The organism is Aeromonas sp. R2-1, assembly GCF_040908425.1.
Lineage (GTDB): Bacteria > Pseudomonadota > Gammaproteobacteria > Enterobacterales > Aeromonadaceae > Aeromonas > Aeromonas caviae.
Genome location: NZ_JBFODR010000034.1, coordinates 57,672 through 115,342, shown reverse-complemented (window position 1 = coordinate 115,342; position 57,671 = coordinate 57,672). Strand labels below are relative to the sequence as shown.

The following is a 57,671-nucleotide window of genomic DNA, read 5'->3' as shown; positions in this document are numbered from 1 at the left end:
TCGAGGCGGGCAGCAGGCTGATGTTCTCGAATCGGGTCTTGAGGGTCATCCGGTTGACCAGCTCTGCGCTGGGTTTGGCCGCCTGGAACAACTCGTACAGGGTGCCTTCCAGCCTGTCCGAGTCGAAATCGAGATAGGAGGTCAGGGAGGCGTGTGGGTCGGTGTCGATCAGCAGTACCCGCTGGCCACGCTGGGCCAGAATGCCCGCCAGGGAGACGACCGTGGTGGTTTTACCGACTCCACCTTTCTGATTGGCAACCGTCCAAACAATCACTGTATCAATCCTGCCTTGTTGTTATGCGTATGCCCCCACCGGGCAGCGCGATCACCCTGATCTTTTCACTGTCGACACTCTGCGGTGCGTCCTGCACCGGTGCCCCCGTCAGCGGTTTGACGGGGGCTGGCGGCACCCAGGCGAACCTGGATATGGCGACCACCACCTTGCGATTCTGTAATCGTCCCTGCTCGGTGCCATTGTCGACGAAGGGGGAAAACTCTCCGTACGCCTCGTAGGCGAGCCGACCGGGAGCCACCCCCTTGCCCACCAGGGCATTGAGCACTGCCTCGGCGCGGGCCGCTGACAATGTCCAGTTGGAGCGGAAAATTTCGTTGTTTATCGGTTGGTTATCCGTGTAGCCCCGCACCCTGACATAGTTATCGACCGGTTTGAGAATACCTGAAAGCGTATCGAGCACGGGTGCGGCATTGTTCCCCAGAAAAGCGCTGCCACTGTTGAACAGGAGACCTGAACTCAGCTCCACCGTCAGCCAGTTGTCATCCTGCGCAAGCTTCACCACCCCCGCATCGACCAGGGCGCCCATGGACTTCTGGATCTGCATGTCGATCTGCGCAAGAGCCGTGCCATCTTGCGAGACGGGCGTACCCGTGATGGGGGCCCGCGAAGGGGACGCAGAGGCCTGGCTCTCCAGCAGGCTGGGGGCGGCCGAGACCGGGTTGTCCAGCAAGGAATTACCCCGCCCTTCCAGCAGGCCATCGCTGCGCGGCGCCTGGTTGAAGGCCTGGGTCATGCCCTCGATGACGGCGCGGTACTCCTCCTTGTTGACGATGGCAACGGAGTAGAGCACCACGAAAAGGGCGAAGATGAGCGTCATGTAATCGGCATAGGAGACCAGCCAGCGATCGAGATGCTCTCGCCCTTGCAGGTGCAAACGATAGCGCTTGCGCATGGCTACTCCCCTTTCAGATAAGCCCGTAACCGCCTTTCAACCTGCGGGCCGTTCTCCCCGTGGGCGATGGCCAGAAGCCCCTCCAGGGTCATCTCCTGATAGAGGCCGTAATGGTAGTGGAAGGCGCGCAGCCGATTCGCAATCGGCAGATAGAGCAAGTTGGCAAAGCCCACCCCGTAGATGGTGGCGACGAAGGCCACGGCAATGCCCGCCCCCAGGGTGCCTGGCTCCTCCAGATGAAACATGGCCTGGATGAGGCCAATCACGGCCCCGATGATGCCGATGGTGGGGCTGTACCCCCCCATGGACTCGAACACCCTGGCCGAGTGCTCGTTGCGCTCCTGCTCGATGTCGATGTCCGCCTCCAGCAGGCTGCGAATATCCTCGATGGAGACGCCATCCACAATCATGGAAAGACCCTGGCGGGTGAAGGGATCGGGCTCGGCCTCGGCCTGGTTTTCCAGCGCCAGCAAGCCTTGCTGGCGGGCGAACTGGGCCCACGCCTTCAGGCGCTCGGCCTGCTCCGCAAGATCCAGCTGCGGCGGAAACAGCATCCAGGTTGCCTGCCTCAGGGCACTGAGCAGGTACCTACGGGGAGTCTGCAAGATCACCGCCCCCCAGGTTCCTCCGACGACGACGACAAAGGCCGGGCCATCCAGCAGGGTCAGCAAGCTGCCGCCATGCCACCACTGGGCGATGGCGACGGCCCCCAGCGCCAGCACCAGGCCGAGCATGCCCATGGTCAGCGACCCAACTCGACCAGAATGCGCTGGGCCACCCGATCCAGCGGCAGGGATTCGCTTGCTATGCCCGCCTTGGCAACGGCCTGGGGCATGCCATAGACCACGCAGGAGGCTTCATCCTGCGCCCAGATGGTCGCCCCCTGCTCCTTGAGCAGACGGGCACCATCGCGGCCATCCGCACCCATGCCGGTCAGGACGATGGCCAGCACCTTGTCGCCATAGGTCTTGGCAGCGGAGGCGAAGGTGATGTCCACGCAGGGTTTGTAGTTGACCTTGTCATTGCCATCGATGATGCGAAGACGGGCACCGGGCCCACGCCCTTCCAGCAGCATCTGCTTGCCACCGGGGGCAAGATAGGCCTGACCCGGCTTGAGCACGTCGCCATCCTGCGCCTCCTTGACCCCTATCTGGCACAGCCCGTTGAGGCGGGCGGCAAAGGCAGCGGTGAAGGTGGCCGGCATGTGCTGGATCAGCAGAATGGGATGAGGGAAATCCCCCGGCAGCTTGGTCAGCACGTTCTGCAGTGCCACAGGCCCGCCGGTGGAGGTACCGATGGCAACCAGCTGGTAACTCTTGCCACTGCGCTTGAACGCGGCGGGAGCCGCCGCTGCTCGCGCAGGCTCGGGCTGGCGTTCGGCCAAGGGACGATTCAGGGCCCCCGTGACGGCGGACCGTACGGCAGGCTCGGGGGCACGGGGCCGGGTCGCCATCAGGAAGCGTTTGCGAGCGATCTCCTTGACCCGCTGCTGCAGCAGGTTGACGGCTTCGTCCTTGTCCCGGGCGATGTCTTCAAACTTCTTGGGCAGAAAATCGAGGGCGCCCGCATCCAGCGCATCCAGGGTTGCCTTGGCTCCCTCGTGGGTCAGGGAGGAGAACATCAGGATGGGGGTCGGACACTTGGCCATGATCTCGCGCACGGCGCTGATGCCGTCGAGCACGGGCATTTCAATGTCCATGGTAATGACGTCTGGCCGCAACTGCTGCGCCTTGTCTACCGCCTCCCGCCCGTTCTGGGCCGTGTCAATCACCGTCATCAGGGGATCCTGATTGATGATTTCGCTGACCCGACGGCGGAAGAAACTCGAATCGTCGACCACTAATACCTTGACTGCCATTGTTATTCTTTTAACTCCTTGAGCCTGGCGCTCAGTGGCGACGGGCATAGGCCTTGAGCAGGCTGGGCACATCCAGAATGAGGGCGATGCCGCCGTCGCTGGTGATGGTGGCGCCGGCCATGCCGGGGGTACCTTGCAGCAGGTTGTCCAAGGGCTTTATCACCACCTCTTCCTGACCGATGAGGTTGTCTACCACGAAGCCGACCTGCTGGGTGCCGATCTGGACGATGACCACGTGGCCCTGGTCCTGGCGGGCCGTCTTGCTGGCACCCCGTACCAGCCACTTGTGCAGGTAGAACAGCGGAATCGCCTTGTCACGGACGATGATGGTGAGCTGGCCATCCACCACGTTGGCCTTTTTCAGATCCAGGTGGAAAATTTCATTCACGCAACCGAGGGGCAGGGCGAAGGTCTGCTGACCCACCTCCACCATCAGGGTCGGCAGAATGGCCAGGGTCAGGGGAACCTTGATCTCGAGACGGGTGCCCTTGCCCCAGGTGGAATCGATGTGCACCGAGCCATTGAGACTGACGATGCTGGTCTTCACCACGTCCATGCCCACTCCACGGCCGGAGATGTCGGAGATCTCCGACTTGGTGGAGAAGCCGGGGGCGAAGATCAGGTTGTAGGCATCGTTGTCGCTCATGCGCGCCGCGCTGTCAGCATCGAGCACGCCACGGCTGATGGCGATGGACTTGAGCTTCTCCGGGTCCATCCCTGCGCCGTCATCCTCGATGCAGAGCAGGATGTGGTCCCCTTGCTGGGAGGCGCTCAGGGTGATGGTACCCTGACGGGGTTTGCCCGCCTTCTCGCGCACGTCAGGCATCTCGACGCCATGGTCGCAGGAGTTGCGCACCAGGTGAACCAGGGGGTCGGCCAGGGCCTCCACCAGGTTCTTGTCCAGATCCGTGTCCTCACCCACCATCACCAGCTCGATCTCCTTCTTGAGGGTACGAGCCAGATCGCGCACCACGCGCGGGAAGCGGCCGAATACTTTCTTGATAGGCTGCATGCGGGTCTTCATGACCGCGCCCTGCAGATCGGCGGTCACGACGTCGAGGTTCGCGACAGCCTTGGACATCTCTTCGTCATTGCTGGCGATGCCGAGGCTCACCAGGCGGTTTCTCACCAGCACCAGTTCGCCCACCATGTTCATGATGACGTCCAGGGTCTTGGTATCCACCCGCACCGTGGTATCGCTCTGTACCGCGCTGCTCTCGGCGGGAGCGGCCTGCTTGGCAGGGGCGGCCTTGGCTGGCGCTGGGGGCTCTGCCGGCGCGGGTTTGGCGGCCACCGGCGCCTTGGGCGACGTCACCGGGGCTGCGGGTGCCGGGGCCTTGGGTTCGGGAGCGGGCGCAGGAGCAGATGCCAGACTGTGCTGGGGCCCCTGCCCACGGCCGTGCAGTTCATCCAGCAGGCGCTCGAACTCATCGTCGTCGATGAGCTCGTCCACCTCTTTCTGGACCGACTGCAAAGGTGCCAGATCGGGGGCACCACCGTGCTGGCCCTGACCATGGAGCTGGTCGAGCAGGGCTTCGAATTCGTCGTCTGTGATGTCACCTGAACCGCTCAGCACGGGGGCGGCAGAGACCGTCGGCGCTTTGCCGACACCGTGCAGTTCATCCAGCAGGCGTTCAAATTCGTCGGCGGAGATCTCGTCGATGGAGCCACCGCCATTGACGGCGACAGGCGCCACCTCGGCGATGACCTCGGGTTCTGGTACGGGTTCGGGCTCGGGCTCTGGCTGGGCCGCCACGCTGGCGGTACGCAGCTGCTCCTGCCCTTCCGGCTTGCACAGCTCGTGCAGATCGTGCAGCAGATCGGGAGAAGCGGGGCTTATCTCTTCGCGGTTCTGGACCTGGGCAAACATGACGTTGATGGCATCCAGCGCCTGCAAGATAACATCCATCAGCTCGGCACTGAGGGTCCGCTTGCCGTTGCGCAGCATGTCGAACAGGTTCTCGGCACCGTGACAGACATCCACCAGTTCGGTGAGGGAGAGGAAGCCCGCTCCCCCCTTGACGGTGTGGAAGCCGCGGAAGATGGCGTTCAACAGGTTCTTGTCATCGGGCCGCTTTTCCAAGTCGACCAGTTGTTCAGACAACTGTTCCAATATTTCTGATGCTTCGACCAAAAAGTCTTGCAGTATGTCTTCATCAACTTCGAAGGCCATGCGTCACTCCATTAGAATCCCAGGCTAGACAGCAGATCGTCCACATCATCTTGACCATTGACCACATCTGAGCGGGTCTGCGGGTTCATGATGGGGCCTTCCGCCTCGATGCCGCTCGCTGGCAGGCTACGTGCCGAATTGTCGCTAACGCCCTCACCGAACATGGTCAGCATCTCTATCAACTTCGTTTCAACTTCCTGCACCAGTTTGATCACCTTGCGGATCATCTGACCGGTCAGGTCCTGGAAATCCTGAGCCATCAGAATTTCCGTCAGCAGTTGTCGTAACTTATCGGCATCCGTCTCAGAAGCCTTAATAAAATCATTCAGTTGATGGCACAGTGCCTTGAATTGACCCAGCTCGAGATCCCGGCTCATCAGGGCATTCCAGTTGGGCATGACCAGCTGAATGTTGTCGTTGAGTCGATCGGCGATGGGAAGGCTTGCCTCGACCGCATCCATGGTGCGATTGGCCGCCTTGTCCGTCATGTCGATGACATAGCTCAGACGCTCCCGGGCATCCGGGATCTCATGGGTGGCCAGGTCGGGGATCCTGGGATCCAGGCGAAAATCCTGCAATGAATTGTGCAATTGGCGGGTCAGCTGCCCCACCTTGTCAAACAGGGCCGCCGCGTTGGGGGCGCACACATCGGCGAGGATGGTATCGGCCTGTTCAAACTCTTCCCGCTCCAGGTGGGCAACCAGCATCCTTGCCTGGTCAAGCGAGATCATGGCACTCGTTTTGGCCTTCATCCCTGCCGCTCCTTAGCCGATACGTTCAAAGATTTTGTCGAGCTTCTCTTTGAGGGTGGCAGCGGTGAACGGCTTGACGATATAGCCATTGACCCCGGCCTGGGCGGCTTCGATGATCTGCTCGCGTTTGGCTTCGGCAGTCACCATCAGAACCGGCAGGTGCTTGAGCTTGTCGTCGAGGCGAATCGCCTTGAGCAGGTCGATGCCCTGCATACCGGGCATGTTCCAGTCGGTGACCACGAACTGGAAGTCGCCATTTTTCAGCATCGGCAACGCCGTGTTGCCATCGTCTGCTTCATGGGTATTGTTGTATCCCAGGTCACGCAGCAAGTTCTTGATAATCCGGCGCATCGTTGAAAAGTCATCGACGATGAGGATTTTCATGTTCTTGTCCAAAGTTCCTCCTAAATAGCCGCCAAGACGGCTCACTTACATGATGCAGATCGCAGGTTTTATGGTGCGGATTATGCCTTAGAGTTGTGCTCCAGTGTAGCCAGTACAACCACTTATAAATTCCAATCTCGCAAACGGGCGCGCAGCCTGTGCATGGCCTGACTATGAATCTGGCTCACCCGAGACTCACTCACACTCAATACTTCACCGATCTCGCGCAGATTCAGCTCTTCATCGTAATAAAGGGAGAGCACCAGCGCCTCCCGCTCCGGCAGGCGGGCGATGTGCTCCGCCAGGGCCCCCTGGAAGCGTTCAGCCGCCAGATCGTCGAATCCTCCCTGACCGTTGCCGTCATCGGGATGACCGATGACATCTTCGCTGACGCCCAGATCCTCGATGCCGATGATCTTGCCGCAGGAGACATCCTGCAGCATGGCATGGTACTCCCCGAGGGACACCCCCATATTGGCGGCCACCTCGGTGTCTCTGGCATCCCGGCCATGGGCCTGCTCCACGTTCTCGATCGCTTCTGCGATGGCACGGCTGTTGCGGTGCACCGAGCGGGGCACCCAGTCTCCGCGGCGGATCTCGTCGAGCATGGCACCACGGATGCGGATGCCGGCATAGGTTTCAAAGCTGGCGCCCTTGCTGCCGTCAAAGTTGCGGGAAGCTTCGAGCAGCCCAATCATACCTGCCTGGATCAGGTCATCCAGCAAGACACTGCTTGGCAGGCGAGCCAATAAATGCTGGGCAATCCGCTTGACCAGCGGAGCGTGTCGCTCGACCAGCACGTAGGAATCCTGATGACGCAAGTATGCTTGGGCTTTATTCACGGGAGTCTTCCTGTGTTATGACCGGCTTTTGCAACAAGTTTTCCAGGAAAAATTCGAGGTGGCCCCCCGGCTGATTCGGGATGGGCCAGCTCGCCGCCTTGTTCGCCAGGGCACGAAATGCCAGGGCGGCAGGGGATTTTGGAAACGCCTCAACTATCAGTTTCTGCTTGCGCACCGCGGCCCGCAGGTTGGTGTCGTAAGGCACGCAGGCCACCAGCTCCAGGGAGGTATCCAGGAAGCGGTCGGTGACCCGGGTCAGCTTGGCGAACAGCTCCTGTCCCTCGCGCAGGGAGCGGACCATGTTGGCCACCACCTTGAAGCGGAACACACCGTGATCCTTGGAGAGGATCTTGATGAGCGCGTAGGCATCCGTGATGGAGGTGGGTTCATCGCACACCACCACCATGATGTCCTGGGCGGCGCGGGTGAAGCTCAGCACCATGTCGGAGATCCCCGCCGCCGTGTCCACCAGCAACACGTCCACCTGGGTCTTCATCTCGCTGAAGGCGCGGATGAGCTCGGCGTGCTGTACCGGAGAGAGCTCCACCATGGACTGGGTACCCGAGGTGGCCGGCACTATCATCATGCCGTAGGGCCCCTCGACGATGATGTCATCCAGGGTGCATTCCCCCGCCAGCACGTGGGAGAGGTTGCGATGCACCCTCAGCCCCAGCATGACGTCGACGTTGGCCAGACCAAGGTCAGCGTCCAGCACCAACACCCGCTTGCCCTGAGCGGCCATGGCTCCCGCCACGTTCAGGGTCACGTTGGTCTTGCCGACGCCCCCCTTGCCTCCGGACACGGCGATCACTTTCACTCGATTGTTTTGACGCATTTTGCGCAGACCACTCGCCTGATCCATATACATGTTACTCATAAAACTCCGAATCTTCGGATTCGCCAAAACCCGATCCCCAGAAATAGGGATCTTCTGCTTCCCGTTCCAGCGACCCCATGGCGGCACCGACCAGCAGCGCCGCGTTGGCAACTTGAATATCTTCCGGCACCCGTTGCCCGTCGGTGATGTAACTGATGGGCAGGGCGTTTTGAATGCACACGTTGATCACTTCACCCAGATTCAGGCTCTCGTCGAGCTTGGTCAGAATGCAGCCGGAGAGCGGAATGCGCCGGAAGTGATCCACCGCCTCCTGCATCACCCGTCGCTGGGAGGTGGCCGACATGACCAGATAACTGCGGATACGCACCTTGGCATTCTTCACCAGGGTGTCTAGCTGTTCGGTCAGGCGGATATCCCGCTGACCCACCCCGGCGGTGTCGATGAGCACCAGCCGGCGATGGCGGAACTGATAGAGGGCACTGGCCAGCTCTTCGGCGTCCCGCACCTGCCGCACCGGGCAACCCATGATGCGACCATAGGTCTGCAGCTGTTCGTGGGCCCCGATCCGGTAGTTGTCCGTGGTAATGAGCGCCACCTGCTCGGCGCCATACTTCATGGCAAAGCGGGCCGCTAGCTTGGCGATGGTGGTGGTCTTGCCCACCCCGGTCGGTCCGAGCAGGGCCACCGCCCCTCCCTGACGCAGGATCTCGTCCTCGCTGATCTTGAGCTGGGCCGTCAGCACCTCGGCCAGCTGGGCCATGGCCTGATGGATCGGCATGTCTTCGGGGATGAGGCCCGCCAGCTGATCGGCAAAGGCATCGTCGAACCCCATCTTCTTGAGTTCCTTGATGAGCAGGGCGCGCATGGGTTCACGGCGCTCCACCTCCTGCCACATCAGGCCGGAGATCTGGTGCTCCAGCAGCTTGCGGATGCTGGCCATCTCCTTGCGCATCCCCTCCATCTCCTGATCCCGCTGGGCGGACTGGGTCTGGCGCGGGGCGGCTGCAGGACGGGCCTTGGGCTTGGCGGGCTCGGGAGCGGCGCCCCACTGGCCCTGTTCGGCCAGGGTTCTGGGAGCACTGGCCGCGCCCGCCAGTCCGGCGGACTGGGTGCCGGCAGCGCCATTGGCGGGCCAGGAGGCCGAGGCCGGCTGACCGTTGCCTCCGTTGCCTCCGTTGCCAGACCATGATCCCGGGGCGGCATTGCCACCCGCCGGGTTGGCCGGATTGAGCTTCTGCTGGCGCGCCAGCAGGGCCGCCAGGGTATCGGCGTAGTATTCGTTCTGTTCCTTGGGTGGCGCCGACCTCGTCATCTGCTTGCCCGCAGACGAGATATTGACGCTCTCTTCATTCAACTGACGGCGAACCGGCGCGTCTTTGGGCCCCGGTACCTGGGATTGATAATCGACGGCCGCGACTATCTCCACCCCACCGGTGACCTTTTTGTTGGACATGATGACGGCATCGGGTCCGAGAGTCTCCTTGACCTCGGCCAGCGCCGTGCGCATGTCTTTGGCAAAAAACCGCTTAATCTTCACCCGTCATCTCCGCTAACTAGCCCTGTCCCACCGCACTGACGATGCGGATCTGCTTGTCGTCAGGCACTTCCTGATAGGACAGCACGCGTAATCCAGGAATGGCATTCTTGACAAATTTCGCCAGGGTATTGCGCAATATCCCCGATGTCAGAAGCACGGCCGGCTGGCCTTCCAGTTCTTGTCGTTGAGTGGCTTCCACCAGGGAGCGTTGCATCCGCTCCGCCAGTCCCGGTTCGATACCGGCGCCATCTCCCCCACCTGCTTGCAGGGATTGATGCAATATACGTTCCAGTTCTGGTGACAAGGTGATCACCGGCAGCTCGGGCTCGGGGCCGGCAATCTCCTGCACAATCAATCTGCGCAGGGCGATCCGGCAGGCTGCGGTCAGCACTTCCGGGTCCGGGCTGCGGGGCGCATATTCCACGAGGGTCTGCAGGATAGTGCGCATATCGCGAATTGGCACGCCTTCATTGAGCAAATTCTGCAATACCTTCACCAGGTTGCCCATGCTGATCACCTCGGGAACCAGTCCTTCCACCAGCTTGCTCTGATGCTTCCCTATCATGTCGAGCAGTTGTTGCACCTCGTCATGACCCAGCAGCAGCGCCGCATGGTTGGAGAGGATCTGGCTCAGGTGGGTAGCCACCACGGTGGCCGCATCGACCACGGTGTAGCCAAGGGTCTGGGCCTGGGAGACCTGCTCCTTGGCGACCCAGACCGCCTCCAGCCCGAACGCCGGGTCCTGGGTAGCGATACCGTGGATCTGGCCGAACACCTGCCCCGGGTTGATGGCCATCTCCTTGTCGTGATAGACGGTGGCTTCCCCCGTGCTCACGCCCATCAGGGTGATGCGGTACTGGTTGGGGGCAAGATCCAGATTGTCGCGAATGTGGACGGCAGGCACCAGAAAGCCCAGCTCCTGGGAGAGCTTCTTGCGCACCCCCTTGATCCGGTTGAGCAGTTCGCCCCCCTGGTTCTTGTCCACCAGAGGTATCAGCTGATAACCCACCTCCAGGCCGATGATGTCCACCGGCATGACGTCGTCCCAGCTGAGATCCTTCTGCTCCACCGGGGCATCCCCCTGGGCCGGCATGAGTTCGCCGCTCGCCGCCTTCGCCTTGTTCTGCTTCTCGCGGCGCAGCAGCCACCAGGCGCCCGCCGCCGCCACCGCCCCCAGGCTCAGGAAAGCCAGGTGCGGCATGCCGGGCACGCTGCCCATCATCAGCAGGATACCTGCGGAGATCACCAGCGCCTTGGGATTTTCGAACAGTTGGCCGAGTACCGCAGTCCCCATGTCCTGGTCGGTATTCTGACGGGTGACGATGATGGCCGCGGCAATGGAGAGCAGGAGCGAGGGGATCTGGGCGACCAGACCGTCACCGATGGCGAGCAGGGTATAGACCTGGGCCGCTTCGCCGAAGGTGAGCTGGTGCTGCATCATGCCGATTATGAAGCCGCCGATGATGTTGATGAAGAGGATCATGATGCCGGCGATGGCATCCCCCTTCACGAATTTGGAGGCACCGTCCATGGAGCCGTAGAAGTCCGCTTCCTGAGTCACGTCCTGACGGCGCTTCTTGGCCTCTTCCTGATTGATGAGACCGGCGTTCAGGTCCGCATCGATGGCCATCTGCTTGCCGGGCATGGCGTCAAGGGTGAAGCGGGCGCTCACCTCGGAGATCCGGCCCGCACCCTTGGTGACCACCACGAAGTTGATGATCACCAGGATCATGAAGACGATGATGCCCACGGCATAGTTGCCGCCGATCACCACGTTGCCGAACGCCTCGATCACATGGCCTGCCGCCGCGCTGCCGTTGTGGCCTTCCAGCAACACCACCCGGGTGGAGGCGACGTTGAGGGCGAGCCGCAGCAGGGTGGCGATCAGCAAGACGGTGGGGAAGGCGGCAAATTCCAGGGGGCGGCGGGTATAGACCGCCACCAGCAGCACCACGATGGAGAGGGCGATGTTGAATGAGAAGAGGATATCCAGCATCAGGGGCGGAATGGGGAGTACCACCATCCCCAGAGAGGCCAATACCAGCAGCGGCGTCCCTACCCCTCTGCTGAGCAGCCACTTGTACTCTTTGAAACGGCCCAGTCCCGCTTTGAATCCCATCGTGCTTCTCAATGATAAACTGCCAATGACGGATTAAAGCAAATATCAAGCCAAGGATTCAATGCATTGATCTATATGGCTTTTATTTTAACGCTGTCAGAAGTCCGTCGTTGGCGTCACGGGGAATGGTGACAGGGGGAAGCTGCCTTCACCAAGCCGGCCAAAGGCCAGCCCAGGCCATGGGGCGAGGCGCCGCGCCTCGACAGGGAGATTGCGGCCTTGTTTTCGACACAAGGGAGAGATCGGATGGTGGGGACATCCCACCGCTTTATTTGCGAAACGCGGGGGCGCAAGGGAGAGAACCCGGGATCAGGCTGCCTCCACTGCGTTATTTGCGAAACTCGGGTGGAATGGGCAGATCCGTGGCGATGGGGGTCGGACGCCGGCCGCGGCCACGGCGGAACTTCTTGAGCTGATAGACATAGGCCAGCACCTGGGCGACGGCGGCGAAGAGCCCCTCCGGGATCTCCTGGCCAATCTCGGTGGCGTGGTAAAGGGCCCGGGTGAGCGGCGGGGAGGACATGACGGGGATGTCGTATTCGCGCCCGATCTCCCGGATCTTCATCGCCACCTCGTCGACCCCCTTGGCCAGTACCTTGGGCGCCGCCCCCGGCTTGCCCGCATCGTATTTGAGCGCCACCGAGTAGTGGGTCGGGTTGGTGATGATCACATCGGCCTTGGGGACATCCCCCATCATGCGGCGCATGGCCATCTGCATCTGCAACTGGCGTATCCGCCCCTTGACCTCGGGCTTGCCTTCGCTGTCCTTGAACTCGTCCTTGATCTCCTGCTTGGTCATCTTGAGCTGGCGATTGTGGTTCCAGCTCTGGAACGGCACATCGATGGCGACAATGGGGATCAGGGCGCAGCAGAGGATGATCAACATCCAGAGCAGCAGGTCCAGGGCATCGACGATGCCGCCGGGAAAACCCTCGAGAGAGAGATTCAGCAGATGGTTGAACTGGCTCGACAGCATCCACCAGGCGAACAGACTGATAAACACCACTTTTGCGATGGATTTGACAAGTTCCACCAGAGATTGCACCCCGAACATCCTTTTGATGCCGCTCAGGGGGCTCAGCTTGCTCCACTTGGGCAGCATGGCCTCGGAGGAGAAGTTCATCCCGCCGAGCAGGGTGTTGCCGACGAAGGCAGCGATGATCACCAGCATGAACAGCAGCCCCAGCGGCTGGATAAGCTCCCCCAGCAGGGCAGGCACCATGGCCCCCATGGCATTGGGGTCGAACGCCTGATCCCGGTCCAGGGTAAAGCCCATGGTGAGCACCTTGATCATGGCCCCTGCCAGACTCTCCTTGATCATCAGGAGGCCGAACACGGTCGCCAGCAGGACGCTGGCGGTACCCAGCTCCTTGGAACGTGCAATCTGCCCTTTTTCCCGGGCTTGTTGCAGTCGTTTGCCCGTGGGTTGTTCTGTGCGTTCCTGATCGGTATCAGCCATGCTGGCCTCCTGCCGGCATCAGCCGACTGGCGGCCCGCCAGACTGGCGGCAAAAGGGCCGCAACCGGGAGGGCCTCAGTCATGCTGGCCCCCGAAGCACTGGACGTTGATGAGCTCGCAGCTGGTCTCCTGCACCCGCTCCCAGAGCGCGTCGAAGTGCCCCATGAAGCCACCTATGGTGAGCCAGAGGATGAACAGGCCCGACATCATGCTCACCGCAAAGCCGATGCTGAAGATGTTGAGCTGGGGGGCCGCACGGGTCATCACCCCGAACGCGAAGTTGATCAGCAGCAGGGCGATGATGGCCGAGAGCGCCATCACCAGAGAAGCCTGATACATGACCCCGAGAAAGCTCACCAGGCTGCGGATGGCAGGCAGGGTGAGCCCGCTGTCAGATACCGGCAGGGTTTCGAAACTCAGCACCACCATGCGCAGCATCAGCAGGTGGCCGTCCACCGCGAGAAACACCAGGGTCGCCAGCATCAGGTAGAACTGGCCCACCACGGGAGCCGACTGGCCGTTCATGGGATCCACCAGGGTGGCAAAGCCCAGGCTGGTCTGCATGGCGATGACCTGACCCGCCATCACGAAGGTCTCCAGCAGGAACTGGGTCATGAGGCCAAGCGCGATGCCGATGAGCAGTTGCTGCCCCAGCACCAGGAAGCTGCCGAGGGAGAAGAGCTCGATCTTCGGCATGGGGGGCAGCAGGGGGGCGATGATGAGGGTGATCGCCAGCGCCAGGCCGATGCGGATATGGGCAGGGGCGAGCCGGCTGCCGAAGACCGCCATCACCATCAGGAGACTGCTCACCCGGGCCAGGGGCCAGAGGATGGAGGAGAGCCACTCCATGATGAGCGCCGTGGTGTAGGTCATGACAGCGGCACTCCCGGCAGGAACAGGCCAACGGGAGGACGCAGGCCCAGTTCTGCCTCGGCCAGAGCAAAAGAGTGGCCCTTGGCTGGCATCAGCCCACCACCTCGGGGATCTGGCTCACCATCAGCTGGAAGAAGTCCATCAGACTTTGCAATCCCCAGTGAGCCCCCGCCCCCAGGGCCAGCAGGGTGACCACCAGACGGGGCAGGAAGCTCAAGGTCTGTTCGTTGATGGAGGTGGCGGCCTGGAAGATGGCGACCACCAACCCCACCATCAGGCTCGGCAGGATCACGGCGCACACCATGATGGTCACCAGCCAAAGCGCCTCGCGAAAGACGTCGACGAAGGTTTCAGGACTCATTGCTCTCTCCTTGTGATGGGTTTGCCCAGGGCCGCATCCTCCCGGCCTCCTCTTTCGAGAGAAAGAGAGGCCTCGCTTCCTCCCCGAGTGAATGGGAGAGCCGGGGGAGGGTCTGCCCTCCCCTAACCACCCGAGCCCAGCCCGAAGCTGGTGGCCAGGGAGCCCAGAATGAGGTTCCAGCCATCTACCATGACGAACAGCATCAGCTTGAACGGCAGGGAGACCAGCATGGGGGAGAGCATCATCATCCCCATGGCCATCAGGATACTGGCGACCACCAGATCGATGACCAGGAAGGGCAGAAACAGCATGAAGCCTATCTGGAAAGCGGTCTTGAGCTCGCTGGTGACAAAGGCCGGGATCAGCACCCGCAGCGGCACGTCAGCAGGCTCGGCTACCTGCACGTTCGCTATCTCCATGAAAGTATTGAGATCCTTGACCCGGGTCTGGGCCAGCATGAACTGGTGAATGGGCAGCTCCGCCTTCTCCAGGGCCTCCTTGGCCCCGATGGTCTCGGCCAGATAGGGCTGCAACGCCTCGTTGTTGATGCGATCCAGCACCGGCGACATGATGAAAAACGACATGAAGAGGGCGATGCCGATCAGCACCTGATTGGAGGGGCTCTGCTGCAGACCGATGGCCTGGCGCAGGATGCCGAGCACCACGATGATCCGGGTGAAGGAGGTCATCATGATCACCATGGCCGGCAGGAAGGAGAGCGCGGTCATCAGCGCCAGTACCTGCAGGGTCAGGCTGTACTCCTGACTGCCATCCGCCATGGTCTTGACGGTGAGTGCCGACATGCCGTCCTGGGCCATCGCCAGGGGCGAGAGCACCAGGGAGAGCAGTGCCAGCCACCGGGTCCAGTTAACGTTTTTCATGCTTGCCCATCAGTTTGCCCAGTTGCTCGGAGAACGCCTGGGGCTGGCTCTCGTCCAGCGGCTCCTCCAGGCGATAGAGGAAGTTGACCTGCTGCGGCGTCACCCCGACCAGCAGCTGCTGGCCGCCCACCTTGACCACCATCAGCTTCTCCTTGTAGCCAAGGGGCAGGGTGGCGATGACCTTCATCTGGCCCCCTCCCATCACCTGGGAGAGCTTGCTCTTCTTGAGCAGAAAGCCGAGCACCAAGATGAGGCCGATCACCATCAGGCTGGAGAGCAGCCAGGAGATGAGGCTGGGGGGATTGGCCCCTACCCCCGGGGTGGCCAGGGCAGGCAGGGAAAACAGCCACAACGGGAGCACACGGATCATTTGAGCTTCTTGATCCTTTCAATCTGGCTGATGACGTCGGTGAGGCGGATACCGAACTTGTCGTTCACCACCACCACCTCGCCGTGGGCGATCAGGGTACCGTTGACCAGCACGTCCAGGGGCTCACCCGCCACCCGATCCAGCTCCACGACGGAGCCCTGGTTCAGTTGCAGCAGGTTGCGAATGCTGATCTGGCTGCGGCCCACTTCCATGGCGATGGTCACCGGGATGTCCAGAATGGTGTCCAGCTTGCGCCGCTCTTCAGCGCTGATGGGGGCTTCGTCCTTCAACTCCTCCAGGGGGGCAGGCTTGGCTTCGGCCGTGACCTGCTCCTCCAGTGCGGCCGCCCAGGCGTCAGCCATCAAATCCTGCTCGTCATCGGTTCCGCTCATCTTCAATTCCTCAGTGTTGCAACACCTCCCCGGGGGGAGGATCAATCAGGGTGTTTGTCAGAGATGCTTCGCTCGAGCTCTTCCAGCTCGGCTTCGCCATCAATGCGCACGCCCCCGCGGGTCACCAGATGCATCTCTGTCTTGACCCCGTCAGGGCGCTTGATTTTGTCGGTGATCTTGAGCGCCACGTTCTCCTTGGTGCGCCCCATCTTGGCGTGGAAGGTGGGCAGATCCTCCACGAACACCAGCAGGTTCTCCGGCATCTCCACCGGGATGATGTCCCCGGGTCTGAGCTCCATCAGTTCACGCAAGGAGAGCTCGGTCTCCAGCAGCTTGGCCTTGAGCTCCACCTTGACGTCCATGATCTCGTCGCGCAGGGCCTTGCTCCAGCGCACGTCGGTATCCCCCTTGTCGCTCTGCACCCCCGCATCCAGCAGTTCGCGGATGGGTTCCAGCATGGAGTAGGGCATGGCCACGTGGAAGTCGCCGCCACCGCCGTCCAGCTCGATGTGGAAGGAGCTCACCACGATCACCTCGGTGGGGCTGACGATGTTCGCCATGGCCGGGTTCACTTCGGAGTCGAGGTATTCAAAGCCCACGTCCATCACCGGCGCCCAGGCATCTTTGTAGTCCTCGAACACCAGCTTGAGCAACATCTGGATGATACGCCGCTCGGTGGGGGTGAATTCCCGCCCCTCGATCTTGGCGTGGTAGCGGCCATCACCGCCAAAGAAGTTCTCCACCAGGATGAAGACGAGCCGCGCCTCCATGGTGATGAGCGCCGTCCCCTTGAGGGGGCGGAAACGCACCATGTTCAGACTGGTGGGCACGAACAGGGTGTGGACATATTCGCCGAACTTGAGCATCTGCACGCCGTTGATGGAGACCTCGGCGGTGCGCCGCATCATGTTGAACAGGCTGATGCGCATGTGGCGGGCAAACCGTTCGTTCACCAGCTCCAGGGTCGGCATGCGGCCGCGGACGATGCGGTCCTGGGAGGAGAAGTCGAACTGGGCGATACCGGGATCCCCGGCTGATCCCAGCTCCTCCTCCTCGACATCGTCGACGCCGTGCAGCAGGGCATCAATCTCGTCCTGACTTAACAGATCGCTCACGCTTCACCTTTCATTGCATGACAAAGCCGGTAAACAGCACTTGTTCGATTACGGGAGAAGAGACCAGGTCGTTCAGCACCCGGCGGCACTCTTCCAGCGAATCCTGACGCAGCTTCTCCTTGCCCTCGAAGGTCATCAGCTGTTCAGCGGTCGCCGAGCTGAAGACCCGCAGCAAGGTGCCTTCGATCAGGGGAATGTTCTGTTTGGCCAGGGTTTCGTCGGCGGTGCCGCGCACCATCAGCTGGATCTTGATCTGCACCAGCCGATCCCGCTGGCCTCCCGCCACGTTGAACACGAAGGGACGGGGCATGCCCACATAGAGCGAGGGCTGGGGCGTGTTCGCCTCCGGCTTGGCCTCGCTCTTTTCGGCAGCGGGCTCATCCCCACCGGCGAGCATGAACCAGGCGCCGGCGCCACCCCCACCAAGGAGCACGACGGCCAGGGCGACTATCATGATCAGCTTCTTTTTCTTGCCTGCCGCCGGATCCTTCAGCGTCAGTTCGTTATCGTCTGCCATCCCTTGTCCACCCTAGTCTCAAACTTGTTCGGTATCATAAACTTACTTAAGAATGCATCAAGCATAGAAATCGATTCCGGCATCGTTTGCCGATTCCACCAGCAGCGTGAGGTTGCGAGCGCTCCCCTCGGCCTCTCTGCCATCGCTGCCGCCGCCATTTCCCCCCTGTCGCCCCTGGTCACCGAAACCGGACTGACCCTGGGAGGATGACTGCCCTTGCTGCTGGAAGGCTTGCTGCTGCGCCTGTTGTTGCACCACGGTCTGGCCGAGCTGGATCCCCTGCCCTGCCAGCATGTCGCGCAGGCGCGGCATGGCTTGCTCCAGCATCTCACGGGTCTGGCCATGCTGCACCACGAAGTGCACGCTGGCCTGGCTGGAGGCATCCATCTGGATTTGGATCTTCATCTTGCCAAGCCCCAGGGGGTCTAGCTGGATCTCCGCCTGTTGCAGCTTGTCCGCCAGCATCAGGTTCACCTTGTGGTGCAGCTGCTCGGGGGCCTCAGGGGTCGCCAGCTTGAGGTGGGGCAGGCTCTGGGGCTCCCGTCTGACGGTCGACTCGGCCAGCGGTCGGTTCTCGCCGACCTGGCTCTGTGCCTGATGCAAAGGCTGGCTCCCCTCGGCGGGTTCACTGCCCTTGACCTCCATCCCCGACTGTTTGCCCAGCTCTTCGAGCCGGGACTTGTCCACCGCGGGCTTCACCGACACGGCCGCGCCGGCGGCCACCACGGGGGCGCTCTCCATCTGGTCCAGGCCCGCCGAGAGGGCCGTCAGGGGAGCCTGTGCCCCCTGGGATTCATGACGGGCCAGGATCTGCGGCGCCACCTGCACGGGGGCCGGGTCCTCCGTCGTCACGGGCTGGCTGCTCCCTGCATTCACCGCAGGCTCGGCCCCTGCACGGGCTCCCTGCCCGCTCGCGGCCTCAGCCTGTCTGGCCTCACCGGCGACAGGGGCGTCCTTCTCTGTCCCTGCCGCCGTCGCGGGCGGGGCGGACTCCGGTGTGGCTGCAGGGGCCGGCCCCTGCGCCACCGTCCGGATCACGCCATCGCCATAGGCGCTGGCGGCACGGGAAGCGGTTGTCCCCTGTCCGGCCGACGCCAGGGGATCGGTCACCTGTGCCTCTTGCGATGAGTCAACCCGGGTGACAGTGGGAGCCAGGGCGTTTTCTCCTGCCACTACTTTGGCGAGCAGGGCGGCACGCTCCTGACCCGAGAGAGGGGGCTCACCCCCCTTGGCATCCGGCTCCGCTCCCTTGCCTGCCATGGGCTGGCGGGTCGCTCCGCCCTGGTCGGCCACGGCAGTGTCATCGGCCAAGGGGGGCTCTTCGGCCCCCAGCGGCAGAGCCCCCTGACCGCTCGGCACGGTGCTGGCGCCTTGGGTCGCACCGGGAGCAGCTTTCGCTTTGTTCCCTTCCTGCTGACGCTCTGGCGCCATCTGCGGCAGGGAGGCGCTCCCCTCTGTCGCCTCCACGCTCTCTGCCAACCCCACGTCCTCTGCCATTCCCACCCCCTCTGCCATCCCAGGCGCAGCGGCGCCAGGCGGCAAGGGGTTGCCGTCCACAGGCGCCGCCGCCTCACCGGCCATGGCGGGCGATGTCGGGGGCACCACCAGGCTCACATCCTGGCGCAGGGAGGCTTGCAACTGTTGCAGGAAGTCGTCGGGAGGCAGCTCGCCCTCGTCGTCCGCCCCCTTCAAGGAAGACGCGGACTCGGTGGCGGGCTCGTCAGACGCCAAAGATTTGGCAGCCGGGGCAAGCCCCTCCCGGGCGCCCTCGGCGGGCCCCTGGAGCGCTGGATTTCCCTGGCTGGCTGGCGCCTTGCCCATCAGCTGGGCCATGGCTTGCGAGAAGGCGGCCTTGCCCTCGCCTGACGGCTGCACGCCCCCTTCGCCCCCGACGGTGGGAGCCAGCAGGGTGGCACTGCCATCGGCAGAAGGCGCCTGGGGGAGAGTGCTAATCAAGGGGGTCTGTATCATGCTGGGATCCCTGACGACGATTCGGTGACGGCCGCACATGCGGTCATGGCTTGGCCCATCGGCCTCGCATGACCGGAAGAAAGCAAATTACAGGCCAGATTGGTGATAACGACGCAGGATGGCGTAGTCATCCAGCATCTTCTGCTCCTGGCGCTGGGCCTTCTGGCGCACCTTGTCCGCCTTCTTCTCCAGCAGCAGCTCGACCGCCTTGCGCCGCTGCTGGGCTTCGAGCCACTGGGTGCGGCACTCGGCCAGCGCCTCGCGCACTTGCAACACCCCTTGGTACTGCTGGGTCGCCGCGTTTTCGAGCTTGTTGATGAAGGCGTGATACTGGCTGTTCTGCTGGGGGCTGATCCCCTGCAGACCGCGCTCCGTCCACTGCTGGTGGTAGATCTGGCGGTACTGGTTGAGGGCGTTCTGCTGATCCATGAACAGCTTGAGATCCTGCTGGGCCTTGGCCAGCGCCATGGCGGCCTGCTGTTCAGCCTCCTCCAGCCGACTCGCCAGCAACGTCAATCCTTTACTCATAAGGGCTCTCCACCGGTCAACGCATCAGGGGCATGGCCACCAGTTGCAGGGATTGCAGGCCTTCATCGTAGTGAATGACCTCGCGCATTTTCTGCTGCAAGAACTGATCCAGATAGGGTTTCTGGATGATGGCCCGGTCGATGCGCGGATCCGATCCCTGGCTGTAGGCGCCGATGGTGATGAGATCCCGGTTCTGCTGGTAGAGGGAGTAGAACTGCTTGAAGGTGCGCGCCAGCTCCATGTGCTCCGGTGAGGTCACCATGGGCATGACCCGGCTGATGGATTTTTCGATGTCGATGGCCGGATAGTGGCCCGCATCCGCCAGCTCCCGCGCCAGCACGATGTGGCCATCGAGGATGGCCCGGGCCGCGTCGGCGATGGGATCCTGCAGATCGTCCCCCTCCGTCAGCACGGTGAAAAAGGCGGTGATGGAGCCCTGGCCGTCGCTGCCGTTGCCGGCCCGCTCCACCAGCGCCGGCAATTTGGCAAACACCGAGGGGGGATAGCCCTTGGTGGCCGGCGGCTCCCCCACCGCCAGTGCAATTTCCCGCTGTGCCTGGGCGTAGCGGGTGAGGGAGTCCATCAGCAGCAGCACATTGAGCCCCTGCTCCCGAAAATACTCGGCGATAGCGAGCGCCGTCTCGCACCCCTTGAGGCGCATCAGCGGCGAGGCATCGGCAGGGGCGGCCACCACCACGGCGCGCTCGCGCCCCTCGGCGCCGAGGATCTCCTCGATGAACTCCTTCACCTCCCGGCCCCGCTCGCCGATGAGGCCTACCACGACGACATCCGCCACCGAGCCCCGGGTCATCATGCCAAGCAGCACGGATTTGCCGACACCGGAGCCGGCGAACAGCCCCATGCGCTGACCCCGGCCCACGGTGAGCACGGCATTGATGGCCCGTACCCCCACATCCATGGGTTGATGGATGGGGCGACGGGCCAGGGGATTGATGCGGTGCTGGGCGAACTGCACCGTCTGGGACGAGAGGATGGGGCCGAGCCCGTCCAGGGGCTGGCCGATGCCATCGATGACCCGGCCAAGCAGACTCATGCCCACCGGAATGCCGTGATCTTCGGTGACGGGCACCACCCGGGCGCCGGGAATAACCCCCTTGAGCTGCTCGCTCGGCATCAAGAACAGGCGATCCCCGGCAAACCCCACCACCTCGGCCTCCAGGGCCCCATCCTGGGTATCGATGCGGCACAGGGAGCCGATGGCAGCGCGGCAGCCGATGGCTTCCAGGGTCAACCCCACCACCCGGGTGAGCTTGCCTGCCACCGGTGGTATGGGGGCCTGCTCGCGAACCCGGTAGCCTTTAAGCCGATCAAGAAGGGGTGCCGTCATGTCGCCTCCGACGATGAGTGCCTGATGATGCCGTCAGCAGGGCGCTGCACGACGGGTTCGAACCGGGCCATGGCTCAGCTCGCGTTGTCACGCAGGAAGTTGCGCAGCAGCTGATCGATGCGCCCACAGAGGGTGAGATCGATGCTGGAAAGCTCGGTGGCCAGTTGCAGATCACCGGGGGAGAAGGTGGGCTCGCTTTGCAGCCGCCAGTGGCGCCTGGCGCACTCCTCGGCGCCAAAGGCGGCCTCTACCCGGGTCACATCCTCCGGGTGCAGCATCAGGGTAACCCCCTGCTCGGCGGCAGGGAGCAGGGCCAACCCCTGCTTGAGGGCCTCCAGCAGCAGCGTGGGGGAGGTTTGCGCCTCATGGCGGATGAGGGCGCGGGCGAGCTGTTGCACCAGGGCGATGAGCTGCTGCTCCACCGCCTCGTCCATCTCGCCAAGGGGAGTGGCCAGGCGTGAGACCAGGGCTTGCCAGCGGGCTATCTCCAGCTCCACCTGCTCCCGCCCCATGGCGAGGCCCTCTTCCCTGCCCTGCTCCAGCCCGGCCTGGTGGCCCTGCTGCAAGCCTTCGAGCTTGCCCTCTTCCAGCCCCTTGGCAAAGCCGGCCTCGCGCCCCTCGCGCATCCCCTCCTCCCAGGCGGCCTGACGAATCGCCTCCACCTCTTCGGCGGTGATGCTGGGGGCGGGCTCTTCGGGTTGTTCTTCCGGCAGGGCCGCATCGGCCTGCTCCTGACGATACCAGTCAGGAGCCAGCCCCAGGGCATTGGTCTCGACCTCGGCTTCGGTCTCCATCTCTGGCCAGCCCCAGGTCTCAATCTGCGCCGTGTCGGACTCGGGCCTCAGATAGCCGCGCAGTTTGCTGTTCTTGTCATTCATGTGCCGAAGAGACTCCTATCGAGGGCCGGGTACAGGAGCCGACATCATCGCACATTCCATGGCCCATGGCTTAGAGGAACTCTTCGCCACCACCCGCCCCCAGCATGATCTCGCCCGCATCCGCCAGGCGGCGCGCCGTGGAGAGGATCTCCTTCTGGGCGGCTTCCACCTCGGAGACCCGGATCGGCCCCATGGCCTCGAGGTCGTCCGCCAGCATCTCGGCGGCCCGCTTGGACATGTTCTTGAATACTTTTTCCCGCATCTGGTCGTCCGACCCCTTGAGGGCCCGTTGCAGCAGATCCCCGGGCACTTCCCGCAACAGGGTCTGGATGCCCCGATCGTCCACGTCGATGAGGTTTTCGAACACGAACATCAGATCCTGGATCTGCTGGCTCATCTCCTCGTCCGACTCGCGGATGGAGTCCATCAGCTGCCCTTCGATGTTGGTGTCCAAGTAGTTCATGATGTTGGCCGCCGCCTTCAGGCCGCCCATCTTGGCCGCCTGGGCACCGGCCGCACCGGCGAACTGTTTCTCCATGATGTCGTTGAGCTCCTGCAGCGCCGCCGGTTGCACCTCTTCGAGGTTGGCGATGCGCATCACCAGATCCAGGCGCACCTGCTCCGGGAACTGGCTCAGGATCTCGGCGGACTGCTCCGGCTCCAGATAGGAGAGGACGATGGTCTGGATCTGCGGGTGCTCGTTCTGGATGATGCTGGCCACCTGGCGGGCATCCATCCACTTGAGGGAGTCGAGGCCGCGGGCACCTGACCCCAAGATGATCTGATCCACCAGGTTGCTGGCCTTGTCCTCCCCGAGCGCCGCCACCAGGGCCTTGCGCACGAAGTCTTCACTGCCGATGCCGATGTTGGTGTACTTCTGGATGTCGTCGATAAATTGACGATGCACCGCCGCCACCCGATCGTGGCTGAAATCCGACATGGAGGCCATGGACATGCCGAGCCGCTGCACCTGCTTGGGCTCGAGGTGACGGAAGATCTGGGCCGCGTCCTCCTCGTTGAGGCTCAGCATCAGCACCGCCGCCATCTCCATGCCGCCCATCTGATCCAGGATCAAACGCTGGCTTTCGGTGATGTCGTTGCCGGTGACCTGGCTTTTATTCTCTTCAGGCATCTTTGGTTACCCATTCTTTGATGACCTGGGCGGCCAGGTCAGGTTCGTTCGCTACCAGGGCGCGCACGGCCTTGAGCAGATCCTCGTCACGGTGCAGGTCAGGCAGCTTGAGCTGACCATCCCGCAGACCGAATACCGGTTCGGCCTCGGCCTGGGCGGCCAGCAGGCTCAGTTCGTCGTCGCCACCCAGCACGGTGTGGTTGTCGAAGTCCAGCTCCCCTTCCGGCTTGGCGTCCGGGTAGAGCAGGCGCTTGAGCATGGGCCGCACCACGGTGACGATGAGCACTATGATGACCAGCACGGAGGCGGCGATGCGCACCGCGCGCCAGAACCAGGGCTGCTCGTAGAGAGGGATGTCGGCCACGGTCTCGAGTTCCGGGCGGTTGAACGGAATGGCGACCACCTCCAGGGTATCCCCCCGGGTCACGTCAAAGCCCAGACCGCCGCTCAGTAGACGGCGCAGGGTATCGAGTTCGGCCTGGCTGCGGGCTTCCCGGGTCACGGCACCGTCGGCGCCGGGGATGGCCTTGTAATCCACCGCCACCGACACCGTCATGCGGCGAATGCCGCCCTGCTGGCGCCGGATGTGGCTGACGGTGGTGTCCAGTTCGAAGTTGCGGGTCGCTTCCTTGCGGGAACGGCCGGAAGAGGCGGTTCCTTCTGCGCCGGCTGCCTGCTCGGGAATGTTGGACGCAGCGGGCGGCTGGTTGGAGAGGGCGCCGGGTACCCCGCCGTTGCTGCCGCTGGCGCTGTTCTCTTCCATGGTCATTTCGGAGCGCACCGCCGGCAAGTCCGGGTTGTAGGTCTTGCGGGTCTGTTCCTGCTGGGAGAAGTCGAGGGAGAGATCCACCTCTGCCGTATAGTTGTCGGCCCCCAGCACCGGGATCAGGATGGCGTCAATTTTTTGTTTGTATTCGAGCTCCTGCTTCTGCTGCATCGCAAACTCCTTGCGGGTCTGGGCAGAGAGGGGATCCTGGGAGCCGGAGTTGAGCAGGCGACCGTTCTGGTCGGTCACGGTGACGCGGGTCGGCTCCAGACCGTGAACGGCGGAGGCGACCATGTCGACGATGGAGTCCACCTCACCCTGGCCCAGGGCGTTGCCCTTGAGGCTCAGGACCACGGTGGCGCTGGGCTTGCGTTCGTTGCGGGCGAACACGTTGTCTTTCGGGATGGCCAGCAGCACCTGGGCCTTGGCGACGTTCTGGAACTGCTCGATGGCGCTCGCCAGCTGACGCTCGCGGCTCAGTTTCAGGCGCTCGCTCTCCATGCGCTGGCTGACGCCGAAGCTGGAGTCCTTGAGCAGGATGGCTTCGCCGTCGTTGCTGGCGTCGCTGTTGTTGGCCAGACCGGCGCGGGTCAGGCGCAACCGGATGTCCGCATAGTTTTCAGCACTGACCAGCACGCTCTTGCCATCCACCTGATAGGGGATCTTCTGCTGATCCAGGTAATCCAGGGTGGAGACCAGTTCCTGGGTGGTGAAGGTGCCGAGGGGACGCATCTCCGGCTCCTTGCCCCACAAGAGGATGAAGACGGCGATGGCCAGACAGATGGTCAGCCCCAGGATCAGGGTGATCTGGCGCAACACATCGGTGTTGGACAGGAAGCCCAGCGCCGAGCTCTTCTGCTCGTGCTCGTCGAGGGCGGCCGCCCCCTCGTTGTTGATCAGCAGATCGCCGTTTTGATCAGTTGCCACGGTTTATGTCCTTATTGCTGACATCTTCATGATGCTCGGTCGCCATGGGCCCGAGTTACACCGGCATGTTCATGATGGTCTTGTAGGCATCGACCATCTTGTTGCGCACCTGCACCGTCGCCTCGAAGGCGATGGAGGATTTCTGGCCGGCGATCATCACCTGGGAGAGATCCACCGACTTGTCGCCGAGATCGAAGCGGGTACGCAGATCGTTGGCGGTGCCCTGCAACTCGTTGACGTTGTCCAGGGCCTGTTGCAGCATCTGGCCGAAATCGGAGCTGACCGGACGACCGGGCTGGGTCAACGGCGTGGCACCGGCTTCCACCTTGAGGGCCTGCATCTCTTGCATCAGGCTGCTTGCGCTAATTTCCATCTTCCCTTCCCAGACAAATCATTGACACTGACTGGCTTAAAGCAATAAAGGTGCCAACCAGAGCGAGATCTCGAGATCAGGGATAAAAGCGGGGCGCGATCAGGCCGGCGGGCACCGGCCATCCGGGGATCAGGCCGCAGAGCCGGGGGGATCGCCCAGCAACAGCCGCAGGTAACTCAGGTGCAGATCGTAGTGCTCGCCTGCAGGCAGCTTGGCCAGCACCTCGTCGCGCAGGTAGCGGGCCTTCTCCCCCGCCTGCTCGGGGGCCACCAGCCCCACGCTCACCAGCCTGGCGATGATGGCATGGGAAAGCGCCAGGCTGGCCTCGTCGGCCTCCCCCCAACCGAAGGATGCCCCCTGATCACTCTGTGTCAGGCAGGGTTCGAGCGGTGCCACCAGATCCCCCCAGACCCAGAACGCGGCCGGGATCCCCTCCTGCAGGCGCAGATAGATGCTCTGCTTGTCCCACTCCCGGCGGTGGGCAGCCATCCGCTCCTGTTCGGCCTCATGGGTCATCTTGCTCTCCTTGTCGCTGGACTCTGTGCGGCGCCCATGAAAAAGAGGGCCCAAGGCCCTCTTTTTACTGCAAGTCCCGACAATTAAACAGAGTGCACCTCGATCTCCTCCAAGAAAAAACGAGTCAGATCGGCAGGGATCACTTGTTCAGGTCATCATCCAGCCAATACTTGGAGCCCGAGATGTTGGCGTCAAGCAACAGCCCCTTCTCGCCAATCTGGTAGATGGCCATGCCGCCATTGTACTTGGCGGTGAGCTCGGCGCTCTCCTTGCCCGCCACGGCGCCCACCTCGGAGGTGGCTTCCCACCCCTTGCTGACGAAGGCATCGAACCTCGCCTTGTCCTCGAACAGGATCACCTGCTGGTAGAACTTGCCGCCGATCCCGGCCGCAAGACCGGCACCGAACATCTTCATGTAGGTGTGCTTGCCACTGGTGCGATTGACGGCGACCCCGGCCCCCTGATTGGTGTGGATCATCAGGGAGAACTTGCGCGAGTCGAACACCGCATAGCCATAAGCCTTGTCAAACAGCAACTTGGCCGAGGGCTGTTCGTTGAACAGCCGCACCAGGGCGGTATCGGCCATGGTATCGAGGGCGGTTCTCGCCTCCTCCGGGGTCTTGGGCTCGAGCATGGTGTCGAGCTTCTTGTCGGCGGCGGTCAGCCACTCCTTGCCGGTGGCCGCGCTCTCTGCCGTCCAGGCCCCCGCCTTGTTGTAGGCTTCGGCCCCCCAGCTGGACACCGACTCCCAGGTCTCCTTGGAAAAATCGGTGATCCCCTTCCACGCCTCCTTGCTGGTATCGCTCACCGCGGTACCGAGTTCGGAGGCGGCCTCCTTCAGCTTTGCCCAATCGGCCAGACTGGGGGTCGAGGCCAGCGCCAGTGCCGTGGCTATCACCAGGAATCGAATCTTCATTGTTTCCACCCTCTGTGATGAGTCGAAGGTCACAGTAGCAGATCTGGCGCCTGCCCGTTAAGGGCATCCCCCCGGCGCGGGTCAGACGCTGACGCGCAGGGGCTCAACGAAGCCGTTTGCCCTGACCGTCCACCACCTGCTCGCCATCCTCCTTGGCAAAGGCCCCTTGCTGCGGCTCAGGCAGGATATCGAGCACCACCTCCGACGGGCGGCACAGCCGGGTGCCGAGGGGGGTGACCACGATGGGCCGGTTGATCAGGATGGGATGGGCCAGCATGGCATCGATCAGTTCGTCATCGCTGAAGCGCGCTTCCGCCAGCCCCAGCGCCTCGTAGGGGGGCACGTTCTTGCGCAGCAGATCGCGCACCGGCATGCCCATGGCGGCGATCAGGGCCACCAGCTCGTCGCGGGAGGGGGGCGTCTCCAGATAGTGAATGATGGTGGGCTCCACGCCGCTGTTGCGAATCAGCGCGAGGGTGTTGCGGGAGGTGCCGCACTCCGGGTTGTGATAGAGGGTGATTGCACTCATTTGCCTGTCTCTCATGACTCAAGTGAATAGAAATGGGTTAGTGGCCATCCGTTAGCGGCTTAGCCCCGCCTCGTACCAGGGTTTGCTGGCGTTGACCACGCGCACCACCAGCAGCATGACCGGCACCTCGATGAGCACCCCGACCACGGTGGCGAGCGCCGCGCCGGAGTGAAAGCCGAACAGACTGATGGCGGCGGCCACCGCCAGCTCGAAGAAGTTGGAGGCCCCGATCAAGGCGGAAGGGCAGGCCACCGAGTGCTTCTCCCCCACCTTGCGGTTGAGCCAGTAGGCGAGCCCGGAGTTGAACAGCACCTGGATCAGGATGGGCACCGCCAGGAGGGCGATGACCAGCGGCTGCTCGATGATGGCGTTGCCCTGAAAGGCGAACAGCAGCACCAGGGTGAGCAGCAGGGCCGCCACCGACCAGGGCTGGATGCGGATCATGACGCCGTCAAAATGGGCCTGCCCCTTTCTCAGCAAGGCCTTGCGCAGCAGCTGGGCGAGGATGACGGGGATGACGATGTAGAGCACCACCGAGGTGAGCAGGGTATCCCAGGGCACGACTATGCTGGAGACCCCGAGCAGCAGCGCCACCAGCGGGGCAAAGGCAAACACCATGATGAGGTCGTTCACCGCCACCTGCGACAGGGTGAAGTAGGGATCGCCGTTGGTGAGGCGACTCCAGACAAACACCATGGCGGTGCAGGGGGCCGCTGCCAGCAGGATCAGCCCAGCCACGTAGCTGTCCAGCTGATCCGCCGGCAGCCAGTCGGCAAACAGCACGCGGATGAAGAGCCAGCCGAGGAAGGCCATGGAGAAGGGCTTGACCAGCCAGTTGATGAAGAGGGTGACCCCGATTCCCTTGAGGTGCCCCTTCACCTGGTGCAGGGCGCCAAAGTCGATCTTGAGCAGCATGGGGATGATCATCACCCAGATAAGCAGCCCCACCGGCAGGTTGACCCTGGCCACCTCCATGGCGCTGATGGCCTTGAAGAGGCTCGGTAACCCCTGCCCGAGGCCAATACCCACCAGGATGCAGAGGGCGACCCAGGCGGTCAGATAACGTTCAAAAAAGCCGATGGCAGGGGCTGCCTTGGCCTCACAGCTTGCAGACATGATGACTCCCGGTGCGATCCACGCTCGCACCCCAGGTTGAATAGATAAATGGCACGGCACATGGGCATCGACAGCCCTGGCCCGTTACGACTCGCCGCAGCAGGGCGACGACACCTCGGCGCGGGAAGCGCTGCCGGGCCCGGCGGGCAGCAGGCCGCACGCCTCGGGATGACCGGCGCAGCACTCCTCGGTGAGGTAGGCGATCACCCCCAGCATCAGGGGGATGTTGGCGCGATAGCGCAGAAAACGCCCCTCCTGCTCCACCGACAGCAACCCGGCGTTGAGCATCCCCTTGAGGTGAAACGAGAGGGTATTGGGAGCGATGTCGAGCTCGCCGGCCAGCTCCCCCGCGACCCGCCCCTCCAGCCCGGCCTTGACCAGCAGCCGCCACACCTCGAGCCGGATCCCGGAAGCCAGCGATTCAAAGACCTTGGTGGCCGTCTCTTTGTTCATGGGTCTCCCCCCTTGGATGCTTCATTTCAACTATACAAGAATTATTGAAATGATCAAAGTGTCACCACCGAGCCGACATCGCGACGGGACGGGCCACCAGAGGCGCCGTCCCGGCCATGTCGTGCCCACTAGCGGCCTCATGTCAGTCATACGGCTAATATCTGGCCTCTCTTTATAAGGCACTCTTATGACCTTACCCCGGACAATCCTCCCGTTGGCCGCCCCGCTCACCGCGGCGCCCTGCCCCGCCGCAAAGCCGCAATGCCGCAGAACAACCCCGGCGCCGGATGCACCAAAAGGCGATGAAACGAGAAATAGCCCCAGGGCCCCGCCATCAGATGACGGGGCTTGGGGAATCCGGGAGAAACCGGGGAGGAGAGAGGGGCGCAATCAGGTGATCACGGGATCCCGATATTGCCGGTGGATGGCACAAAACGCCTCCCGGCTTTGCAGCGCCGCCGCGACGCAGACAGGGTCGAACTGGCTGCCTGCATGGGTCTTGAGGTATTCAAAGGCCGTTTCGAGGGGCCAGGCCTGCTTGTAGGGTCGCTCGCTGGTAAGGGCGTCAAACACATCCGCCACCGCGACGATGCGGGCTTCCAGGGGGATCGCCTCCCCCGCCAGTCCTTCCGGGTAACCCTGACCGTCGAAACGCTCGTGGTGGTAGGCGATGATGTTCTTCAGCATGTCGGTGTGATGGATGCCGTCGAGGCCGAACTCGCGGATCATCAGGGCAATCATCTCTCGCCCCTTGAAGGGGTGGGTCTTCATCACCCCGTACTCCTCGGCCGTGAGCTTGCCCGGCTTGAGCAGGATGGCGTCGGGCACCGCAATCTTGCCGATATCGTGCAGCTCGGAGAAGAGGTGAATGAACTCCACCTCCTCGTCACTCAAGGGGTAATGGGCCGCCACCTCCCGGGCGATGAGCCGCGAATAGGCCGACATCCGGTGCAGGTGATTGGCGGTCTCCTCGTCCCGGTAGCGGCTGAACTCCCGCACCGTGGTCAGGGCACCGTTCAGGGTCTGGATGGAGAAGAACTCCACCGCGATGATGGCCGCCAGGATCTGGGCATAGGCCGCCAGCTCACCGCAAATGGCGCCATCGAAGTAACCGGGCTCTTTGGCATCGCAAAACAGAAAGCCGAACAAGCGACTGTTGAGCAGCAGCGGCTCGGTATAGCTCGACGCGTACCCGGCCGCCAGCACTTTGCGGCTGTGCTCGGAGGGGGAGCCAAGCAGGGAATCCAGGGTGTCGAGCACCCTGGGCTGCTGATGTTCGGCCAGGTAGCGCAGGGAAGGCACCTCGCTCAGCCTGACCTCGTACTGCAACAGCGGCGAGCCCCCGTCCGTGCTGTGGGCAAAGGTCTTGAGCTGGTCCGTCTGCGGGTCGTAGATGGCGATCGCCACCCGGCTCAACTTGTCAAACCGCTGCCTGAGGGTGGCGTGCACATTCTGCACTTTCTCACCAAATGAACTCTCCATCCCGCACATCCTTCTGATAGGCCTGTTGGGAGTATAGTGACACCCGTTTTGCCCCTCCTGCCAAATGGTGACGGCGCACAGGGATCGTGATCCCGCCCGCACTGGCGACGGCCCCCTCCCTGCCCGTGGTCATGTCACGCCCGCCCCACCCCGCTTCCCCGGGCAAAGAGATTGTTCGCTTCCGACGTGTCGGCTGTATAGTTTTTGGTTAGCCATTCCGGTAAAATCCGCGCCCTTGAATAAGAGCCACCTAAGAGTGATTGAGCGATGTCCAACACAAAACAGGCCCCCAAAGTAGGATTCGTCTCCTTGGGTTGCCCCAAAAACCTGGTCGATTCCGAACGCATCCTGACCCAGCTGCGTACCGAAGGGTACGACGTGGTGCCCAGCTATGACGATGCGGAGCTGGTGGTGGTCAACACCTGCGGCTTCATCGACAGCGCGGTGCAGGAGTCCCTAGAAGCCATCGGTGAAGCCCTGGCCGAGAACGGCAAAGTGATCGTCACCGGCTGCCTGGGTGCCAAAGAGAACCAGATCCGCGAGATCCACCCCAAGGTGCTCGAGATCACCGGTCCCCACGCCTATGAAGAGGTGCTGGGCCACGTCCACAAATACGTGGAAAAACCCACCCACAACCCCTTCACCAGCCTGGTGCCGGCCCAGGGCGTCAAGCTGACCCCGCGCCACTACGCCTATCTCAAGATTTCCGAAGGCTGCAACCACCGCTGCACCTTCTGCATCATTCCCTCCATGCGCGGGGATCTGGTGAGCCGCCCCATCGGCGAGGTACTGGCCGAGGCCAAGCGCCTGAAAGAGGCTGGCGTGAAGGAGATCCTGGTGATCTCCCAGGACACCTCCGCCTACGGCGTGGACGTCAAGCACCGCACCGGTTTCTACGACGGCATGCCGGTCAAGACCAGCATGGTGGCCCTGTGCGAAGAGCTGGCCAAGCTCGGCATGTGGGTGCGCCTGCACTACGTCTACCCGTACCCGCACGTGGATGACGTCATCCCCCTGATGCGCGACGGCAAGATCCTCCCCTACCTCGACATCCCGCTGCAGCACGCCAGCCCGCGCATCCTCAAATTGATGAAGCGCCCCGGCTCCGTCGAGCGCACCCTGGAGCGCATCCAGAAGTGGCGCGAGATCTGCCCCGAGATCACCCTGCGCTCCACCTTCATCGTCGGCTTCCCCGGCGAGACCGAGGAAGAGTTCCAGATGCTGCTGGACTTCATCGACAAGGCGGAGCTGGACAGGGTTGGCTGCTTCAAATACAGCCCGGTCGAGGGGGCCAAGGCCAACGAGCTGCCGGATCCCGTGCCGGCCGAGGTGCAGGAAGAACGCTTCCAGCGCTTCATGGAGCTGCAACAGCAGGTCTCCATCCGCAAGCTGGCCCGTAAAGTGGGCAAAGAGATGCTGGTGCTGATCGACGAGGTGGACGAAGAGGGCGCCACCGGCCGCTCCGCCGCCGATGCCCCCGAGATCGACGGCCTGGTCTACCTGAACGGTGAAACCGGCCTCAAGCCCGGCGACATGGTCAAGGTCCGCATCGACGAAGCGGACGAGTACGACCTCTGGGCCAGCCTGGTGGAATAATCACGCCACTCCCCCTCAAAGCCAGTCGGTCTCACCGACTGGCTTTTTTAATGTCCGCCGCCCCTCAGGCTCTTGCATTCCCCCATATCATCCCCTGTCCCGCCCCTCATCACTGATCTCCCTCCCCTCCCTCTTTTCGCACGCGCCCGTGAACCAGCGCACACTTCTCTCCGCTCGCGTGAGTCGCTTGTTTCCTGCACAAAAATAAGCCGTGTCAACGGGGAAAAAACGAGCACGATCCAGCTCACATTATCGTTGTCACAGGGAGTGGCAAGGTGACTTTTTACTTTGTGAGAATTAATGCAACTGTATAATTTAAAAGGATTAAAAATACATTTTGACGATAATGACGTGCGCCGTGCAATTTTTACGATATCGACGAAATGAAGAGTTGTTGTTTTCCTGTTAATTCTGCTTTTCTAAGGGCGTTGGACGACACAACTACAAGGGTGCAAAACCTGACCAACAGCGAGGGCCGGTATCCAAGCATGCGATGTCGGTGCTCCATTCCAAAACCATGGAAGACCAATAAGAAAGGAAAAAAATATGCTTGCCAAAGTATCCAAAATCGCAACCTCAGTCATGCTGGGAACTCTGCTTGCCGGTGCCACCGGCACAGCCATGGCCGCCGACAACAAGACGGTGCTGACCCTGGTTGCCCAGCAGGAAACCGCATGGGTCAAGAACTTCAACCCCTTCCTGCAAGCGGGTCTGCTCCACACCACCCGTCACTTCATCTATGAGCCGCTGGTGATCTTCAACGATATGCAGGGTGGCAAACCCGTCTATCGTCTGGCTACCCACTACGCCTTCAGCGATGATCTGAAATCCGTCACCTTCGACCTGCGCGAAGGGGTCAAGTGGTCCGATGGTGAAGCCTTCACCGCCGACGACATCCTCTTCTCCTTCAACCTGGTCAAGGCCAACAAGGCGCTGGACGAGCGCTCCATCTGGACCCAGATCAAGGGTGTCGAGAAGCTGGGTGACCACAAGGTCAAATTCGACCTGGCCGAGATCAACACCAACGTGGTGAACGACCTGGTGCTGGTGCCCATCGTGCCGGAGCATCAGTGGAAGTCGGTGAAAGACCCGGTGGCCTTCACCAACGACAAGCCGGTCGGGACCGGTCCCTTCACCGAAGTGGACAACTTCTCCGCCCAGCTCTACACCCAGTGCCGCAACCCGCACTACTGGGACAACGCCAGCCTCTCCATCGACTGCCTGCGCATGCCGCAGATGGCCACCAACGACCAGGTACTGGCCGCCGTGATGAAGGGTGACGTGGACTGGTTCGGCTCCTTCGTGCCGGACATCGAGCGTCTCTACGTCGGCAACGATCCCAAGAACAACAAGTACTGGTTCCCCGCCTCCGGCACAGTGGCGTTCAACGTCAACTTCCAGAGCAAGAACCCGGGCAACCACGAAGCCTTCAACGACATCAACTTCCGCCGCGCCTTCTCCATGGCCATGGACCGCCAGTCCATGGTGGACATCGCAGGCTACGGCTACCCCACCGTCAACGAGTACCCGTCAGGGCTTGGCAAGGCATTCGCTTCCTGGGACAACCCGGACGTCGAGAAGAAGTACGGCAAGTACAACAAGTTCGACCTTGAAGGGGCCAAGGCCCTGCTGAAACAGGCGGGCTACAAGGACTGTGACGGCGACAAGTTCCTCGACACCCCGAGCTGCAAGAAGATCGAGTTCAAAGTGCTGGTACCGAACGGCTGGACCGACTGGGTCAACACCGTCCAGATCGGGGTCGAAGGCCTGCAGGCCCTGGGCCTGAACGCCAAGACCGCCACCCCGGAAGCCACCGTCTGGACCGAGTCCCTGATCACCGGTGACTTCGACGTCGCCCTGCAGGGTTACTTTGCCGGTGCCAACCCGCACAAGTACTTCGAGACCGCCTTCCACTCCCGCAACATGGGTGAGCGCGGCAACCGCTTCGCGGCGCCCCGCTACAAGGATCCCGAGCTCGACAAGCTGATCGACGACTTCACCCAGACCGCCGATGCGGCCAAGCAGAAGGAGATCATGTTCGCCATCCAGGAGCGTGTCGGGGCCAACCAGACCATCATCCCGGTGTTCAACAACCCGACCTGGTACGAATACAGCACCAAGCGCTTCAATGGCTGGTTCAGTGCCGACAACCCGGTCGCCAAGCCGCAGGTTCACCCGGACACTCCGGAGCGTCTGCTGCACGTGCTGTCACTCAAGCCAAACAGCTAATCACCCCGGCCCCCTGCGGGGGGCCCTCTTCCCCGCCATGTCTTCCATCCCCCGCACCTGCCGGGGTTGGGGGAGCTTTGCCCGGCGCGGGGCAGGCTTGCAGTAAAAGGTATCACCATGGGATTTATACTTAGACGCTTCTCCTTCTATCTGGTCGCCTTCCTGGTGGCCGCCACCATCAACTTCCTGCTACCCAGAGCCATGCCGGGAGACCCCGTCTCCGTCATGTTTGCCCGGGCCGGCGCCATGATGGAACCCGCCGCACTGGAAGCCCTCAAAGCCACCTTCGGTTTCGTGGACGGCCCCATCGGCACCCAGTTTCTCACCTATGTGAAGAGCGTCTTCACCTGGGATCTCGGCACCTCGGTGCGCTACTACCCCCAACCGGTTGCCGACGTCCTCGGCCGCGCCATCGGCTGGACCCTGTTCCTGGTGGGCACCTCCACCATTCTGAGCTTCTCCATCGGCTCCATCGTCGGCATCTTCGCCGCCTGGTACCGGGGCGGACGCATGGACAGCATCCTCTCCCCGCTCACCCTGGTGATGCAGGCCATCCCCCCCGTGGTGGTCTCTCTGCTCGCCCTCTTCCTGTTCGGCGTGAGCCTCGGCTGGCTGCCCATCGGCTACGCCTACAGCCCCGAGATCCCCGCCGATTTTGGCTGGGAACACATCAAGAGCATCCTGCTGCACGCCATCATGCCGGTGGGCACCCTGGCCGCGGTGCAGGTAGGGGGCTTTCTCATCACTATGCGCAACAACATGATCAACCTCCTGGGCGAGGACTACATCACCATGGCCAAGGCCAAGGGGCTCTCCAGCAACCGGGTGATCTTCAACTACGGCGCGCGCAACGCCGTGCTGCCCAGCGTCACCGCCCTTTCCATGGCGCTCGGTTTCGTCATCGGCGGATCCCTCATCACCGAGGTGATCTTCAACTACCCCGGCCTGGGACTGACCCTCTATCAGGGCATCCTGGCCCGTGACTACCCCCTCATCCAGGGGCAACTGCTCATCATGACCATCACCATGCTCAGCTTCAATTTCCTGGCGGACGTGCTCTACGTCTTCCTGGATCCCCGTCTGCGTACAGGAGGCAAATAAGATGCGTATGCCGACTATCTTGAAAATCCTGCTGGGCAACAAGAAGGCCGCCTTCGGCCTCGCCATCGTGGTCACCTTCGTGCTGATGGCCCTGTTCGCCCCGCTGCTCGCCAGCAACGAACCCACCAAGCGGGTCGCCCGCCCCCACCAGCCCCCCAGCGTGGAGCTGGTGATGGGTTCCAACCGCATGGGCCACGATCTCTGGGCCCAGTTCACCAACGGCGCCCGCATCTCCCTGATGGTGGGCTTCGGGGCAGGCCTGCTGGTGTGCGCCCTGGCCATCACGGTGGGCATCACCGCCGGCTACTTCGGCGGCGTGGTGGACGAGTGCCTCACCTTCCTGATGAACGTGGTGCTGGTGATCCCGAACCTCCCCCTGTTGCTGGTGCTGGCAAGCTTCATCGGAGAGGCCTCTCCCATGGTGATCGCCCTCATCATAGGGTTGACCTCCTGGGCCTATGGTGCCCGGGTCATCCGCGCCCAGACCCTGGCCCTGCGGGAGAAGGAGTTCGTCATCGCCGCCGAGGTGCTGGGTGAGCCGGCCTGGCGCATCATCCTGGTGGAGATACTGCCGAACCTCATCTCCATCATCGGGGTGAGCTTCATCGGGTCCATCATCTACGCCATCGTCACCGAGGCGACCCTGGAGTTCCTGGGCTTGGGCGACCCCACCGTCGTGAGCTGGGGCATCATGCTCTACAACGCCCAGACCTCGAGCGCCATCCTGGTGGGCGCCTGGTGGGAGATCCTGGCCCCCTGCTTCGCCATCGCCACCCTGGGGGCGGGCCTCGCCATGCTCAACTTCGCCATCGACGAAATCGCCAACCCGCAGCTTCGTTCCCACAAGGGCCTGCGCCGCTGGAAGCAGCTTGCCACTCCCATCACTGCTCAGGAGAAGACAGCATGAAGCCGCAACAACCCCTGCTGTCGGTGCGCCAGCTCTGCGTCGACTACATCACCGAGAGCGGCGACGTGCGCGCCGTCAATTCGGTCAGTTTTGACATCATGCCGGGTGAGGTGTTCGGCCTCGCCGGCGAGTCCGGCTGCGGCAAGTCCACGGTCGCCTTCTCGGTGGCGCGCCTGCACAAACCGCCCGCCTACATCAGCGGCGGCGAGATCCTGTTCAAGGGAGAGAACATCCTCGGCTTCGACGACGAACGACTGCGCAGCTACCGCTGGCGCCAGGCGAGCGTGGTGTTCCAGTCCGCCATGAATGCGCTCAACCCCGTGCTGCGCATGGAGGAGCAGTTCTGCGACGTGCTCTTGGCCCACAACCCCGGCATGACCCGCTATGAGGCGATCAAGCGCGCCCAGGAGCTGCTGGAGATCGTCGACATCCACCCGAGCCGGCTCAAGGACTACCCGCACCAGTTCTCCGGCGGCATGCGCCAGCGGCTGGTGATCGCCATCGCCATGGCCCTCAACCCCGAGCTGCTCATCATGGACGAACCCACCACGGCGCTCGATGTGGTGGTGCAGCGGGAGATCCTGCAGAAGGTCTATGCACTGAAAGAGAAGTTCAACTTCTCCATCCTCTTCATTACCCATGACCTCTCCTTGATGGTCGAATTTTGCGATCGCATCGGCATCATGTACGCGGGGGAACTGGTGGAGGTGGCGCCGGCCAAAGCGATCCTGACCGCGCCCCTGCACCCCTACACCCGGGGCCTTGGCAACTCCTTCCCCCCCCTGCACGGGCCCAAGACCGTGCTGGAGGGGATCCCTGGCAGCCCACTCAATCTGCTGGAGGTGCCGGTGGGCTGCCGCTTCCAGGCACGCTGCGCCAAGGTGCATGAGCGCTGCCGCCAGGAATACACCCGGCTGGCCGAGATCCGGCCCGGCCAACAGGCTGCCTGTCACCTTCATGAGGCAGCAGAGGAACAACCGGATCTTCCGATCCATCTGGACAAGGCCGCTGGCTGTTAAGGATGTCTGTCATGCAAATCGCCCAAACCGACGCGCCCATCATCGAGGTCCAGCACCTCTACAAGGACTTCGCCGTCAACTCCAACGCCATCAAGAGCGGCAAGATGCGGGCGCTGTCCGACATCACCTTCAACCTGCACCGGGGCCGCGCCCTGGCAGTGGTGGGGGAATCCGGCTCCGGCAAGAGCACCATCGCCAAGATCATCGCCAAGATGTACAAGCTCTCCAACGGCCGCATCCTCTACCGTGGCCGGGATCTGGAGGAGTTCAACAAGGGCACCGCCCTGCTGGACTATCGCCAGAGCGTGCAGATGGTGTGGCAGGATCCGTTCGGTTCACTGAATCCGACCCACACCATCTACCACCACATCGCCCGCCCCCTGCTGCTGCACAGCAAGGTGAGTGACAAGCGGGATCTGCCCGACATGGTCTATGGCCTCCTTGAAAAGGTGGGGCTGACCCCCGCCAAGGCGACCGCGGCCAAGTACCCGCACCAGCTCTCCGGCGGCCAGCGCCAGCGGGTCAACATCGCCCGCAACCTGGCGGTGGAGGCGGAAGTGGTGCTGGCGGACGAACCCACCTCCATGCTCGACGTCTCCATTCGCATCGGCATCCTCAACCTGATGGAGCAGATGAAGAACGAGCTCGGCGTCTCCATGCTCTACATCACCCACGACATCGCCACTGCCCGCTACGTGGCGGAAGATCTGGCGGTGATGTACGTGGGTCACATGGTGGAGTGGGGGGAGGTGGACGAGATCCTGCACCACCCCCAGCACCCCTACACCCAGTTGCTCATCTCGGCGGTGCCGGATCCCGAGAAGAGCATCCACGCCGAGCTGGAGGGAGGCCGCAAAGGGGAAATCCCGCTCTGGACCCCGGAATCCCGGGGCTGTCCCTTTGCCGGGCGCTGCCATCAGGCCATGCCCCGCTGCAAGGAGAGCCTGCCGCCGGTGACCCGGCTCGCCGACAACCACTTCGTGCGCTGCTACCTCCACGAGCAGGGGTAAGCAGGCCCGCGGCCGGGCGCCGTCGCCCGGCCATGCCTCGCGTCGGGGCCGCAAGGCCCCGCAATGAGCCTCGCCCGTCAGGGGCGAGCCTTCGGAGTAAGACCTTGATGGAACTTTTGATCAACCAGGTGGGTTACGAATGTGACGGGGAGAAGAGCGTCCTGCTGCAGTGCGGCGCCGACCTCGATATCCGCGGCCACGTCAGGTTGCTGCGCCAGGAGGACGACCACCTTTTGCTGGAGGCGCCTCTGGTGGCAGCGGGATGCGTCCCCGGCTGGCAGGGGCGCCACTACTGGCGGGCCGATTTCTCCGCCTTCACCGAGCCCGGCCACTACCGGCTGGAGGCCGTCGTGACCACGGAAGCGCAGGAGCATCTGGTGCGCTCCCCCCCCTTTGCCATCGACCGGGGGCTGCTGGCGCGCCGCTGCCTCTCCGATGTCATCCACTACTTCAAGGGACAACGCGCCAGCGGCACCTTCGACCGGGCGGACCGCAGGGCACGCCTCTTTGGCACCGATCAGCGCCGGGACGTACATGGCGGCTGGTTCGACGCCAGCGGCGACATGAGCAAGTACCTGAGTCACCTCTCCTACGCCAACTACCTCAATCCCCAGCAGACCCCCATGGTGGTCTGGTCCCTGCTCAAGTGCCGGGAACTCCTGGCGACACGTCGTGACATCGACGGGGTGAACCTGTGCAAACGGCTCAATGACGAGGGGCTGCACGGGGCGGATTTTCTCTGCCGGATGCAGGACGAGCGCGGCTTCTTCTACATGACCCTGTTCGACAAGTGGAGCAAGGATCCCGAGCAGCGGGAGCTGTGCGCCTATTCGACCCAGCAGGGGATCAAGTCCGCCCGCTGGCAGGCGGGTTTTCGCCAGGGGGGCGGCATGGCCATCGCCGCCCTGGCCCGCGCCGCCCGGGAACCGAGTGGCGGCGACCTTGACACAAGCCAGTACGCCGAGGCGGCCAGACGCGGCTACCTGCACCTGCGCGAGCACAACCTCGTCTACCTGGACGACGGGGTCGAGAACATCATCGACGACTATTGCGCCCTGCTGGCGGCGGTCGAGCTCACCAGAACGCTGGGCGCCGAGTGGCTCGCCGAGGCGCGGGATCGGGCCGGCCGGTTGTGCGCCCGCCAGCGCGCCCACCCCGATCTCGGCCACCATTGGGCCGCCAACGACGATGGCTCTCGCCCCTACTACCACGCCGCCGAGGCGGGCCTGCCGGTGCTGGCGCTGCTGGAATATCTCGCCATCGAGCCGGATCCGGCGCGCCAGTGGGCGGCCCGGACCGTCGCCGAGCAGGCCCTGGCGGCCGAGCTGGCTCTCGCGGCCCGGGCAGGCAATCCCTTCGCCCTCGCCCGCCAGTATGTGAAAGGGGTCGATGAGGCGCCCCGGGTGAGCTTTTTCATGCCCCACCACAACGAATCCGGTTACTGGTGGCAGGGGGAGAACGCCCGGCTGGCATCGCTCGCTACCATGGCATTTGCTGCCGCACAGCACCTGCCCGGGCAGAGCGCACTGCTGAGCACCTTCGGCCAGCAGCAGCTCGACTGGATCCTGGGGAGAAACCCCTTCAACGCCTGCATGCTGGCGGGTCAGGGCATCAACAACCCGGAATACACCGCCGGCTACCCCAATGCGCAGGGGGGGATCTGCAACGGCATCACCGCCGGCTTCGATGACGAAAATGACGTGGCCTTTATTCCAGAGGCGTACAAGGATCGGCTGGATCAGAACTGGCGCTGGGGGGAGCAATGGATCCCGCACGCCGCCTGGTTCGCCCTGGCCATCACCTGGCAGAGCGCACAAGGAGGCCACCATGATTGAGAGCGGTTCACACATCACTGGCACCGGGGAGAGCCCTGGATCCTCCATACCGCCAGCCAGGTTTACCCTGGCCGTCACCTGGCAAAGCGCGCAGGGAGGCCCCCATGATTGAGTTCTGGGTCGGGGTGGACGGCGGCGGCACCCACACCCGGGCCCGCATTCGCAACAACGCAGGCAAGCTGCTCGGCGAGGGGCGCGCCGCCGGCTCCAATCTGGAGCTGGGCATCGCCCTCGCCCACGGCCATGTACTGGCTGCCATCGATCAGGCCCGCATCGACGCGGGTCTGCCCAGGGAGAGCGAACAACGGATGGGAGTCGGGCTCGCACTCGCCTCCGCCGAGCTCGCCGACTGCTACCACGCCATGCTGACCATGCCCTTCCCGTTTGCGCGGGTGAAGCTCACCTCCGATGCCTTTGGTGCCTGCCTCGGCGCCTTCGACGGCCAGGAGGGGGCCATCCTCATCGCGGGCACCGGCTCGGCGGGGCTCATCTACCGGGAGGGACGCCTTCGCACCTGCTCGGGTCGCGGCTTCCCCGTCTCGGATCTCGGCAGCGGCGCCTGGCTCGGGCTGCGCGCCATCCAGCAGTCCCTGCTCTGCCACGACGGCATCCTGCCCCCCAGCACCCTGGCGGTGCGTCTGATGGATCACTTCAAGCGGGATCAGGCCGAGGTGGTGCGCTGGGCTGCGCGCGCCATCCCGGCCGACTATGGCCGCTTCGCCCCCTGGGTATTCGATGCCGCAAGCGACGGGGACGAGCTCGCCACCGCCCTGCTGGATGAGACCTGTGCCCAGCTCGGCATGCTGCTGGAGGGCATGACCCAGCTCGGGGCAGACCGGATCGCCCTGCTGGGCGGCATCGGCACGCGCCTCGCCCCCCGTCTGGGCCACTTCCATCTGATCGCCCCCAAGCGCGACGCGCTGGAGGGGGCCATCCTGTTTGCCAGGACGGAGACGCTGCCATGTCTGCATCCCTGAGCCTGGTCGGGCCGACAACACCTGCGGGACAGGTTCCCGTTTCCTTCACCCCATCAGAGGAATTCCCATGTCCGCACCCCTGATCCACACCCGGGTCGATCACCGTGACGGTGACGATGTCTGGTTTCGCTTCACCCTGAGCCAACTGCCAGCAGCCCCCTGGAAACTCCACTTCTGCCTCGCCCGCCAGATCGATCCCCACTCGATCGAAGGGGGCGCCCTGGAGCGCCAGAGCGGCAGTTACAAGGTCATTGTGCCCCACGAGGGGGTGAACGAGCTGCGCTTCTGCTGTCGCAACACCCCGCTCAAGCATGACTCCGATATGCCCAAGGGTTTTTTCCTGAGCCTGGAGAGCAAGGGACAGCTGCAACCCCTGGTGCTGGAGGGGGAAGACCTTGGCCTGACCAACCCGCCCTCCCCGGGCCCCGACCTGCCACCGGTGGAGGCCGTCAACGGCCTCGTGCCCCAGCCCGCCCACCTGATTTATACAGAAGGCAACTTCCGGCTGGCCGAGCGGGCCCACGTCGACGGCCCCATTCCCCTCGCCTCCCTGCTCGTCCATTTCAACGAGCTGACAGGCCTGGCTCTGACCCAGGATCACGATGCGGAGATCCACCTCGTCGAGGCGACACTTCCCCCCGAGGGGTATGAGCTCACCATCACGCCGGAAGAGATCGTCATCCGGGCCGCCGGCGAGGCGGGCTGGCGCCACGGGCTGGTGAGCCTGGCCCAGTGGGCGCTGCAACACGGAGAGAGCCTGCCCTGCCTGACGGTGCGGGATGCACCGCGCTTCGGTTTTCGCGGCATCTTCCTCGACTGTGCCCGCCACTTCCACTCCATCGCCACCCTCAAGCGCCTGCTCAAGCAGATGAGCCTCTACAAGTTCAACCGCTTCCACTGGCACCTCACCGATGACGAGGGGTGGCGCCTTGAGATCAAGGCCTTCCCCCAGCTGACCGCCGTGGGAGCCTGGCGCGGCCATGGCCTGGCGGTGGGGCCCCAGCTGAGCGGCGGCCCCGACCCTTATGGCGGTTACTACACCCAGAGCGAGGTGCGCGAGCTGGTCGCCTACGCCGCCGGGCTTGGCATCACGATCATTCCGGAAATAGACATCCCGGGGCACTGTCACGCCGCCATCAAGGCGCTGCCCGAGCTGCTGGTGGAAGAGGCAGACCGCTCCCGCTACCTCTCGGTGCAATATTTCGACGACAACGTGCTCAACCCGGCCCTGCCCGGCACCTACCGATTCCTGGACACCGTGATGGACGAGGTGTGCGATCTCTTCCCAGGGAGTCAGGTTCACATGGGGGGGGACGAAGTGCCCACCGGCGTCTGGACCGACAGTCCCGCCTGCCAGCAGCTGATGGCCGAGCAAGGGTATCAGGATTGCCGCGAGCTGCAGGGCCACCTGCTGCGTCACTGCCAGCAATACCTGGCCCGCAAGGGCAAGCAGATGCTGGGGTGGGAAGAGATACTGCACGGTGACAAGGTGAGCCGGGAGGCCACCGTCTTCGCCTGGACCAGCTTCCAGGCCGGCCTGGATGCCGCCGCATCCGGTTACCCCGTGGTGATGGCGCCTGCCCAGCACCTCTATCTGGATCTCGCCTGGAGTCAGGACATCCACGAGCCGGGACTCTACTGGGCGGGTACCCTCAACCTGGCGCAGGTGCATGCATGCGATCCTGCCCCGGCCGATTTCCATGCCAACGATAACATCCTGGGGGTGCTGAGCCCCTTGTGGTCGGAACTGATCACCTCTCGCGATCGTCTCGACTACATGTTGTTCCCGCGCATGCTGGCCACGGCAGAGGTGGCCTGGAGCACTCCCGCCCGCAAGGTGTGGGAGCACTTCGTCGCCCGTCTGCCCGGCCAGCTGCACATCCTCGACCAGTTGCAAGTGCGTTACCGGGTGCCACAGAGGTAGTGTTATCTTTTTCTTTTCGGCGACCTTTTGGTCGCCGTTTTTTTACCCATCTACAACAAAAACCCAACCTAGCCCCTACTTTTCATCTGCCTTTGTTGGCAAAATAAGGCCCCCGATGAAACCAGACAGGGGATGCACCTCCCTGCGGTTCCGCCACAATAACAATCAGCAAACAGATCGGAGCTTACCCTTATGGCCCGCAAACACGCCCAGGTCGTGGACAGTGAAGTGGAATTTCCCGCCGACGTGCAACTCGTTTCCACCACGGATCTGCGCGGCGTCATTACCTACGCCAACCCCGCCTTCTGCCGCATCGCCGGTTACCAGGTCGATGAACTGGTCGGCCACAACCACAACCTGGTTCGCCACCCCGACATGCCCAAGGCCGCCTTCGCCGACCTCTGGGATCGCCTCAAGGAGGGCAACCCCTGGCGGGGAGTGGTGAAAAACCGCTGCAAGGATGGCCGCTATTACTGGGTCGACGCCTACGTCACCCCCATCTACGAGCACGGCAAGATAAGCGGCTACCAGTCGGTGCGCTGCAAGCCCGACCCCCAGCTCAAGCAGGCTGCCGCCCAGGCCTATCGGGCCCTGCTTTCGGCCGAGCAACGGGGCACCCCGGCCCGCCCCTCGCTGCGCCGTTTCAGGCCGCTGATGCTCGGCCTGCCGCTGCTGGCGCTGCTGGTCTGGGCCGCCCTCACCCAAGGCCCCCTCACCGCGCTGCTGATGCTGCTTCCCCCCCTCGCCATTGCGGGCGCCTACTGGCGCGAGCTCATCGCCTTGCCCCGCTATCTCAGGCAGCTCGGTCAGCAATATGACAGCCTGACCCGGCTGGTCTATTCGGGGGATGCCCCGGGTGCCATCGCCGATTTTCACCTGAAGATGCTGCAGGCCCGGATCCGCACCGTGCTGGGGCGGGTCGACGATGCCACCCATCCGCTTCAGGCCCTGGCAACCGATCTGCAAGACTCCTCACACCGCGCCTTCCTCGACATCAACGAGCAGGATGCCCAGACCCAGCAGATGGCGGCCGCCATGACCCAGATGGCCAGCACCGCCCACGAAATCGCCCGCAACATCCAGGACACCAACGGCCAGGTGACCGAGGCGCGCAGCAGTTGCCAGAGCACGGTGGAACAGCTGGACCAGACCCAGCAGCAGATGACCAGGCTGGCCAGCCAGGCGGAGCAGGCCTTCCACTCCGCGGTGGAGCTCGCCAGCGAGTCGGAGCGCATTGGCAGCGTGATGGGTGAAATCCAGGGCATCGCCGAGCAGACCAACCTGCTGGCCCTCAACGCCGCCATCGAGGCCGCCCGTGCCGGCGAGCAGGGGCGCGGCTTTGCGGTGGTGGCGGACGAGGTGCGCACCCTGTCGACCCGTACCCACAAGGCGACCGAGCAGATCCAGGGCAGCATCAGCCAGATCCAGCACACCCTGGAGCGCTGGCAGGGCATGATGCAGGACAACCTGGCCCAGACCCGGGAATGTGTCGAGATGACCCGCCAGGGATCAGGCAACCTGCACCTGGTGCTGGGGGAAATCGATCAGGTGACCGAATTCTCCACCCAGATCGCCGCCGCCGCGGAGCAGCAGCAGGTGGTGGTGGAGGAGATCAGCCGCAACATCCACCAGATCTCCGAATACTCTCGCGCCAACAGCCAGAAGATCCAGGCGGTGGACGACTCCAGCCAGGAGCTGCTCAGGCGGGCCCGCGAGCTCAGGGGACTGAGCCAGACCTTCGGCTGACAGATTGCAAGCCCCATGACAGAAGCGCCACAATGGCGCTTCTGCTGTTTTTGACGAGCCATCATCATGAGAACGAACGCGCCCCCCCTGGACAAGACAGCCCGCATCGAGGCGATCCTGGCCCTGATCCCCCCCGGCCGCGTGGTGAGCTACGGCCAGGTGGCGGATCTCGCGGGCCTGCCCGGACGGGCAAGACTGGTGGGAAAAGTCTTGCGGGAAACCGACAAGGTGCTGCCCTGGCATCGGGTGCTGGGGGCGGCAGGCACCATTTCGCTGCCAAAAGGATCCGCAGGCTTTGATAAGCAAGCAGGGCTGCTGCAGGAGGAGGGGGTGCCCGTGATTGGCGGGCGGGTCAGGATGCGGGAGTGGCAGTGGCAGCCCGACCTGGCCGAGCTGCTCTTTCTGGTTCCCTTCTGACGAGGCTGGCACGCCCCGAAGGGATGGGCGTTCTTGCAACAAAGGGAGGGCCTCTGTGGTCGCCCTCCGTCACGTTCCTTCCCTAGTCGCCGGCAATGGGCCCCAGAATGTCATCGCTGCGCACCTGTACCGGGATGGTCTCATCCTCCCGTTGCAAGAGCACCAGCAGACTCTGTCTGTCCACCTCCAGCACATAGGCTGTCCCTTCACGGGTCAGGCAGGTCATGCCCGGCCGTATTTCATGTATCTCCATGACAACTCCCTGTCTTGCGCTGCCATCCATGCAGCCATTCCAGTATATCGCCATCCACCAACAAAGAAGCCCCTCGCAAGGGGCCTCTTTCATCATGCGGTGAGCGGCGTCGCCATCAGGCTTTCTTCGCCTTGGGCAGGCTCTCCTGCCATTTTCCGTTGTCGTAATGGGCTGTCCAGCCGGTCGCCTTGCCGTTGACCTCGGTCATCACGTACTGCTCCTTGGTCTTGCGGCTGAAGCGCACCACGGAGGCGTTTCCGTCAGGATCTGACGCCGGGGCGTCCGCCAGGTACTGGTGCTTGGGAGAGAGGCGATCGCGGAAGCGCTTGAGCTCCTCCACCAGGGGCGCACGGGTCTCGCGGGATTTGGGGAAGTTGCTGGCGGCCAGGAAGAGGCCGGCGGCGCCGTCCCGCAGCACGAAGTGGGCGTCGGACTGGGTGCATTTCAGCTCGGGCAGGGGTACCGGATCCTCTTTCGGCGGTGCAATGTCGCCATTTTTCAGGATCTTGCGGGTGTTCTTGCAGCTCTCGTTGGTGCAACCCATGTATTTGCCGAAACGGCCGTTCTTGAGTTGCATCTCGGAGCCGCAGCGATCGCACTCGATGCTCGGCCCTTCGTAGCCCTTGAGCTTGAACTGCCCCTGCTCCACCTCGTAGCCATCGCAATCCGGGTTGCGACCGCAGACGTGCAGCTTGCGGCTGTCGTCGATGATGTAGGCGTCCATGGCGGTGCCGCAGATCCCGCAACGATGCTTGGCACGCAGCGCATCGGTTTCCGCCTCGTCCCCGTCGGTGGCGGAGACGAACTCGTCCGCACTGACCAGGTTGATGGTCTTCTTGCAGCGCTCCTTGGGCGGCAGGGCATAACCGGAGCAGCCGAGGAAGACGCCGGTGGTGGCGGTACGGATACCCATCTTGCGGCCACAATCCGGGCAGTCGATGTCGGTCAGCACCATCTGGTTGGCACGCATGCCCCCCTCTTCATGGGGCTTGTCGGCCTGCTCCAGCTCCTGGGTGAACTCGGCGTAGAAGGCGTCGAGCACCTTCTTCCACTCCAGGCTCCCCTCTGCGATGCCGTCGAGCTTGTCTTCCATCTTGGCGGTGAACTCGTAGTTCATCAGCTCGACGAAGTTCTCCACCAGGCGGTCGGTGACGATCTCCCCCATCTTCTCGGCGAAGAAGCGGCGGCTCTCGACCCGCACATACCCACGGTCGACGATGGTGGAGATGATGGAGGCGTAAGTGGACGGACGGCCGATGCCGCGCTTTTCCAGCTCGCGCACCAGGGCCGCTTCGGTGAAGCGGGCGGGCGGCTTGGTGAAGTGCTGGCGCGGATCCAGCTTGACCAGTTTCAGCACCTCGCCGACGGTCACCGCCGGAAGCTGGCTGTCTTCACCCTTGCGGCCCATGGGCGGCAGGGCCTTGGTCCAGCCGGCGAAGCGCAGGGTGCGACCGCGCGCCTTGAGCTCGAACTCCCCTGCCTTGACGGTCAGGGTGGAGGAGTCGTACTGGGCCGGGGTCATCTGGCAGGCGACAAATTGGCGCCAGATGAGGTCATAGAGCCGCATGGCATCGGGCTCCATCCCTTCCAGCATCTCGGCAGTCACCTGGACGCTGGAGGGGCGGATCGCCTCGTGGGCCTCCTGGGCATTGGCCTTGGCGCCGTAGAGGTTCGGCTCGCTCGGCAGGTAGGCGGCACCATACTGCTCGCCGATGTATTCCCGCACCGCGTCCACCGCCTCTTTGCTGAGGTTGGTGGAGTCGGTACGCATATAAGTGATGTAACCCGCTTCATAGAGACGCTGGGCCATCATCATGGTCTTCTTGACCCCGAAGCTCAGACGGGTAGAAGCCGCCTGCTGCAGGGTGGAGGTGATGAAGGGAGCGGACGGCTTGGAGCCGGTCGGCTTGTCTTCCCGGTTCACCACCTTGTAGTCGACCCCTTCCAGGGCCGCCACGGCGGCGAAGGTCTCGGCCTGGGTCACCGGCTTGAAATCGGCTCCGTTGCGGCTGACCACCTCCATGCGCAGCTCGCTCTTCTCGGCGGTGAGCAGGTCGGCGTTGAGATCCCAGAACTCCACCGGCACGAACGCCTTGATCTCCCGCTCCTTGTCGACGATGAGGCGCACCGCGACGGATTGCACCCGACCGGCGGAGAGGCCGCGGGCCAGCTTTTTCCACAAGAGCGGGGAGACCATGTAGCCCACCACCCTGTCGAGGAAACGACGGGCCTGCTGGGCGTTGACGCGATGAATGTTCAGCTCGGACGGCTGGGCGAACGCCTCCTGGATGGCGCTCTTGGTGATCTCGTTAAACACCACGCGCTTGTAGCGGCTGTCGTCGCCACCGATGATCTCGCGCAGGTGCCAGGCGATCGCTTCCCCCTCTCTATCCAAGTCGGTTGCGAGATAGATGGTGTCGGCCTTGGCGGCCAGACTTTGCAACTCGCTGACCACTTTTTCCTTGCCGGGCAAAATCTGGTAGTTGGCCTGCCAGCCTGCGGTCGGGTTGATGCCCATCCTTGAGAACAGGGCGTTGCGATCCTTGGCCGCCTTCTCGGATTCGCTGAGCTTGATGCCGCGAATGACAGGTTTTTTGGGCTCGGTGCTGGCGCTGCCGCTGGTCGGCAGATCGCGCACGTGGCCTACGCTGGATTTCACCACGTAGTCCTTGCCCAAATATTTGTTGATGGTCTTGGCCTTGGCCGGAGACTCCACGATGACCAGTGATTTGCCCATGCTGTAACTATTATCCTCATTGCACCCGACGGGGTTGGCGTGCGGTTTTGTGGGGCTGTATAAGAGATTTGACGGGAAAAAGCAATCTTGCGGGTCAATTTGCCCGACAGCCCGAACCGCCCTGCTTCTTTATTTATTAATGCGAAGCCGGGGCGCGGGAAGCAACCGCTTTTTTGTTTTTATGCTATATCCCCCCCTTTTTTAGATTGGAAATGACATATCCAGCCACCCTTGTGACATAAAAACCCATTCTGGTTATCAGCTTGTTACAAAGGATGAAATCTCTTTATAATGGCCGCACACCGCAGCTTTGTGCGCGGAAGGAACCGCTCCCCATATAAAAATCGAAAGGATGTGATCATGAAGCACTTCGAGGTCAACTTCGACGGCCTGGTCGGCCCCACCCACAACTATGCCGGCCTCTCCTATGGCAACGTCGCCTCCCAGAGCAACGCCAAAGAGGCCTCCAACCCCAAGGAAGCGGCCAAGCAGGGGCTGCGCAAGATGAAGGCACTGACCGACCTCGGCATGGTGCAGGGCGTGCTGGCGCCACAGGAGAGACCGGATCTCGCGACCCTGCGCCGCCTGGGCTTCACCGGCAACGATGCCAGCGTCCTGACCCAGGCCGCCAGACAGGCCCCCGCCGTGCTGGCCGCCTGCTATTCGGCCTCCAGCATGTGGACCGCCAACGCCGCCACCGTCTCCCCGAGCGCCGACACCCAGGATGGCCGCATTCACTTCACCCCCGCCAACCTGACCAACAAGTTCCACCGCTCCTTGGAGCCCGAGGTGACCGGGCGCATCTTGCGGGCCGTGTTCAACAACGATCGCCACTTCTATCACCACCAACATCTGCCGGAGAACGACCACTTCGGTGACGAAGGCGCCGCCAACCACACCCGGCTGTGCCGCGCCTATGGCGAGGCCGGGGTCGAGCTGTTCGTCTATGGCCGCAGCGCCTTCGACGTCTCCCAGCCCGCCCCCAAACGCTATCCGGCCCGCCAGACCCTGGAAGCGAGCCAGGCCATCGCCCGCCTGCATGGCCTGGGGGATGAGAGCGCGGTCTTCATCCAGCAGAACCCGGACGTGATCGATCAGGGGGTGTTCCACAACGATGTCATCGCGGTGGGCAACCAGAACGTGCTCTTCTTCCACCAGCAGGCGTTCCTCCATACCGAGGCTGCGCTGGCCGAGGTGCGTACCAAGTTCGGCGACGGGGAACTGCACTTCATCGAGGTGCCGACCAGCGAAGTGTCGGTGCAGGATGCGGTGAAATCCTACCTGTTCAACACCCAGATCCTCACCCTGCCATCCGGCGAGATGGCGATCATCGCCCCCACCGAATGCCGCGACAACCCGGCGGTGTCCGCCTATCTGGCCAGGCTGGTGACCCTGGGCACCCCCATCAAGGACGTCCACTACATGGACGTGAAGCAGAGCATGAGAAATGGCGGCGGCCCCGCCTGTCTGCGCCTGCGGGTTGCCATGAACGACACCGAGCTCGCCGCGGTCAACCCGGCCTGCCTCATCACCGACAGCCAGTTTGCCCGCCTGGATCAGTGGGTCGAGAAGCACTATCGCGACAGCCTGGCGCTGGACGATCTGCGGGACCCATCCCTGGTGCTGGAGACCCGCACCGCCCTGGACGAGCTGACCCAGATCCTGAAACTCGGCTCCGTCTACCCCTTCCAGCGCTGAGGTGCGCCATCGGCCTGCAGAGCCGACGCAATAAAAAAAGAGAGCCGGGCAATGCCCGGCTCTCTTTTTAGTCCTTTGCACTGAGCTATAAAACCTGTTCACGAGCTGTAGCGAGAGATCGTCAGCAAGGTGAAGAGCAGCGCAGGAACCGGAGTGTGTAGATACACATGAGGATTCCGAGCAGCACATGAGCCTTGGTCACGACTTCGCAGTAAGCTCGAAACAGGTTCTCAGCGCCAGGGGCTCTGCTGCCACAGCCGACCAAGGCCGGCCTCCAGCCCCAGTGCCGCCTGCTTGCCAAGCTTCTGGGTCAGGCTCCTTGGTTTGCTGTAGCGGATGCCGACCACCTTGTGATGGCTGGCCTGGGCCAGCAGGTAGTCATCGCTGGTGCAAAGCGCATCCACCAGACCGAGCTGCTTGGCCTGGCTCGCCAGCCAATGCTCGCCGGTGGTCACCTTGTCGATGTCGAGACCGGGTCTGTGCTCGGCCACGAAGGCCTTGAACTGCTCGTGGATGGCCCCCAGCTCCTCGCGAAACTTCTCCCGCCCCAGATCGTCGTTCTCGCCGAACATGGTGATGGTGCGCTTGTACTGGCCTGCGGTGTGCATCTCGAATTCGATGTCGTGCTTCTTGAGCAGCTTGTTGAAGTTCGGCATCTGGGCAATCACCCCGATGGAGCCGACGATGGCGAACGGCGCCGCCAGGATCTTGTCCGCGACGCAGGCCATCATGTAGCCACCGCTCGCCGCCACCTTGTCGATGGCCACGGTCAGCGTGATGTCCTTGTCCCGCAGCCGCTGCAACTGGGAGGCGGCCAGGCCGTAGCCATGCACCACGCCGCCGCCGGATTCGAGGCGCAGCAGCACTTCGTCCCCGGGCCGGGCCACGCCTATCACGGCACTCACCTCTTCCCGCAGGGATGCCACCTCCTTGGCATCCATGCTGCCGTTGAAGTCGATGACGAACAGCCGGCTGCGCTCATCCTCTCCCTTGGCTTTGGCCTTGTGCTCCGCCTTGCGGGTCTTCTCCATCTGCTTGCGCTCGGCCTTGCCCGCCAGGGCTGCCTGCAGTTGATGGCGCCCCTGCTCCAGCTCGCCGGAGAGATCGGTCACCACCAGTTCCCCCTTGCGGGATTTGGGCTGGCGGCTGCTCGCCACCATCAGAATGACGGCGCCGATGGCCAGCAAGAAGGTGAGGGTCTTGGCCAGAAACAGGCCGTATTCGGTCAAAAATGCCACTTGATGCTCCGCGCTATGTCCGGTTTTTTCACATAGTAAGGAGTTTGCCCCCCTCGCGCAAAAACTCTGCCATCTCCCGTGCCAAGGACGGAGGGATCGACGCTATCGCCCTGTTTTATTCACATTTTTGCCGTCTCATACTGGTCAACTGCCGGGCCGGGTCAGTACACTTGCCCACTCGATTCGTTGCGCCAAGCCGCCAGGCATTGTTAACAGGAGTCCACATGCTCGACTATCAGGCCCCCCGTGATCTGCTCAAGGACAAGGTCATTCTGGTGACGGGTGCCGGTGACGGCATCGGCCGCGAAGCGGCCCTCACCTATGCTGCCCACGGCGCCACCGTGATCCTGCTCGGGCGTACCAGTGCCAAGCTGGAGGCGGTCTACGACCAGATTGAAGCGGCCGGTCACCCCCTGCCCGCCATCGTACCAGTGGACTTGAAAGGGGCTACTGCCGCCCACTACCGCGGCATGGCGGAGACCTTCGCCCAGCAGTTCGGCCGCCTCGATGGCGTGCTGTTCAACGCCGGGCTGCTCGGCACCCTGTCGCCGTTCGAACACATTCAGGAACAGGAGTGGGACGAGGTGATGCAGGTCAACGTCAAATCCGAATTCCTGCTGACCCAGGCGCTGCTGCCCCTCCTTCGCCAGACCGCCAAGGAGCACGGCGAGGCGTCCATCGTCTACACCTCCTCCAGCGTGGGCCGCAAGGGGCGCGCCTACTGGGGCACCTATGCCATTTCCAAGTTCGCCGTCGAAGGCATGATGGAGGTGCTGGCGGACGAGCTGGAGAACACCAGGGTGCGGGTCAACACCCTGAACCCGGGCGGCACCCGCACCAGGATGCGGGCCAGCGCCTTCCCGGCGGAAGATCCGCAAACCCTCAAGACCCCGGCCGATCTGATGCCCCTCTATCTCTACCTGATGGGGCGTGACAGTCAGGGCCAGAGCGGCAAGACCTTCGTGGCCCAGCCCAAATAAATCAACAAATCAACCGGATGGGATTACAGTGAAGAGGGGGTGCCAAGGCGCGCCCTGTTGAATCCCATCGGCCCCAGACAGGTTGCACTATGTTTCGTCCCAAGAGCACGTTTGAGCAATGGCGGATCTTTCAGGCGGTGGTGGACTGCGGCGGTTATGCCCAGGCTGCCGAGGCGCTGAACAAGAGCCAATCCTCCCTCAATCATGCGGTTGCCAAGCTGCAACAGAGTCTGGGGGTGGCCCTGCTGGAGGTGCGGGGGCGCAAGGCGGTGCTGACGCCGGCGGGGGAGATCTTCCTCAAGCGGGCCCGCCAGCTCAGCCAGCAGGTGGAAGAGCTGGAGAACCTGGCCAACAACCTGGAGCGGCAGTGGGAGCCGCAGATCAACCTCTATGTGTCCGTGGTCCAGCCGCGGGAGCGCCTCTACCGGGCGCTGGCCCACTTCTATCCCCGCAGCCGCGGTTGCCGCATCAACCTGCATGAGCGGATCCACTGCCACTTCAATGCGCTGCAGGCAGGAGATCTGATGCTCTCCGAGCACCTGCCCCAGGATCGCACCGGCCTGCCGCTGGACGAAGTCTGTCTGCTTCCTCTGTGCGCAGTGGGCCACCCCCTTGCGGAGCAGGGAGAGCCCATCACCGCCGAGGTGCTGGCCAGCCACAACCAGATAAGCCTGCATCCCCCCATCCACCGCTCGGTGGACTGGAACGATGCGGACGACACCGGCTGGAAGGCGACCCACTATCATGAGGTGCTCAACATGGTGCGCCTTGGCATGGGTTACGCCTGGGTGCCCCGCCACCTGGTGCAGGAGGAGCTCGCCGAGGGCTCGCTGGTGCAGCTCGATCTCACCGGCGGCAACGAACGCTATCTCTACACCTACCTGCTCACCCCCTCGGTGGAGGCGCTGGGGCCGGCGGCCGAGCTGCTGCTGCGCTGCCTGCGCATCGAATACCAGGGAGAGAACCCCAGGTAAGGCCGCTTCTTCCCCGCACGACCGGGGCACTGGTGCCCGCTCATCCGGGCATCGGCTCCCTTTTGCATCCCCTATACGTTGGGGACCCGCCAGCAGGCGGCCAGCGCCATCAGCGCCAGGGCCGCCGCCACCATGAAGACCCCGTGGAAACTCCAGAGCTCCGCCACCGTCCCCGCGATGGCCCCCGCCATGATGGAGCCGGTGCGGATGCTGTTGGAAAAGAGCGTGGTCGCCACCCCGGCGCGCCCCGGCATCAAGTCCTGGAAATAGGACATGCCGATGCCGGCCACGATGCCGATGAAGATGGCATTGAGCAGTTGCAGCGCAATGAGGGCATGCTGGCTCGACAGGGTCACGAGACCGCCATAGAAACCGACCCCGGCCAGCACCGCCAGCAGCATCATGGGCCGCTTGCCGAAGCGCCGGGTGTAGTAGCCCGCCAGCAGCATGAAGGGGATCTCCAGGGCCGCCGCCGTGCCCATCAGCAAACCGGCCAGCTTCTCCTCCAGCCCCAGCTCGCGGGTGATGTAGAGGGGCATGTTGATGAGGTACATGCTGTTGCAGGTCCACATCAGGGTGGAGGCGATGAAGAGCGCCCGCACCGACGGATCCCGCCAGCTGCTCACCCGCTCCACCTCGCTGTCCATCACCGGCAGCGGCAGGGAGGGAAGCCAGCGCCACACCACGAAGGCGCAGATGACATAGGCCAGCGCCGAGGCCAGATACATCACCTTGAAGCCGTAGCCGATGGCGAGCGCGAAGGCGATGGGCGGCCCGATCACCCAGGCCAGGGAGAACTGGGCCCGCAGCACCGAGCTGAACATGTCGGCCTGTTTGTTGCGGCTGTCGGCGTATTCCCGCGCCAGGGCGAACAGCTGCGGGCTGGCGGTGGCGGTCAGGCTCGCCAGCAGCACCCCCAGGCTCACCAGCAACCAGTACTGCCGGTTCCAGGCAAACAGCAGGGAGAGCACGATGCCGGCAAAGCAGCAGCGCAGGATCAGCTGCTTGCGATCCCCCTTGTTGTCGGAGCGGTGGCCGAGCCACTGGCTGATGAGGATGCCGATCACCGCGTTCACCGTGTAGAAGAGCCCCACCAGGAAGGGGCGCACCTGCACCTCCTCGGCCAGAAACAGGCTCAAGGTCGGCACCTGCAGCGCCACCGCCACCCCGGTCATGAAGGTCACGGCGAGAAACGAGAGAGAGACGGGATCCGGCCTCTTGCGGGCAACAGACAGCAAACTCATAGAGATACCATTGATATGGAAGAAAAAAAGGAGCCAGATGCGGGCGGGCTTGGCGTATGGCGGCGGCTATTTTATGTCATTATCAACAGCCACCTCAAGGGTTGCGGGGGGGCGTCCAAGTCCGTACATTGGAAGCCCATCCAGCGCCAGTACAAGGATTTAACATGTTTGATTTTGACCGGGAAATAGATCGCAGCGGTACCATGAGCCTGAAATGGGACAAATACAAGGGTCAGGATGTCCTGCCCATGTGGGTCGCAGACACCGACTTCGTCTCTCCCCCCGCCGTACTGGAGGCCCTCACCAAACGGGTCGCCCACGGCATCTTCGGCTATTCGCGCCCCTCTCCCCGGCTCATCGAACTGATCGTATCGCGTCTGGCCAGCCGCTATGGCTGGACCATCCAGCCCGAATGGCTCGTCTTCCTGCCCGGGGTGGTGCCGGGCCTCAATCTCGCCTGCAAGGCCTGGAGCCAGCACGGGCGCGGCATCATCACCCCCAAGCCGGTCTACTACCCCTTCCTGCAGGCACCGGGCTTCAATGACCGCCCCCTGCTCACCGTCCCCGTGGTGGAGGAAGAAGGCCGCTGGGTGCTGGATCTCGAAGAGCTTGAGCGTCAGGCCCCCTCGGCGGATCTGCTGCTGCTGTGCAACCCCCACAACCCGGGTGGCACCGTCTTCACCCGGGAAGAGCTGCTGGCCATCGACGCCATCGCCGAGCGCCACAACCTGGTGATCTGCTCCGACGAAATCCACTGCGACCTGCTGCTGGACAAAGATGCCCGCCACATCCCCTATGGTGCCCTGAGCCCGGAGGCGGCCGAACGCTCCGCCGTCATGATGGCGCCGAGCAAGACCTTCAACATCGCGGGGCTGTGCTGCTCCTTCGCCGTGATCCCCAATGCCCGCCTGCGGCTCAAGCTGCAACAGGCGATGCGCGGCATCAGCGCCGACGTCAATCTGCTGGGGTTCGTGGCGGCCGAGGCGGCCTATGAGGGGGGCGAGCAGTGGCTGAATGAACAGCTCGACTACCTGGCCGGCAACCTGGCCCTGATCGAGCAGGCCGTGGCCCGCTGGCCCGGCGTCAAGCTGGCCCGCAACCAGGCCACCTACCTCGCCTGGATCGACATGAGCGCCCTGGGCCTGGACGATCCCGTCGCCTTCTTCGAACAGGCGGGCGTGGGTCTCTCCCCCGGTGCCCAGTTCGGCAACGGCCAGTTCGTGCGGCTCAACTTTGGCTGCACCCGGGCCCGTCTCACCGAGGCCCTGGCCCGCATGGAGAAAGCCATTCTCCAGACCCGCTAGCGAACCGTCCCGGGCGGCGGCCCCAGGCCGCCCGGTGTGCGCAAAAGCGGTAAAATCCGTTCAGCTTCCCGTCTGATACGGATAAGATGAGGCTCATCACCGGATGAGCCCGCCTCCTCCTCATGTTCAGCCACGGTTTCGGTCCACTATGCGCCCATTCGCCTTCTCTGCCCTGTTGCGTCTGTCACGTACCGCCCTGCCCTGGCTTGCGGCCGTGCTGGCGCCCTCCCTCTTCGCCTCTCCCGCCTATGTCACCATCGGTACGGGAGCCCTCAACGGCGTCTACTACCCCACAGGGGGGGCCATCTGCCGCCTGCTCAACGAGGAGAGTGCCCGCCACGGCCTGCACTGCACGGTGCAGAGTACCTCGGGCTCCATCGCCAATCTGGCGGCCCTCGCCAAGGGAGAGGTACAGCTCGCCCTGATGCAGTCGGATGTGCTCTACCATGCGGTGCACGGCACCGGCCCCTTCGCGGGCCAGGCCCCGGACGATCAGCTGCGCAGCCTGTTGCGGCTCCACAAGGAGTCCCTGACCCTGATTGCCAGCGCCACCAGCAACATCACCACCCTGGCCGACATCAAGGGCAAGCGGGTCGATGTCGGCGCCCCCAACTCCGGGGACAGGGTCACCAGCCGGGCCCTGCTCGATGCCATGGGGTGGCGGATCGCCGACTTCAGCCGCCCGCCCGTGATCTCCCCGGGCAACCGGCTGGAGGGGCTCTGTGACGGCACCCTGGATGCCGCCTTCGTGGTCGCCGGTCACCCCAATCAGGCCATCGGCGATCTCACCGGCCGCTGTCAGGCCCGCCTCATTCCCATCGAGGGGGAACAGGTGGACAAGCTGCTCAAGCAGCACCCCTACTATGATCGCAGCCGCATCGGCGCCAACCTCTATCCGGGGCAGACAAGCGGTGTCAACACCTTCGCCGTCACCGCCGAACTGGTGGCGCTGGCAAGCCTGCCCGAGAGCGAGGTGCGCACCCTGCGGGACGTGCTGAACGAGCGGCTCAAGCAGTTCACCCGACTGCATCCGGCACTGACCACCCTCACCTGGGAAGGCATGCAGGCGGGCAGCATCGCCCTGCTCCATCCCGGCATGCTGGATGCCGTGCCCACCCTCCCGGCGGACACCCTCACGGCATCCGGGGCAGGGGCCACCTCGGGCGCCCTGCCAACCTTGCCCCCGGCGAGCAGCGCGGCCACACCGACCGATGGGGCAGGCCCCCAGGAAGGCACCGCGCCACTGGAGGGGTCCGACACCTTGCCGGAGCAGCCGGCCGCCGCGACCCTCTCAACCAGTTCGGGGGCGGCCTCCACCAACCAGGCCCCGGCCCTGACCGAGCCGCCCACACCGGGCAGCGCAACCCTGGCACCAGGCCATCCCCTGACCCCGCCTGAGGCGCCCGCCTCGTCGGCAACGCCGCTGGAGGCGCCATCACCGGAGGCCATGCCGGCCAGCCCGCCCAGCCACGCGGTGGGGACCACAGCCCCCGCCGGGCAATGAACACCAACCAAGAGGCCACCCCAGGGGTGGCCTCTTGGTTATCGGGAACGGGCGCCTGGCCTGTCACGGCGCCAGCAGCAGCGCCGGATTCTGGATCTCCTCCTCCACCCAGTGCAGCAGCTGCTTGATGGCCCGGGACAGCACCTGGTTCTGGCGCACCACGTACCCCAGGCTGGTACCGGGAAAATCGGTGAGCCGGGTCACCGGGGCGGTCAGCTTGAGCCTGGGGTGCAGGGAGAAATCCGGCACGATGGCGACGCCAAAACCCGCCTCGGCCCAGTCGAGCTGGGCATCCACGCTCCCCACCTCCATGATGCGGCAGCTCGGCAGGCCGAGCAGGGGCAGGGAGGGATCGATCAATGCCCGGGTCCGGGTGTCGTGCCCCA

53 protein-coding genes (2 of these 53 cut by a window edge) are annotated in these 57,671 nt (G+C 63.5%); 16 read left to right on the top strand and 37 right to left on the bottom strand.

Annotated features, from left to right (window positions below; genetic code table 11):
* From AB5Y80_RS12860 to AB5Y80_RS12705, 32 genes are all read right to left on the bottom strand, one after another.
* A protein-coding gene (locus AB5Y80_RS12860) for a ParA family protein (protein ID WP_010673940.1) crosses the window boundary here: on the bottom strand, positions 1-274 show its beginning. 521 nt of this gene lie to the left of the window's left edge; only the first 274 of its 795 coding nucleotides appear in the window; its start codon is at positions 272-274; its stop codon lies off the left edge, out of view.
* A gap of 4 nt (positions 275-278) precedes the next feature.
* Positions 279-1,187 carry an OmpA family protein gene (locus AB5Y80_RS12855; RefSeq protein ID WP_323922980.1) on the bottom strand — a complete coding sequence of 303 codons (909 nt, stop codon included), beginning with the start codon at positions 1,185-1,187 and terminating at the stop codon, positions 279-281.
* A 2-nt stretch (positions 1,188-1,189) separates the two neighbouring features.
* On the bottom strand, positions 1,190-1,927 hold the full coding sequence (locus AB5Y80_RS12850; RefSeq protein ID WP_202015495.1) for a flagellar motor protein: 738 nt from the start codon (positions 1,925-1,927) through the stop codon (positions 1,190-1,192).
* Positions 1,928-1,929: 2 nt separating this feature from the next.
* Positions 1,930-3,045, bottom strand: a complete 1,116-nt coding sequence (locus tag AB5Y80_RS12845) for a chemotaxis response regulator protein-glutamate methylesterase (protein ID WP_202015493.1) — start codon at positions 3,043-3,045, stop codon at positions 1,930-1,932.
* Between the two features lie 31 nt (positions 3,046-3,076).
* Positions 3,077-5,218 carry a chemotaxis protein CheA gene (locus tag AB5Y80_RS12840; protein ID WP_368173017.1) on the bottom strand — a complete coding sequence of 714 codons (2,142 nt, stop codon included), beginning with the start codon at positions 5,216-5,218 and terminating at the stop codon, positions 3,077-3,079.
* An 11-nt stretch (positions 5,219-5,229) separates the two neighbouring features.
* Positions 5,230-5,970: a protein phosphatase CheZ gene (locus tag AB5Y80_RS12835; RefSeq protein WP_010673935.1), complete on the bottom strand. Its 741-nt coding sequence runs from the start codon at positions 5,968-5,970 to the stop codon at positions 5,230-5,232.
* 12 nt (positions 5,971-5,982) lie between these two features.
* A complete protein-coding gene (cheY, locus tag AB5Y80_RS12830) occupies positions 5,983-6,366 on the bottom strand; it encodes a chemotaxis response regulator CheY (protein WP_010673934.1) in 384 nt (127 codons plus the stop codon).
* Between the two features lie 110 nt (positions 6,367-6,476).
* Entirely contained in the window at positions 6,477-7,196 is a 720-nt protein-coding gene (locus AB5Y80_RS12825; RefSeq protein WP_041212632.1) for an RNA polymerase sigma factor FliA, read from the bottom strand.
* Positions 7,189-8,064: a MinD/ParA family protein gene (locus tag AB5Y80_RS12820; RefSeq protein WP_010673932.1), complete on the bottom strand. Its 876-nt coding sequence runs from the start codon at positions 8,062-8,064 to the stop codon at positions 7,189-7,191. The genes AB5Y80_RS12825 and AB5Y80_RS12820 overlap by 8 nt, the downstream gene beginning before the upstream one ends.
* A gap of 1 nt (position 8,065) precedes the next feature.
* Positions 8,066-9,571 (bottom strand): flagellar biosynthesis protein FlhF, encoded by a 1,506-nt coding sequence (gene flhF / locus AB5Y80_RS12815; protein ID WP_201925114.1) that lies wholly within the window; start codon positions 9,569-9,571, stop codon positions 8,066-8,068.
* A gap of 16 nt (positions 9,572-9,587) precedes the next feature.
* Positions 9,588-11,690 carry a flagellar biosynthesis protein FlhA gene (flhA, locus tag AB5Y80_RS12810; protein WP_010673930.1) on the bottom strand — a complete coding sequence of 701 codons (2,103 nt, stop codon included), beginning with the start codon at positions 11,688-11,690 and terminating at the stop codon, positions 9,588-9,590.
* Positions 11,691-12,018: 328 nt separating this feature from the next.
* A complete protein-coding gene (gene flhB, locus AB5Y80_RS12805; protein WP_010673929.1) occupies positions 12,019-13,149 on the bottom strand; it encodes a flagellar biosynthesis protein FlhB in 1,131 nt (376 codons plus the stop codon).
* 74 nt (positions 13,150-13,223) lie between these two features.
* The gene (gene fliR, locus AB5Y80_RS12800) at positions 13,224-14,021 is read right to left on the bottom strand and encodes a flagellar biosynthetic protein FliR (RefSeq protein ID WP_010673928.1); all 798 of its coding nucleotides are present in this window, start codon (positions 14,019-14,021) and stop codon (positions 13,224-13,226) included.
* A gap of 91 nt (positions 14,022-14,112) precedes the next feature.
* Positions 14,113-14,382 carry a flagellar biosynthesis protein FliQ gene (gene fliQ, locus AB5Y80_RS12795; RefSeq protein ID WP_010673927.1) on the bottom strand — a complete coding sequence of 90 codons (270 nt, stop codon included), beginning with the start codon at positions 14,380-14,382 and terminating at the stop codon, positions 14,113-14,115.
* Positions 14,383-14,504: 122 nt separating this feature from the next.
* Positions 14,505-15,263 carry a flagellar type III secretion system pore protein FliP gene (gene fliP / locus AB5Y80_RS12790; RefSeq protein WP_010673926.1) on the bottom strand — a complete coding sequence of 253 codons (759 nt, stop codon included), beginning with the start codon at positions 15,261-15,263 and terminating at the stop codon, positions 14,505-14,507.
* Positions 15,250-15,633 (bottom strand): flagellar biosynthetic protein FliO, encoded by a 384-nt coding sequence (gene fliO, locus AB5Y80_RS12785; protein WP_368173016.1) that lies wholly within the window; start codon positions 15,631-15,633, stop codon positions 15,250-15,252. The genes fliP and fliO overlap by 14 nt, the downstream gene beginning before the upstream one ends.
* Positions 15,630-16,025 carry a flagellar motor switch protein FliN gene (gene fliN, locus AB5Y80_RS12780; protein ID WP_010673924.1) on the bottom strand — a complete coding sequence of 132 codons (396 nt, stop codon included), beginning with the start codon at positions 16,023-16,025 and terminating at the stop codon, positions 15,630-15,632. The genes fliO and fliN overlap by 4 nt, the downstream gene beginning before the upstream one ends.
* Before the next feature lie 41 nt (positions 16,026-16,066).
* The gene (gene fliM / locus AB5Y80_RS12775; RefSeq protein WP_041212627.1) at positions 16,067-17,140 is read right to left on the bottom strand and encodes a flagellar motor switch protein FliM; all 1,074 of its coding nucleotides are present in this window, start codon (positions 17,138-17,140) and stop codon (positions 16,067-16,069) included.
* A 10-nt stretch (positions 17,141-17,150) separates the two neighbouring features.
* Positions 17,151-17,657, bottom strand: a complete 507-nt coding sequence (gene fliL, locus AB5Y80_RS12770) for a flagellar basal body-associated protein FliL (protein WP_010673922.1) — start codon at positions 17,655-17,657, stop codon at positions 17,151-17,153.
* A 57-nt stretch (positions 17,658-17,714) separates the two neighbouring features.
* Entirely contained in the window at positions 17,715-19,628 is a 1,914-nt protein-coding gene (locus AB5Y80_RS12765) for a flagellar hook-length control protein FliK (protein WP_368173015.1), read from the bottom strand.
* 87 nt (positions 19,629-19,715) lie between these two features.
* Positions 19,716-20,156, bottom strand: a complete 441-nt coding sequence (fliJ, locus tag AB5Y80_RS12760) for a flagellar export protein FliJ (RefSeq protein ID WP_039039911.1) — start codon at positions 20,154-20,156, stop codon at positions 19,716-19,718.
* Positions 20,157-20,172: 16 nt separating this feature from the next.
* On the bottom strand, positions 20,173-21,504 hold the full coding sequence (gene fliI, locus AB5Y80_RS12755; protein ID WP_029314163.1) for a flagellar protein export ATPase FliI: 1,332 nt from the start codon (positions 21,502-21,504) through the stop codon (positions 20,173-20,175).
* Positions 21,505-21,578: 74 nt separating this feature from the next.
* Entirely contained in the window at positions 21,579-22,382 is an 804-nt protein-coding gene (gene fliH / locus AB5Y80_RS12750; protein WP_368173014.1) for a flagellar assembly protein FliH, read from the bottom strand.
* Positions 22,383-22,452: 70 nt separating this feature from the next.
* Positions 22,453-23,514 carry a flagellar motor switch protein FliG gene (gene fliG / locus AB5Y80_RS12745; RefSeq protein ID WP_010673917.1) on the bottom strand — a complete coding sequence of 354 codons (1,062 nt, stop codon included), beginning with the start codon at positions 23,512-23,514 and terminating at the stop codon, positions 22,453-22,455.
* Positions 23,507-25,207: a flagellar basal-body MS-ring/collar protein FliF gene (fliF, locus tag AB5Y80_RS12740; protein WP_010673916.1), complete on the bottom strand. Its 1,701-nt coding sequence runs from the start codon at positions 25,205-25,207 to the stop codon at positions 23,507-23,509. Before fliF ends, fliG begins: the two co-directional genes overlap by 8 nt.
* A 55-nt stretch (positions 25,208-25,262) precedes the next feature.
* A complete protein-coding gene (gene fliE / locus AB5Y80_RS12735; RefSeq protein ID WP_029314161.1) occupies positions 25,263-25,580 on the bottom strand; it encodes a flagellar hook-basal body complex protein FliE in 318 nt (105 codons plus the stop codon).
* A gap of 129 nt (positions 25,581-25,709) precedes the next feature.
* Positions 25,710-26,096, bottom strand: a complete 387-nt coding sequence (locus tag AB5Y80_RS12730) for a hypothetical protein (RefSeq protein ID WP_324033282.1) — start codon at positions 26,094-26,096, stop codon at positions 25,710-25,712.
* A gap of 139 nt (positions 26,097-26,235) precedes the next feature.
* The gene (locus AB5Y80_RS12725; RefSeq protein ID WP_109112489.1) at positions 26,236-27,012 is read right to left on the bottom strand and encodes a hypothetical protein; all 777 of its coding nucleotides are present in this window, start codon (positions 27,010-27,012) and stop codon (positions 26,236-26,238) included.
* Positions 27,013-27,115: 103 nt separating this feature from the next.
* Positions 27,116-27,541, bottom strand: coding sequence for a glutaredoxin-dependent arsenate reductase (arsC, locus tag AB5Y80_RS12720; protein ID WP_368173013.1), 426 nt, complete (start codon positions 27,539-27,541; stop codon positions 27,116-27,118).
* A 51-nt stretch (positions 27,542-27,592) separates the two neighbouring features.
* Positions 27,593-28,657, bottom strand: a complete 1,065-nt coding sequence (gene arsB, locus AB5Y80_RS12715; RefSeq protein WP_368173012.1) for an ACR3 family arsenite efflux transporter — start codon at positions 28,655-28,657, stop codon at positions 27,593-27,595.
* Positions 28,658-28,741: 84 nt separating this feature from the next.
* Positions 28,742-29,110 carry a helix-turn-helix transcriptional regulator gene (locus AB5Y80_RS12710; RefSeq protein WP_182976421.1) on the bottom strand — a complete coding sequence of 123 codons (369 nt, stop codon included), beginning with the start codon at positions 29,108-29,110 and terminating at the stop codon, positions 28,742-28,744.
* Between the two features lie 390 nt (positions 29,111-29,500).
* A complete protein-coding gene (locus AB5Y80_RS12705; protein ID WP_039039918.1) occupies positions 29,501-30,592 on the bottom strand; it encodes an HD domain-containing phosphohydrolase in 1,092 nt (363 codons plus the stop codon).
* 267 nt (positions 30,593-30,859) lie between these two features.
* Between AB5Y80_RS12705 and rimO the strand changes: the two genes are divergently transcribed.
* The 11 genes from rimO (at position 30,860) to AB5Y80_RS12650 (ending at position 45,353) form a co-directional block, all read left to right on the top strand.
* Positions 30,860-32,188 carry a 30S ribosomal protein S12 methylthiotransferase RimO gene (gene rimO, locus AB5Y80_RS12700; RefSeq protein WP_010673908.1) on the top strand — a complete coding sequence of 443 codons (1,329 nt, stop codon included), beginning with the start codon at positions 30,860-30,862 and terminating at the stop codon, positions 32,186-32,188.
* Between the two features lie 546 nt (positions 32,189-32,734).
* Complete coding sequence (locus AB5Y80_RS12695) at positions 32,735-34,417, top strand: ABC transporter substrate-binding protein (RefSeq protein ID WP_010673906.1); 1,683 nt, start codon at positions 32,735-32,737, stop codon at positions 34,415-34,417.
* Positions 34,418-34,534: 117 nt separating this feature from the next.
* On the top strand, positions 34,535-35,518 hold the full coding sequence (locus AB5Y80_RS12690) for an ABC transporter permease (protein WP_010673905.1): 984 nt from the start codon (positions 34,535-34,537) through the stop codon (positions 35,516-35,518).
* Between the two features lies 1 nt (position 35,519).
* Entirely contained in the window at positions 35,520-36,425 is a 906-nt protein-coding gene (locus tag AB5Y80_RS12685) for an ABC transporter permease (RefSeq protein ID WP_010673904.1), read from the top strand.
* On the top strand, positions 36,422-37,444 hold the full coding sequence (locus tag AB5Y80_RS12680) for an ABC transporter ATP-binding protein (protein WP_042015838.1): 1,023 nt from the start codon (positions 36,422-36,424) through the stop codon (positions 37,442-37,444). Before AB5Y80_RS12685 ends, AB5Y80_RS12680 begins: the two co-directional genes overlap by 4 nt.
* A gap of 11 nt (positions 37,445-37,455) precedes the next feature.
* A complete protein-coding gene (locus AB5Y80_RS12675) occupies positions 37,456-38,454 on the top strand; it encodes an ABC transporter ATP-binding protein (protein WP_039040529.1) in 999 nt (332 codons plus the stop codon).
* Positions 38,455-38,561: 107 nt separating this feature from the next.
* Positions 38,562-40,289 (top strand): glycoside hydrolase family 9 protein, encoded by a 1,728-nt coding sequence (locus tag AB5Y80_RS12670; protein ID WP_368173025.1) that lies wholly within the window; start codon positions 38,562-38,564, stop codon positions 40,287-40,289.
* Between the two features lie 104 nt (positions 40,290-40,393).
* Positions 40,394-41,266 (top strand): BadF/BadG/BcrA/BcrD ATPase family protein, encoded by an 873-nt coding sequence (locus AB5Y80_RS12665; protein ID WP_109113238.1) that lies wholly within the window; start codon positions 40,394-40,396, stop codon positions 41,264-41,266.
* Positions 41,267-41,333: 67 nt separating this feature from the next.
* Positions 41,334-43,190: a beta-N-acetylhexosaminidase gene (locus AB5Y80_RS12660; protein ID WP_368173011.1), complete on the top strand. Its 1,857-nt coding sequence runs from the start codon at positions 41,334-41,336 to the stop codon at positions 43,188-43,190.
* A gap of 192 nt (positions 43,191-43,382) precedes the next feature.
* Positions 43,383-44,936 carry a PAS domain-containing methyl-accepting chemotaxis protein gene (locus tag AB5Y80_RS12655; RefSeq protein WP_041212609.1) on the top strand — a complete coding sequence of 518 codons (1,554 nt, stop codon included), beginning with the start codon at positions 43,383-43,385 and terminating at the stop codon, positions 44,934-44,936.
* A gap of 66 nt (positions 44,937-45,002) precedes the next feature.
* Positions 45,003-45,353 (top strand): MGMT family protein, encoded by a 351-nt coding sequence (locus tag AB5Y80_RS12650; protein ID WP_039040524.1) that lies wholly within the window; start codon positions 45,003-45,005, stop codon positions 45,351-45,353.
* 82 nt (positions 45,354-45,435) lie between these two features.
* Here AB5Y80_RS12650 and AB5Y80_RS12645 read toward each other — a convergent pair whose 3' ends face one another.
* Together AB5Y80_RS12645 and topA are read right to left on the bottom strand one after the other, a co-directional pair.
* A complete protein-coding gene (locus AB5Y80_RS12645; RefSeq protein ID WP_164882955.1) occupies positions 45,436-45,606 on the bottom strand; it encodes a hypothetical protein in 171 nt (56 codons plus the stop codon).
* 115 nt (positions 45,607-45,721) lie between these two features.
* The gene (gene topA, locus AB5Y80_RS12640) at positions 45,722-48,343 is read right to left on the bottom strand and encodes a type I DNA topoisomerase (protein WP_010673895.1); all 2,622 of its coding nucleotides are present in this window, start codon (positions 48,341-48,343) and stop codon (positions 45,722-45,724) included.
* A gap of 360 nt (positions 48,344-48,703) precedes the next feature.
* Here topA and astB point away from each other — a divergent pair, with 360 nt between their 5' ends.
* Complete coding sequence (astB, locus tag AB5Y80_RS12635) at positions 48,704-50,041, top strand: N-succinylarginine dihydrolase (protein ID WP_270821399.1); 1,338 nt, start codon at positions 48,704-48,706, stop codon at positions 50,039-50,041.
* Between the two features lie 230 nt (positions 50,042-50,271).
* Here the strand turns inward: astB and sohB are convergent, their stop codons facing one another.
* Complete coding sequence (gene sohB, locus AB5Y80_RS12630) at positions 50,272-51,279, bottom strand: protease SohB (RefSeq protein ID WP_039040521.1); 1,008 nt, start codon at positions 51,277-51,279, stop codon at positions 50,272-50,274.
* A 224-nt stretch (positions 51,280-51,503) separates the two neighbouring features.
* On the opposite strand from sohB, the gene AB5Y80_RS12625 reads away from it, so the two are divergent.
* On the top strand, positions 51,504-52,259 hold the full coding sequence (locus AB5Y80_RS12625; RefSeq protein WP_103261740.1) for a YciK family oxidoreductase: 756 nt from the start codon (positions 51,504-51,506) through the stop codon (positions 52,257-52,259).
* Between the two features lie 89 nt (positions 52,260-52,348).
* On the top strand, positions 52,349-53,233 hold the full coding sequence (locus AB5Y80_RS12620) for a LysR family transcriptional regulator (RefSeq protein ID WP_368173010.1): 885 nt from the start codon (positions 52,349-52,351) through the stop codon (positions 53,231-53,233).
* Between the two features lie 71 nt (positions 53,234-53,304).
* Here the strand turns inward: AB5Y80_RS12620 and AB5Y80_RS12615 are convergent, their stop codons facing one another.
* Positions 53,305-54,477: an MFS transporter gene (locus AB5Y80_RS12615; protein WP_069652864.1), complete on the bottom strand. Its 1,173-nt coding sequence runs from the start codon at positions 54,475-54,477 to the stop codon at positions 53,305-53,307.
* 164 nt (positions 54,478-54,641) lie between these two features.
* Between AB5Y80_RS12615 and AB5Y80_RS12610 the strand changes: the two genes are divergently transcribed.
* Together AB5Y80_RS12610 and AB5Y80_RS12605 are read left to right on the top strand one after the other, a co-directional pair.
* Positions 54,642-55,781 (top strand): MalY/PatB family protein, encoded by a 1,140-nt coding sequence (locus AB5Y80_RS12610; RefSeq protein ID WP_010673889.1) that lies wholly within the window; start codon positions 54,642-54,644, stop codon positions 55,779-55,781.
* 148 nt (positions 55,782-55,929) lie between these two features.
* Positions 55,930-57,285, top strand: a complete 1,356-nt coding sequence (locus AB5Y80_RS12605; RefSeq protein ID WP_368173009.1) for a TAXI family TRAP transporter solute-binding subunit — start codon at positions 55,930-55,932, stop codon at positions 57,283-57,285.
* 63 nt (positions 57,286-57,348) lie between these two features.
* Here AB5Y80_RS12605 and AB5Y80_RS12600 read toward each other — a convergent pair whose 3' ends face one another.
* Positions 57,349-57,671, bottom strand: the 3' portion of a protein-coding gene (locus AB5Y80_RS12600) for a LysR family transcriptional regulator (protein ID WP_041212603.1). Its footprint extends 580 nt past the window's final position; 323 of the gene's 903 nt are visible here — the last part of the coding sequence; the start codon falls outside the window, past its right edge; it ends in the stop codon at positions 57,349-57,351.

Coding starts and splice junctions, on each gene's coding strand:
- astB (WP_270821399.1), top strand. CDS start 48,704: ATGAAGCACTTCGAGGTCAACTTCGACGGCCTGGTCGGCCCCACCCAC.
- AB5Y80_RS12690 (WP_010673905.1), top strand. CDS start 34,535: ATGGGATTTATACTTAGACGCTTCTCCTTCTATCTGGTCGCCTTCCTG.
- fliI (WP_029314163.1), bottom strand. CDS start 21,504: ATGACGGCACCCCTTCTTGATCGGCTTAAAGGCTACCGGGTTCGCGAG.
- AB5Y80_RS12725 (WP_109112489.1), bottom strand. CDS start 27,012: ATGAAGATTCGATTCCTGGTGATAGCCACGGCACTGGCGCTGGCCTCG.
- AB5Y80_RS12615 (WP_069652864.1), bottom strand. CDS start 54,477: ATGAGTTTGCTGTCTGTTGCCCGCAAGAGGCCGGATCCCGTCTCTCTC.
- AB5Y80_RS12695 (WP_010673906.1), top strand. CDS start 32,735: ATGCTTGCCAAAGTATCCAAAATCGCAACCTCAGTCATGCTGGGAACT.
- AB5Y80_RS12705 (WP_039039918.1), bottom strand. CDS start 30,592: ATGGAGAGTTCATTTGGTGAGAAAGTGCAGAATGTGCACGCCACCCTC.
- AB5Y80_RS12650 (WP_039040524.1), top strand. CDS start 45,003: ATGAGAACGAACGCGCCCCCCCTGGACAAGACAGCCCGCATCGAGGCG.
- AB5Y80_RS12730 (WP_324033282.1), bottom strand. CDS start 26,096: ATGACCCATGAGGCCGAACAGGAGCGGATGGCTGCCCACCGCCGGGAG.
- fliH (WP_368173014.1), bottom strand. CDS start 22,382: ATGAATGACAAGAACAGCAAACTGCGCGGCTATCTGAGGCCCGAGTCC.
- arsB (WP_368173012.1), bottom strand. CDS start 28,657: ATGTCTGCAAGCTGTGAGGCCAAGGCAGCCCCTGCCATCGGCTTTTTT.
- rimO (WP_010673908.1), top strand. CDS start 30,860: ATGTCCAACACAAAACAGGCCCCCAAAGTAGGATTCGTCTCCTTGGGT.
- AB5Y80_RS12850 (WP_202015495.1), bottom strand. CDS start 1,927: ATGGGCATGCTCGGCCTGGTGCTGGCGCTGGGGGCCGTCGCCATCGCC.
- AB5Y80_RS12680 (WP_042015838.1), top strand. CDS start 36,422: ATGAAGCCGCAACAACCCCTGCTGTCGGTGCGCCAGCTCTGCGTCGAC.
- AB5Y80_RS12655 (WP_041212609.1), top strand. CDS start 43,383: ATGGCCCGCAAACACGCCCAGGTCGTGGACAGTGAAGTGGAATTTCCC.
- topA (WP_010673895.1), bottom strand. CDS start 48,343: ATGGGCAAATCACTGGTCATCGTGGAGTCTCCGGCCAAGGCCAAGACC.
- AB5Y80_RS12670 (WP_368173025.1), top strand. CDS start 38,562: ATGGAACTTTTGATCAACCAGGTGGGTTACGAATGTGACGGGGAGAAG.
- AB5Y80_RS12610 (WP_010673889.1), top strand. CDS start 54,642: ATGTTTGATTTTGACCGGGAAATAGATCGCAGCGGTACCATGAGCCTG.
- AB5Y80_RS12620 (WP_368173010.1), top strand. CDS start 52,349: ATGTTTCGTCCCAAGAGCACGTTTGAGCAATGGCGGATCTTTCAGGCG.
- AB5Y80_RS12835 (WP_010673935.1), bottom strand. CDS start 5,970: ATGAAGGCCAAAACGAGTGCCATGATCTCGCTTGACCAGGCAAGGATG.
- fliQ (WP_010673927.1), bottom strand. CDS start 14,382: ATGAGTCCTGAAACCTTCGTCGACGTCTTTCGCGAGGCGCTTTGGCTG.
- AB5Y80_RS12710 (WP_182976421.1), bottom strand. CDS start 29,110: ATGAACAAAGAGACGGCCACCAAGGTCTTTGAATCGCTGGCTTCCGGG.
- fliN (WP_010673924.1), bottom strand. CDS start 16,025: ATGAGCGGAACCGATGACGAGCAGGATTTGATGGCTGACGCCTGGGCG.
- AB5Y80_RS12765 (WP_368173015.1), bottom strand. CDS start 19,628: ATGATACAGACCCCCTTGATTAGCACTCTCCCCCAGGCGCCTTCTGCC.
- fliR (WP_010673928.1), bottom strand. CDS start 14,021: ATGACCTACACCACGGCGCTCATCATGGAGTGGCTCTCCTCCATCCTC.
- arsC (WP_368173013.1), bottom strand. CDS start 27,541: ATGAGTGCAATCACCCTCTATCACAACCCGGAGTGCGGCACCTCCCGC.
- fliE (WP_029314161.1), bottom strand. CDS start 25,580: ATGGAAATTAGCGCAAGCAGCCTGATGCAAGAGATGCAGGCCCTCAAG.
- AB5Y80_RS12840 (WP_368173017.1), bottom strand. CDS start 5,218: ATGGCCTTCGAAGTTGATGAAGACATACTGCAAGACTTTTTGGTCGAA.
- AB5Y80_RS12665 (WP_109113238.1), top strand. CDS start 40,394: ATGATTGAGTTCTGGGTCGGGGTGGACGGCGGCGGCACCCACACCCGG.
- fliG (WP_010673917.1), bottom strand. CDS start 23,514: ATGCCTGAAGAGAATAAAAGCCAGGTCACCGGCAACGACATCACCGAA.
- AB5Y80_RS12685 (WP_010673904.1), top strand. CDS start 35,520: ATGCGTATGCCGACTATCTTGAAAATCCTGCTGGGCAACAAGAAGGCC.
- AB5Y80_RS12605 (WP_368173009.1), top strand. CDS start 55,930: ATGCGCCCATTCGCCTTCTCTGCCCTGTTGCGTCTGTCACGTACCGCC.
- fliJ (WP_039039911.1), bottom strand. CDS start 20,156: ATGAGTAAAGGATTGACGTTGCTGGCGAGTCGGCTGGAGGAGGCTGAA.
- flhA (WP_010673930.1), bottom strand. CDS start 11,690: ATGGGATTCAAAGCGGGACTGGGCCGTTTCAAAGAGTACAAGTGGCTG.
- AB5Y80_RS12645 (WP_164882955.1), bottom strand. CDS start 45,606: ATGGAGATACATGAAATACGGCCGGGCATGACCTGCCTGACCCGTGAA.
- AB5Y80_RS12855 (WP_323922980.1), bottom strand. CDS start 1,187: ATGCGCAAGCGCTATCGTTTGCACCTGCAAGGGCGAGAGCATCTCGAT.
- AB5Y80_RS12675 (WP_039040529.1), top strand. CDS start 37,456: ATGCAAATCGCCCAAACCGACGCGCCCATCATCGAGGTCCAGCACCTC.
- AB5Y80_RS12845 (WP_202015493.1), bottom strand. CDS start 3,045: ATGGCAGTCAAGGTATTAGTGGTCGACGATTCGAGTTTCTTCCGCCGT.
- fliL (WP_010673922.1), bottom strand. CDS start 17,657: ATGGCAGACGATAACGAACTGACGCTGAAGGATCCGGCGGCAGGCAAG.
- fliP (WP_010673926.1), bottom strand. CDS start 15,263: ATGAAAAACGTTAACTGGACCCGGTGGCTGGCACTGCTCTCCCTGGTG.
- AB5Y80_RS12660 (WP_368173011.1), top strand. CDS start 41,334: ATGTCCGCACCCCTGATCCACACCCGGGTCGATCACCGTGACGGTGAC.
- AB5Y80_RS12820 (WP_010673932.1), bottom strand. CDS start 8,064: ATGTATATGGATCAGGCGAGTGGTCTGCGCAAAATGCGTCAAAACAAT.
- AB5Y80_RS12625 (WP_103261740.1), top strand. CDS start 51,504: ATGCTCGACTATCAGGCCCCCCGTGATCTGCTCAAGGACAAGGTCATT.
- flhB (WP_010673929.1), bottom strand. CDS start 13,149: ATGGCTGATACCGATCAGGAACGCACAGAACAACCCACGGGCAAACGA.
- fliO (WP_368173016.1), bottom strand. CDS start 15,633: ATGATCCGTGTGCTCCCGTTGTGGCTGTTTTCCCTGCCTGCCCTGGCC.